This window comes from Herbaspirillum sp. FG34 (genome assembly GCF_057809315.1).
Window position 1 is genome coordinate 1 of sequence record NZ_JBMDJS010000009.1, and the last position, 56,592, is coordinate 56,592.

A 56,592-nucleotide genomic window follows, 5' to 3' on the forward strand; every position below is an offset into this window, starting at 1 on the left:
CTTCATCCCAAACGGGACTCGCTCGCACTCACGCCTATTGATGAAATGGGTTCTATAAATCATTCGCCTCCTTCCTGGGCCCAGATCAGTGCGCTCCCCGCGGCGCGCTGGCCAGCATTAAATTTCTCTTAATGCTCGTGCGCTTGTCATTCACTTGAAATAAATGCCCGTTACCCTCGCCGGATCATAAAGGGACAAGCGAAGGCGTCACTCAAGGCGCCACAATCAAGCGAGTGGGGATTGCGTAAGCCGTTATCGTTCGAGCCGCAAGGGCTGCTGACCAGACTGCTCGCGGGCAGGGGCGTGTCGGCGGGAATGGTGCTGCTCGCTGCCGGGGCGCTGTCGCTGCTGTGGTACTTCACCCTCATCCGCATCGAGAACGAAAAGCAGCTGGCCATCGCCGCGTCCATCGCCGACAGCCGCAACGTGGCTGCCATCGTCTCGGCCAATCTGGATGAGGTACTGGGCAAGACCCTGCTGTATTCGCGCATCGGGCAGTCCATGCTCAATGGCGAGCAATCCTCGTCGGCCTATTTCAATCCCCTCTTCAATGGCGATTCTGCCTATCTGCGCGTGGCCATGTTCGATGCGCGCGGACGGCTGGTCTATTCCTCGGCACGACAGAAGAGCGAGCCAGAACTGAGTCGTCTCATCAATGCCGGATTCATGAGCACGCTCACCAGCACCGGCGAACACGGTCAGATGATCATCACGCCGCCCCTGAACCGCGATGGCTACAGCTGGCGCGTGCCGCTGCTCATCCCCTTGCAGGACGGCAAGGGCAGGCTACAGGGCTTCTTCGCGGCCATTCTCGATCTCGGTTATTTCCTCAAGACCTACGAAGAAGTCAGCGTGGACGGCTCCAGCCGCATCGAGATCATCAACACCGCCGGGCTGCAGCTGGCCGAGCTGGCCGGAGGCATCCTCTCGGGCGGCTCCGATTACGCCGGCCAGGAATACGCCACCTTCCTGCTGACCGGCAAGGGTGACGGACTCATCCATGCACTACGTCCGGGCGATGTCGCCCAGCATGTCGGCGTGCAGCGGCGGCTGGCGCATTATCCGCTGGCGGTGGTGGTCAGCCGCGACCAGCAGGTGCTGCTGGGCAAGCTGTGGCCGGCGCACCGGCAGTATGTCTTGCAGGCCATCCTGATTTCCATGCTGGTGCTGGTCCTCTCGGGCGGTCTGATCGGCATGGCCCACCGGCGCCGCTTCCTCTATGAGCAACTGCGCTATTCCGAACGGGAGAAGAGCGGCCTGATCCAGCAGCTTGAAGAGGAAAAGAGTCGCGCCTACCAGTTGGCCTCGCATGACTACCTGACCGGCATTCCCAATCGCATGCTGTTCTACGAACTGGCCACCACCGAACTTTCGCGGGCGCGTCGCAGCCGCAATCTGTATGCGCTGTTCTTTCTCGACCTGGACAAGTTCAAGCTCATCAACGATACCCTCGGTCATGCCGTGGGCGATGCGCTGCTGCAGGAAGTGGCGCGTCGGCTGCGCGCAGCCGTGCGCGAATACGACCTGGTGGCGCGCCTGGGCGGGGATGAATTCGTGGTGCTGGTCTCGGAAATCCGCAGCGAGGAAGTCGTCGCCGAGATCGCCGACAAGCTGGTTGAAACCCTGCGCGCTCCCTATCCCGATCTGCTGGGCTGCGATGTGGAAACCACGCCCAGCATCGGCATCGCCCTCTACCCTCGCGATGGCCAGAACATCGCCACCCTGATGACCAACGCCGATTCGGCCATGTACAGCGCCAAGAACGCCGGCAGCGGCCTGTACCGCTTCTACGATGCCTCGCTCAATGCGATTGCGGTGCGCGGGCTGGAGTTGCTGGGGCGCTTTCGCCAGGCGCTCAAGGAAAACGAATTCTGCCTGCACTATCAACCCAAGGTCGAGTTGCAGGACTATCGCGTGGTCGGCATGGAAGCCCTGATCCGCTGGCAGCATCCCGAGCACGGTCTGATCTATCCGGGCGAATTCATCGGCCTGGCCGAGACCCATGACCTGGTGCAACCGCTGGGCCACTGGATCATCGAAGCCGTATGCCGCCAGCTGGCGCAATGGCGCGCCGATGGCCTGCCCCTGGTGCCGGTGGCCATCAACGTGTCGGCCAAGCAGCTCAATGATGAACGCCTCATTGCGACCGTGCGCGAGGCCTTGCAGCGCCACCAGCTCAGTGCGCAGTGGCTGGAGATCGAGGTCACCGAAAGCTGTTTCATTGCCGACCTGGAGCAGGCGCGCCAGACCCTGGAAAAGCTGCGCGACGAAGGCTTGCGCATCTATCTGGATGACTACGGCACGGGCTATTCCAGTCTCAGTCATATCAAGGCGCTGCCGGTGGTGGCGCTGAAGATCGATCGCTCCTTCGTGCGTGACATCCGCAACGACAACAGCGACGGCATGATCGTCGCTTCCACCGTCTCGCTGGCGCGCAATCTCGGACTGAAGGTGGTGGCCGAGGGCGTGGAGACGCGCGAGCAACTGATGCACCTCAAACTGATGGGCTGCGACGAAGTGCAGGGCTTCTATCTGCAGCGTCCGGTCGCGGCCGCGCAACTGGTGCCGCTCTTGCAGAAAGGCAGGTTCGATATCTCATGAAGACCCACTTCGCCACCCTGGTGCTGGCCGCAGGTGCGGCCTGCATGCTGCTGCCCGCGGCACCGGTCCTGGCCGGCGCTCGCGCGGCCTGCGAACGGCCGCAGCGGCTGCGCTTCTCCTTCGTGCCGCAGGGCCGCGACCTCGACCAGCAGACGGCGCTCAGTCCGCTGGTGGACGAATTGCGCGAACGCCTGAAGATGCCGGTGGACGTGATCATCCCCACTTCCTACGGCGGTGTCATCGAGGGACTCATGGCCGGTGCCGTCGATGTGGCGCGGCTGGGGCCGGCCTCCTACGTGACGGCACACAAGGGCGATCCGCAGATCACGCCCTTTGCCTCGATGGAGCAGGTGGAGCCCAATTTCGCTGCGCAGGGCGGGGTGTCATCGGTGTATTACTCGCTGCTCATCACGCGCCAGCAGGGGCCCTATGACAGCGTGGCCTCGCTCAAGGGCCGGGTACTGGCGCTGGCCGATCCGGACAGTACCTCGGGCGCGCTGATCCCGCGCCATCTGTTTGCGCGCCAGTACAAGCTGCAGTTCGAGCGCTATTTTTCGCGCATCGGCTATTCCGGCAATCATGAGCGATCCGTCATGGCCGTGTTGAACCACAATGCCGATGCGGCCTTTGTGGCCAGCACCAATCTCTCGCGCATGATCAGCGACGGCCAGCTCAGAAAAAGCGATGTACGCGTGCTGTGGCGCTCGGGGGCGATTCCCTTCGATCCCTTCGTCTATCGCGGCCAGCTGTGCGCCGATATCCGCAAGAAGATCCGCGAGGTGTTCCTGGACAAGAACGCGCTGCGCGTGAAGCTGACCCTGGACAGCCTGCGCGCCACGCATTTCGTGCCGGTGCACGACGCGGCCTACCAGATCATCCGCGCGCTGCCCTGAAAGACGGACGGACTTATTCGGCCAACAGTGTTTCGATATCGGAAATCATTTCCTCGGGACGGGTCTGCGGCGCGTAGCGCTTGAAGACGCTGCCATCGCGGCGTACCAGGAACTTGGTGAAATTCCACTTGATGGCCTTGCTGCCCAAGAGACCCGGGGCTTCCTTCTTCAGGTACTGATACAGCGGATCGGCCTGTTCGCCATTGACATCGATCTTGGCAAACAGGGGAAAGCTCACACCGTAATTCTTTTCGCAGAAGGCGCCGATTTCCTCGGCATTGCCGGGCTCCTGCGCGCCGAACTGGTTGCAGGGGAAGGCCATCACTTCCAGTCCGCGTGGGTGGAACTGACGGTGGATGGCTTCCAGGCCGTTGTATTGCGGGGTGAAGCCGCATTTGCTGGCGGTATTGACGATGAGCAGCACCTTGCCGCGCAGCTGTTCCAGGGAAAAGGGCGTCTGGTCGGCCAGCTTGGGCTGGAAATCGTAGAGAGTGGTCATGGACTGTTCCTCGGGGCTAGCATCGTTGTGGCCGCCATTCTAAACCGCAGCGCCCGCGCCTGCTTGTGAGCGTCCGGGCGGGCTCAGGCCGACAGGCCCTGTTCCCGCGCCGTTGCCGCGCTGATGCGGCCCTGTTGCAGCAGCAGGGCCAGGCTGGCCTGCAGCGTCTGCATGCCCTGCGCGGCACCGGCCTGCATGGCCGAGAGCAGTTGCGCGCTGCGTCCTTCGCGGATCAGATTGCGCACCGCCGCCGTGGCCACCAGCACCTCATGGGCCGCGACCCGCGCAGCGCCGGTGATGTCCGGCAGCAGGATCTGGGCGATCACTGCCTGCAATGCCTCGGCCAGCAGGCCGCGAGCGGTGTCCTTTTCACCTTCGGGGAAGGCATCGATGATACGGTCGACTGCGCGGGCGGCGGAGGCGGCATGCAGCGTGGCCAGGACCAGATGACCGGTTTCGGCCGCACTCAGCGCCAGGCGGATGGTGGGCGTATCACGCAGTTCGCCCACCAGCAGGACATCCGGATCCTCGCGCAAGGCCGCGCGCAGGGCCTGCGCAAAGCTGGGGACATGGGTACCGATTTCGCGCTGGGTCACCAGCGCGCGGCACGGCGCATGCAGGAATTCGATGGGATCTTCGAGCGTGAGGATATGGACCGGGCGCGTCTCATTGATGAGCCGGACCATGGCCGCCAGGGTGCTGCTCTTGCCCGATCCGGTCGGTCCGCTCACCAGCACCAGGCCGTGCGCGCGCCCGGCCAGGTCGGCGCAGCAGGCCGGTGCATCCAGCTCGGCCAGTGCGGGCGGCTGTTGGCCCAGCGGACGAATGGCCGCCGCCGGACCGCGTTGCTGCCGGAAGGCGTGAACGCGAAAGCGGCCCAGTCCGCCCAGCGTCAGCGCGAAATCGCAATCGGCACCGGCGCGATACTGCGCTTGCAGCGACGCCGGCATCACCGCCAGCAGGGCCTGCGTCAGTTGCGGGCCATCCAGCGGCTGCAGATTGATGCGCCGAATCGCCCCATGGACCCGCAGCAGAGGGGCCAGCCCGGCACAAAGATGCAGATCGGAAGCTTGATTCCTGACGGCAAATGCCAGTAGGGTGGCAATGTCCATTTATAATCCCGACAAGGTTGGACCAACAATATCGTTATCTCCCTGCAGGCTCGCCCCTTCCGGCTCCCGGATTATGTCGTCAATCGCTCAACACTTGCAACACGTGCAACAACAGATCGCCCAGGCGGCCAGCCAGGCCGGGCGCTCACCCTCCTCGGTCCAGCTGCTGGCGGTCTCCAAGACCTTTGGTCCGGAGGCGGTGGCCGAAGCCGTCGCGGCCGGCCAGCGTGCCTTCGGTGAGAATTATCTGCAGGAAGCGCTCGACAAGATCGCCGCGCTGCCGACTCTGGTACCGGATACGCCGCTGGCCTGGCATTTCATCGGTCCCATTCAGAGCAACAAGACCCGGCCCATCGCCGAGCACTTCGATTGGGTGCATTCGGTGGACCGGCTCAAGATCGCGCAGCGCCTGTCCGAGCAGCGACCGGCGGAACTGGCACCGCTGGATATTTGTCTGCAGGTCAACATCAGTGCCGAACAGAGCAAGAGCGGCCTGAGTCCGCAGGAGTTGCCCGAGGTCGCGGCCCAGGTGGCGCAACTGCCTCGTTTGCGTCTGCGCGGGCTGATGGCGATACCGGCCCCCAGCGACGATATGAAGCAACAGCGCGCCGCCTTTGCTGCGGTTCGGGGGCTCTATGAACAATTGCGCACCAGCGGACTGGCGCTCGATACTCTGTCCATGGGCATGTCGGCCGATCTGGCCGCGGCAGTGGCCGAAGGGGCCACCATCGTGCGTATCGGCAGCGCCATTTTCGGGGCGCGGCATTACGGGTGAAACAGCCCGTATGAAGTTTTCAACCCATCATCATCAGCCTCACACAAGACACAAGGAGCAGAAGTGAAGATTGCGTTTATCGGCGGCGGCAACATGGCAGCGGCCTTGATCGGCGGACTGGCCGGCAAGGTCGCCGCAGCAGAAGACATCCACGTGGTCGACCTCAATGCCGATGCGCTGCAGGCGCTCAAGGACAAGTTTGGCGTGAGCACCGCGCAGTCCATCGATGGCAGCATCGCCCATGCGGATGTGGTGGTGCTGGCGGTCAAGCCGCAGCAGATGCGCGGGGTGGTGGCCAGTCTCAAGCCCTTCATCGCTGCCCAACTGATCGTCTCGATTGCCGCGGGCATCCGCATGGTGGACCTGTCGCGCTGGCTGGATGGTCATCAGGCCATCGTGCGCGCCATGCCCAACACTCCGGCCCTGATCGGCCGTGGCATTTCCGGCGTGGTGCCGCATGCGCAGGTCTCGACCCTGCAGCGCGCGCAGGCCGATTCCATCCTCAAGGCCGTGGGCGAAACCCTGTGGCTCGACAGCGAAGAAAAGCTCGATGCGGTGACAGCCGTGTCGGGCAGTGGTCCGGCCTACGTGTTCTATTTCCTCGAAGCGATGGAGCAGGCCGCCGCCCAGTTGGGCCTGTCCGCGCAAGACGGCCTGCAACTGGCCAAGGCCACCTTTGCCGGCGCTACCGAACTGGCGCGCCGTTCCGATGAATCGGTGGCCACGCTGCGCGAGCGCGTCACTTCCAAGGGCGGTACCACCTATGCTGCATTGACCAGCCTGGAGCAAGCGGGCGTGAAGGCGGCCATCGTCGATGCCCTGCAAGCCGCCGCCCACCGCAGCAAGGAGCTGGGCGACGAATTCGGCAAGGCCTGATGGGACAGGCTTACCGCTTCCTCGGTGCGCTGGCGGCCTTGCCGCTGGTCTCGACCCTGCTGCTCTCCGGCTGCGCTTCCACGGCCGACAGCGATGGCTATTACACGGTCAGGCGAGGTGACACGCTCTACAGCATCGGTCGCGACTTCGACCAGAGTCCGGCCAACCTGCGGGCCTGGAACCGCCTGCGCAATCCCGATGATCTGGATGTCGGCCAGCGCCTGCTGGTGCGTCCGCCGGTCGGCGTGGTCGCCCGCACCGGTGCCGGGCAGACGCCGCGGCCGACGGCATCCTCGCCTGGCGCCGCCAGCGCCTCGCGCAAGAGTACCGGCAGGCCGGCGGCCAAACCATCGTCAAAGTCGCATGAGGAGGACGATGCACCGGCCCCGGCCGATGCCCGACTGGACTGGATGTGGCCCACCCAGGGCAAGTCCGCGCCCAGTGCCGACAGCTACAAGAAGGGCATTGACATCGTCGGCAGCCAGGGGCAGCCGGTGGTGGCGGCGGCGGCCGGCAAGGTCACCTATGCCGGTCACGGCATTCGCGGCTACGGCAACATGGTGATCATCAAGCACACACCGCAACTGCTGTCGGTGTATGCGCACAATGCGACGATCACGGTCAAGGAAGGCCAGATGGTCACGCGTGGCCAGCAGATCGCCACCATGGGCAACAGCGACACCAACAAGGTCAAGCTGTATTTTGAAATCCGCCGCAACGGCAAGCCGGTCAACGTGATGGCGCTGCTGCCGGCGCGCTGAGACCGGCGCCGGCGCTTGGCGCCGCAACGCAGGACAGAATCAGGAATCCACATGGCCAAACTGGAAGACATCGTGCGCCGGCAGAAGACCGGCGCCACCTTCGTCATCAGCGCACAGATGCTGCAGATGACCCCGCGCGACTTCGATGCCGTAGCCCAGGTCTGGGACGACGAGGGCGGCCCTGGCTTCAATGTGGCCGGGGTGCCGTTTCGCGTGGTGGTGGACGGGGAATTCTTCATCAGCCGGGTGACGGTGGTGCGGACCACGGCTGAGGTGTGAGCGAAAAGGGCCTCAGCGCTGGCGTTGCAGGCGATAAACCACCGTTTCCAGCGCCAGCAGGCCGCGCTCCAGGAACCTGGGTTCCTTCTCCAGGATGTCGCGCCGGTCAATTGCCTCGACCGCGCTGTGCGGGGCGTACAGGGTGGCGACTTCTTCCTGGCTCACCGAGAATGGCGGGCCGTCCATCTTCTGCTGGTCGTATTCCAGCGTGATCAACAGGCTGCGTGCCTGCGCCGGCAGGCGTCCATAGATCTGCGCGACGTAACGCGCGCGCATCTCCGGCGGCAGGGCGATCAGGGCCGCCCGGTCGTAGGCGCCGGCACAGGCGGCCAGCGTGGCGTCGTCGAGTGCGAAGATGTCGCCGCAGATCAGTTCGATCTGGCCCGCCACGTAGTGCCGGCCTTGCCTGCTTTCATGCACCACCGGCGTCAGCTGATGCTCGCTGAAGAATTGCGTGATGGCCAGTTCCGACAGTTCCACGCCCAGCACACGGTGACCCTGTTCGGCCAGCCACAGCATGTCCAGCGATTTGCCGCACAGGGGAACCAGCACCGTGCTGCCCGCGCTCAGGGACAGCTGCGGCCAGTACTTCTGCAGCAATGGCGTCACTCGCGCCTGGTGAAAATGTGTCCGCCCGTCGCGCCAGCGTTCCAGCCAGAATTCCGCTTCCATCTCGTCTCCTTTGTTGTTGGGCCAGACAGTGTCACCGCCTGGCGTGCGTGAGGACATCAGTGCATCAGTGCATCAGGTAATCCAGCGCGACACCGGCGAAGATGGCCGCGCCCAACCAGTTGTTGTTGTTGAAGGCTGCGAAGCAGCGCATGCGGTCGCGCTCGCGGATGAGCGTGTAGTGATACACCGCAAAGCCGCAGGCCACCAGCATCCCTGCCGAGAACCACAGCCCCAGTCCGTATTGCAGGCCGACCACCCAGATCAGTGCCAGCGCCACCCCGTAGCACAGCATGACCGCGGCGACATCGTAGCGGCCAAAGGTGATGGCCGAGGTCTTGATGCCGATCTTGAGGTCGTCATCGCGGTCCACCATCGCATACTCGGTGTCATAGGCCACCGCCCAGAAGATGTTGGCCACCAGCAGGACCCAGGCTGCCAGCGGTACCGTGCCGCTCACGCTGGCAAAGCCCATGGGAATGCCAAAGCCGAAGGCAATGCCCAGATAGGCCTGGGGGATGGCGAAGAAACGCTTGAAATACGGATAGCTGCCCGCGATGATGACCGCCGCCACCGACAGCTGCAGCGTCAAGGCATTGAGCGGCAGGATCAGCAGGAACGAGAGCAGCGCCAGCACACCGGCCACCATCAGGGCTTCCCACGACTTGATCTTGCCGGAGGTCAGGGGACGTTGTTCGGTGCGCTTCACATGGCGGTCGAAGTCGCGGTCGGCGTAGTCGTTGATGGCACAGCCGGCCGAACGCATCAGCACCGTGCCCAGCACGTAGATCACCAGGATGCGCCAGTCGGGCACACCGCCCGCCGCCAGCCACAGGGCAATCAGGGTGGGCCACAACAAGAGCAGGATGCCGATGGGTTTGTGGGCGCGCACCAGCAGCGCGTAAAGCCTGAGCCTGTCCATGGAATGTCCGCAAAATCGAAAGACCGCATTATAATTCGCGACGACGTTTTCGCACCGTCGTGCTTTTTCTGGTGTGCCAACGGCAGGCCGGGCCGGTCCCGGGACCGATGCGGCGCGGCGTTGCGAGGCAGTCGTAGCGGCAGCATCCGTAGCATCTGTAGCATCCGTAGCAGAAATAATAAAAACCAATTCCCATTTCCTGAGACGTTTTCGGTTTTCGTGCTGCATGGCCACACGCATTTCCTTTGCCCAAAGCCAGCAGTACGGCTAATGTAACGCGGCTGTCATGGAGCGTTGTTAGCATCAAACCCCCTTTTTTCGAGAGGTCCCCTCTGATGAACATGATGAAAACACTGATCGCGACCGGTGTCCTGGCGACGATCACATCCTCCGCCTTCGCCGCAACCGAGATCTCCTGGTGGCATTCCATGACCGGCGCCCTGGGCGAACGCGTCAATGCCCTGGCTGACGACTTCAACAAGACCCAGAGCGATTACAAGATCGTGCCGGTCTACAAGGGGACCTACGACGAATCGATGGCCGCCGCCATTGCCGCCTATCGTGCCGGCAACGCGCCCGACATCCTGCAGGTGTTCGAAGTGGGCACCGCCACCATGATCTACGCCAAGGGCGCAGTCAAACCGGTCTATGAAGTGATGCACCAGGCCGGCGAGAAGTTCGACCAGAACGCCTACGTGCCCGCCGTGGCCGGTTACTACTCGACCCCGAAGGGCATGATGTCCTTCCCCTTCAACAGCTCCACCACCATCATGTTCTACAACAAGGACATGTTCGCCAAGGCAGGCCTGAATCCGGAAAAGCCGCCCGCCACCTGGCAGGAATTCATCGGCATGGCCGCCAAGATCAAGGCCAGCGGCGCATCGTGCGTCTACACCACGACCTGGCAATCCTGGGTGCATCTGGAATCGTTTTCAACCTGGCACAATGTTGAGCTGGCGACCAAGAACAACGGCTTCGGCGGCCTGGATGCGCGCCTGAAGATGAACAGCCCGCTGCACGTGCGCCACATCGAGAACCTGTCGAACTGGGCCAAGCAGGGCTACTTCACCTACGCCGGCCGCAAGGACGAGGCCAACGCCAAGTTCAACGCGGGCGAATGCGCCATCATCACCGGCTCTTCCTCGGCCTACGCGGATATCCGCAAGAACGCCAAGTTCAAGTTTGGCGTGGCGCCGCTGCCGTACTACAGCGACGTGCCGGGCGCCCCGCAGAACACCGTCATCGGCGGCGCTTCGCTGTGGGTGATGAACGGCAAGAAGGCCGATGAATACAAGGGCGTGGCCAAGTTCTTCAGCTACCTCTCCAAGCCGGAAGTGGCCGCCAAGTGGCACCAGGATACCGGTTACCTGCCGGTCACCAAGGCGGCCTACGAGTTGACCAAGAGCTCCGGTTTCTATGAGCGCAATCCGGGCACCGACGTGGCCGTCAAGCAGATGATCGTCAAGACCACCGAGAAGTCGCGTGGCCTGCGCCTGGGCAATTATCCGCAGATCCGCACCGTCTTCGACGAGGAACTGGAAAACGTCTGGACCGGCAAGAAGACCGCCAAGGAAGCGCTGGACTCCGCCGTCAAGCGCGGCGACGAACTGCTGGTCCGTTTCGAGAAGGCCAACAAGGGCAACCAGTAATTTCCTTGCGCAGTAGCTCCCGTCCGGCCTGAACGCGACGACGGGACAGGAACCGGCGCTGTCCTCCACGATCCTGGAGGGCAACGTCGGCTTCCGTTTTGGGATGTCAGCAAGCTGACATCCGATTCCGATTCAATCAACCTCTGCGGCCAGGCGATCCCTGGCCGGAACGATCGTGGAAAAACGCGCGCGCTTCACCTCGAAGTGGTTGCCCTATCTGCTGGTGGCACCGCAGATCATCATCACTTTGCTGTTCTTCTTCTGGCCTGCGGTGCAGGCGCTGTATCAGTCCATGCTGCTGCAGGATGCCTTCGGCGGCTATTCCGAATTCGTCTGGCTCGACAATTTCAAGACCCTCTTCGCCGACCCGACCTACCTCGAATCCTTCCGCACCACGGCCATCTTCTCGGCGCTGGTGGCCTTCTTCGGCCTGGCGCTATCCTTGCTGCTGGCGGTCTTCGCCGACCGTGTGCGCCGTGGCGCCTCGGTCTACAAGACCTTCCTCATCTGGCCCTATGCGGTCTCGCCGGTGGTGGTCGGGGTGCTGTGGATGTTCCTGCTCAGTCCCTCCCTGGGCATCCTCTCGCACGTGCTGACCTGGCTGGGTCTGCCCTGGGACTACATGATCAATGGCACGCATGCCATGATCCTCATCGTCATCGCGGCCATCTGGAAGCAGATCAGCTACAACTTCCTGTTCTTCCTGGCCGGCCTGCAGTCGATTCCCAAGTCGCTCATCGAAGCCGCCGCCATCGATGGCGCGGGGCCGGTCAAGCGCTTCTTCACCATCGTCTTCCCGCTGATCTCGCCGACCACGTTCTTCCTCTTCGTGGTCAACGTGGTCTATGCCTTCTTCGATACCTTCGTCATCGTCGATGCCACCACCCACGGCGGTCCCGGCAAGGATACCGAGATCCTGGTCTACAAGGTCTTCACCGACGGCTTCAGAGGCGGCGACCTGGGCGGCTCGGCGGCGCAATCGGTGGTGCTCATGGCGCTGGTGATCCTGCTGACCGTGGTGCAGTTCAAGTACGTTGAAAAGAAGGTGCAATACGCATGAAGCCCGCTCCCATGAACGCTCTTTTCTTCCTCCAGATCGAAGAGGTGACCGCATGATCGAACGTCGCCCCATCCTCGATTTCCTCAGCCATGTGGTGCTGGTGCTGGGTGTACTCATCGTGTTCTTCCCGCTGTATGTCGCCTTCGTGGCCAGCACCCAGACCGCCGAGCAATCGGCGCTGTCGCCGCTGTCGCTGGTGCCGGGCGGGGAATTTCTGAACAACTACGGCGCGGTGCTATTCAAGGGCGCATCCGGCCAGGTGAGCGCACCACCGGTGCTGCACATGCTGTGGGTGAGCCTGGCCACTGCGCTCATCATCGCCATCGGCAAGATCTCCATTTCCATGCTCTCGGCCTTTGCCATCGTGTACTTCCGCTTTCCGGGGCGAGGGCTGTTCTTCTGGATGATCTTCGTCACGCTGATGCTGCCGGTGGAGGTGCGCATCACGCCGACCTACCAGGTCGTTTCCGACCTGGGCATGCTCAACAGCTATGCGGGTCTGAGCATTCCGCTGATCGCCTCGGCCACGGCCACCTTCCTGTTCCGCCAGTTCTTCCTGACGGTGCCTGATGAACTGGCCGAAGCCGCGCGCATTGATGGTGCCGGGCCGCTGCGCTTCCTCAAGGATGTGCTGTGGCCGCTGTCGCGTACCAATGTCATTGCGCTGTTCGTGATCATGTTCATCTACGGCTGGAACCAGTACCTGTGGCCGCTCATCATCGCCACCGACACCAGCATGTATCCCATCGGCATCGGCATCAAGACCTTGATTTCCGGTGGCGATTCGGCCGTCGAGTGGAACCTGGTAATGGCCACCATGATCCTGGCCATGCTTCCGCCCGGGCTGGTGGTGGTGCTGATGCAGAAATGGTTCGTCAAGGGCCTGGTCGATTCCGAGAAATAATTTATATCATTTAACTACTGACAACCATGGCAGCAATCCATCTCAAGCAAGTTCGCAAGACCTATGGCACGGGCGCCAAGGCGGTCGACGTCATCCATGGCATCGATGCCGAGATCGCCGATGGCGAATTCATCGTCATGGTCGGTCCCTCGGGCTGCGGCAAGTCCACGCTCCTGCGCATGGTCGCGGGGCTGGAAGAGATCAGCAGCGGACAGATCGTCATCGGTGATCGCGTGGTCAATGACCTGGAACCCAAGGAGCGTGACATCGCCATGGTGTTCCAGAACTATGCCTTGTATCCGCACATGACGGTGTACCAGAACATGGCCTACGGGCTGAAGATCCAGGGGCTGTCCAAGGCCGAGATCGACGAGCGCGTGCAGCGCGCCGCCGCCATCCTCGAACTCGGCGCGCTGCTGGAGCGTACCCCGCGCCAACTCTCCGGCGGCCAGCGCCAGCGCGTGGCCATGGGCCGTGCCATCGTGAGAAAGCCCGCCGTATTCCTTTTCGACGAACCGCTCTCCAATCTGGACGCCAAGCTGCGCGTGCAGATGCGTCTGGAAATCCAGAAGCTGCATGCCAGCCTGCGCACCACCAGTCTCTATGTCACCCACGATCAGGTCGAGGCCATGACCCTGGGCCAGCGCATGATCGTGATGAACCGTGGCGTGGCCGAGCAGATCGGTACGCCCGCTGAAGTCTATGCACGTCCGGCCACCACTTTCGTGGCCAGCTTCATCGGTTCGCCGCCGATGAATTTGCTGGAGGGCAGGCTGTCGGCTGACGGTGCCAGCTTCGAGGCCAGCAAGGGCGAGGCTGCCGCCACCGTGCGACTGCCGCAGGCGCTGCCCGGTGCGGCCGGCCAGGAGCGCATCCTGGGCGTGCGGCCGGAACACCTGCTGCCCATCCTCGACGGCTCGGCCGCGCAGCTGTCACTGGAGGTGGAGCTGGTCGAAGCGCTGGGTGCGGAATTGCTGGTGCATGCGCGCTGTGGCGGACAGCCGCTGGTGCTGCGCTGCCCGGCCAATGTGCCGGTCAGTACCGGTCAGCGGATCGGGGCTTCGTTCGGCGCGGGGGATGTGCATTGGTTTGATGTGAAGAGCACGCATCGCATTACCTGAGTTCCAACACGTCGTACTGGCAGAAATGACACGGGCCTCGCAATTGCGAGGCCCCTTTTCCTTGCAAGCTGACGCAGGGATCAAGCCGCGCTGGCCGACTCTTCGGTGAGCATCTCCACCCCATTGAGCTTGCAAGCCAGCACCGCCTGATGCACCGCATCGATGGCCGCCTGCCGGGTAAAACTCTTGCGCCAGGCGATGACCACGCGGCGCGAAGGGGCCGGCGCGACGAAGGGAACATAACGCACCATGCCGTCGCGCGCGTCGGCATCGGCAATGGAGGCGCGCGGCAACACGGTCACCCCGATACCGGAGGACACCATGTGACGGATGGTCTCCAGTGACGACCCCTCGAAGGTGCGGGCGATGCCATCGCCATTGGTGGAGAAGCGCGACATCTCCGGGCAGACTTCCAGCACCTGATCGCGGAAGCAGTGGCCGTTGCCCAGCAGCAGCATGGTCTCGCTCTTGAGTTCACGCGCATCGATTTCCTTGCGCTCGGCCCACTTGTGCTGGCGCGGCAGCGCCACCATGAATTGCTCGTCGTATAGCGGCGTCACGTTGAGCCCGTGCTCGGGGAAGGGCAGGGCCATGATGGCCGCATCGAGCTCTCCCTGGCGCAGCAGCTCGATCAGGCGCGTGGTGAAATTCTCCTGCAGGATCAGCGGCATCTGCGGCACGCGCTCTATCATGGTCTTGACCAGCGACGGCAGCAGGTAGGGGCCGATCGTGTAGATGATGCCCAGACGCAAGGGGCCCGATAGCGGATCCTTGTTCTGGTTGGCGATTTCCTTGATGGCGGCGGTCTGCTCCAGCACGCGCTCGGCCTGGGCCACGATCTGCGCGCCCAGCGGAGTGACCGAGACCTCGGTGCCGCCGCGTTCGAAGATGACAACGCCCAGCTCATCTTCCAGTTTCTTGATGGCCACCGACAGCGTGGGCTGGGCGACGAAACAAGCTTCTGCTGCATGGCCGAAATGCTTTTCCCGCGCGACGGCCACGATGTATTTGAGTTCTGTAAGTGTCATGCTCTTATGCCGGAATCGTTTTCGGGACTATAGCGTATTTTCGTGCGGCAGGTTCTGCAGGGCATCATGGCATTTGGCCGCCAGTTGATGCAGGATGCACCTTCAGGGGCAGGGCCGGCGGTATTGCTGTTGAGATGTTATCCGCCTGTCATGTCTTGGTCACAAAGGGCAGGTATGTTGTCACGCACTTTCAGGCGAAGGGAAGTGCCGCGTTCGCCACTTTATCTTGCACACGAGGACATGATGGATAAGGAAGAACTGGTCAAGCGCGTCCACCGCGAACTGGCCGACAGCTATGACGAGGAAATGGAGCTGGAACTGGAAGACCGCACCGTCGATCCGGTGACCGGTGAATTTTCCAGCGCCCATGGCAGCGAGGAAAAGGAATACCGTCGCCTGTATTTCCGCGAACTGTTCCGCCTGCAGGGCGAGCTGGTCAAGCTGCAGGACTGGGTGGTACAGACCGGGCACAAGGTGGTGATCGTCTTCGAGGGACGCGACGCCGCCGGCAAGGGGGGCGTGATCAAGCGCATCACCCAGCGCCTGAACCCGCGCGTGGCCCGCGTGGCTGCGCTGCCTGCACCCAACGACCGCGAACGCACGCAATGGTACTTCCAGCGTTATGTATCGCATCTGCCGGCGGCCGGCGAGATCGTGCTGTTCGACCGCAGCTGGTACAACCGCGCGGGTGTGGAAAGGGTGATGGGTTTCTGTACCGACGAACAGTACGAGGAATTCTTCCGCTCCGTGCCCGAGTTCGAACGCATGTTGACCCGTGCCGGCATCCAGGTCATCAAGTACTGGTTCTCCATCACCGATGAAGAACAGCATCTGCGTTTCCTCTCGCGCATTCATGATCCGCTCAAGCAGTGGAAGCTGAGCCCCATGGACCTGGAGTCGCGTCGTCGCTGGGAGGAATACACCAAGGCCAAGGAAGTGATGCTGGAGCGCACCCACATTCCGGAAGCGCCGTGGTGGGTGGTTCAGGCAGTGGACAAGAAGAAGGCACGCCTGAACTGTATCAGCCACCTGCTGCAACAGATGCCCTACGCGGAAGTACCGCACGCGCCGGTGCAACTGCCCGAGCGTGAGCGCCATGAGGACTACGAGCGCCACCCGGTACCCGATACCATGATGGTGCCGGAAATCTACTGATCGATTGAACGGCAGAGCAGGGCGCCTCAACGAAAATGGCCGGAGACGAAGCTCCGGCCATTTCCATGTTGATTTCCCTTTTAGGGCCGTTCAGACGGACCATGCCGTCGTCCCGTCTCAGTCGAAGTACTTGGAAATCACTTCGCCGAAAGCCTGCTCGGCCGACATGCCATTGAGCATGAGCTTGCTGATCTCATCGGAATGCTGGTTGATCTCATCGGGCAGCATGTGGCGGTTGGCCTTGAAGTAGGCGTACTTCTCGCCATCGACCGCTTCGCGCGCGCGGGCCGCGGCAGTGGTCGGACGGGCTGTGCCGCCGGCGCTGCGGGCCGAGGCGGCACGCGCCGAGCGCGGGGTGCTGCGAGTGCCGCTGCCGCCGGTGGCGACGATGCGCTTGATCTGGTCAAGGGTGAAGATGGGCGTCACATTGCCGGGACCGAATTCGGTTTCTTCGGCACGGTGCAGGTGGTGATTGCCATCGAAGGCCATCTTCTTGTCGAAGCTGTTGATGACTTCATAGTGCGGCTTTTGCACCGAACCGAACATGCTGAAATGGACGCGGTCGCCGTAGGAGCTCATCTGGGTGATCACGCCGTTGAGGAATTCGGGTTTGATCGCCTCGACATTGCCATGCCAGCGTTTGGTTTTGCTTGAACTCAAAATAACTCTTCCAATGATGCAGGCGCGGCCTGGTGTCGATGCTCTTGCCATCGATGCGGCAGGTGCCGCCAAGGTCGCGCGAATTAAAAACGGGGGGATAGAAGCAATATTATCCTCCTCTGAGCGTCTTCCTGCATGCCCGTGGCCGACTTTTTCTTCATCTGGCGGTTTCTGCTGTCTGCCGATGCGGCATTTTGGGCAGGATTTACGAGGTTTTTCGCAGGAATTGCTTGAAAAGCATCCCTGCAGCCTTCATATCTCAGCTTTCCGGCAAGCAAGGCCGGCCTTCGCAATCCCGGGCGATGTCTCCTCTTTCAAAGGTTTTCCATGCGCCGTAGCCTCGTCTCGCTGTTCACCGTCCTCGGCCTGCTGGCCGCCCTGCACGCCTGGATCGGCTGGCAACTGCTGCCGGCACTGACTCCCCGGGCGGGCTGGATCACGCTGGGCGCTGTCGTGCTGTTGCTGTCCTTCCTGCTGATGCCGGTGGCGCTGGCCGTGCCTTACCTCAAGCGACGCGGTTTGTCGGAAACCGCAGCCGATCGTCTGGCCTGGGCCGGCATGCTGGCCATGGGCGCGTTTTCCTCGGCCTTGCTCCTGACCCTGTTGCGCGCGCTGGGGCTGGCGGCGCTGCCCTGGTTGCACCTGTCGCCCATCCAGCAACACGAAATGATCGAGCTGAGCGCCTGGCTGGTGCTGGCCCTTACCGCAGCGGCCACCGTCATCGGCTATCTCAATGCCCGCCGCACCGCCGCCGTGGTCGAGGTCAGCGTGCCGATTGCCAACCTGCCGTCGGCGCTGGAGGGCTTCACCATCGTCCAGATCAGCGATATTCACGTCGGCCCCACCATCAAGGCAGCATACCTGCAAGCCATCGTCGACCGGGTCAATACCCTGCAGCCGGACGTGGTGGCCATCACCGGCGACCTGGTCGATGGCAGCGTGCACCAGCTGGCGCCGCACACCGCACCGCTGGCACAACTGCGCGCGCGGCATGGTGCCTACTTCGTCACGGGTAATCACGAGTACTACTCCAACGCCCACGAATGGATAGACGAGGTGCGCCGTCTGGGCGTGACGGTGCTCATGAATGAACACGTGGTCCTGCGCCATGACGGCGCGGGCCTGGTGCTGGCCGGTGTGACCGATTACACCGCTCATCATTTCGATGAAGCCCATCGCAGCGATCCGCATGCCGCCATTGCCAACGCGCCCGCCGACCACCCGCGCGTGCTGTTGGCGCACCAGCCCCGCAGCGCCACCGTCGCCGTCGAGGCCGGCTTCGACCTGCAACTTTCGGGGCATACGCATGGCGGCCAGTTCTTCCCGTGGAATTTCTTCGTGCCGCTGCAGCAACCTTATGTGGCCGGTCTCAAGCGCCTGCAGGGACTGTGGATCTATGTCAGCCGGGGCACCGGCTACTGGGGGCCGCCCAAGCGACTGCTGGCACCTTCCGAGATCACGCGCGTACGCCTGACCGCAGGCTGAACCGACGCCGCCTATTGCGCATCGTCCAGACGCGCCAGGCGTCGCATGGCCTGCGGCGGTTGTCCGAACAGCCGCAGGCAGGCGCGCCGCATGCGCTCGGCATCGCCAAAGCCGGTGGCGCGGGCGATGCTCTCCAGGCTGTCCTGCGATTGCTCGATGCGTAGCCGCGCCGCTTCTGCACGCATCTGTTCGATGGCACGTGCCGGGGTCTGGCCGGTCTCGGCCGCGAAGCTGCGATCGAACTGACGGCGGCTGAGACAGGCCACTTCGGCCAGCGTGTCGATGCTCACTTCCTGATGCAGGTGCGCGCGCGCAAAACTGAGGGCGCGGCGTATGCGTTCCGAGCCACCATCCATCTCCTGCAGGGCCGAGAACTGCGACTGTCCGCCCGGACGCCGGTGATACACCACCAGCTCGCGCGCCACCGCCTTGGCCAGTTCGGCACCGTGATCTTCCTCGATCAGCGCCAGGGCCAGATCGATCCCGGCGGAAATCCCCGCTGAGGTCCACACCTTGCCATCACAGGAATAGATGCGCTCGCTGTCCACCTTCACCTGCGGATACATCTGCTGCAGCTTGGCCGCCATGCGCCAGTGCGTGGTGGCGCGCCTGCCATCGAGCAGGCCCGCTGCCGCCAGCACGAACGCGCCCGTGCACACGCCGGCGATGCGGCGCGAGCGACCGGCTGCGCGCACGATGTAGCGACGCAGCCCTTCGGACACCAGTCCTTCGCGCGGTGCCCCGCCTCCTGCTACCACCACGGTATCGAAGCTGGCGCGACCGATGCGTTCGGTCTGGATCAGCGCCCCCGCCGAACTGCGGATCATGCCGCCCGGCTCGGAATGCAGCGTGATCCGATAGAGCGCGCGCCCGCTGACCCGGTTGGCGGCATCGAAGGCCGACAGCGGACCGGTGAAATCGAGCATGCTGCAATCGGCAAAAATGAGGAAGGCAATGTCGCGCGCGGGCATGGTGCAGAAAACGTCAAATGGCTGGTAATGCCGGAATTATGACATTTAAGCCATACCCCTGCACGGCACACTGCAAGGCCTGATCCCCACCGGAGCCCGCCTTGTCCATCCTCTCCACCCCTCCCGCAACAGTCACCGGCGTTCCTTCCGTACATCGCTGGAAAGTGCTGGCCGCCGGCGTTGCCGCCAACGCCAGTTTTTCGGCGGTGTTTTCCGGCATCCCGGTCACCTCGCTGGTGCTGCGCAATGACTATCAACTCGGCAATGCGCAACTGGGACTGGCGCTGGGCCTGTTGAGCCTGGGCGTGGCGCTGGGCGAACTGCCCTGGGGGGTACTGACCGACCGCCTGGGTGATCGCAAGGTCCTGCTGGCGGGCCTGCTGGGCACCAGTGCCGCGCTCTTGCTGCTCATGGCGATGGCCCGTCCGACGCAGGGCGCATCGGCGATCCTGTGGCTGTATGGCGGTCTCATGCTGGCGGGTATGCTGGGTGGCAGTGTCAACGGCGCCAGCGGACGTGCCATCATGGCCTGGTTCGGCGAAGGCGAACGCGGCCTGGCCATGAGTATCCGCCAGACCGCCGTACCGCTGGGGGGCGGTATCGGTGCCTTGCTGTTGCCCTCGCTGGCCGACCGCGCGGGCTTTGGCGCGGTATTCGGATTGCTGATGGCACTGTGCCTGGCCAGTGGCGGGCTGGTGCTGTGCTGGCTGCGCGAACCGGACATGGTGGCCCGTTCGCAGGCAGCCCCGGAGCCTGCCGCATCGGCCTTGCGCAGTGCGCTGGTATGGCGGCTGGCGCTGGGCACCGGTTTGCTGTGCGCGCCGCAGGTGGCGCTGATCAGCTTCGGCGGCATCTTCCTGCATGAAGTGGGGCAGGCCAGCCTGCTGCTCATGAGCGTGTTGCTCACGCTGGTGCAACTGGGGGCGGCGGTGGCGCGCATCGCCAGTGGCCGCTGGACCGACCGGCGCGGCCAGCGCCGCCCTTATCTGCGGGCTTGTGCATTGGGCAGTGCGGTGCTGTTCCTGCTGCTCGGCATGTCCTCGCTCAGCGGCATGTCCGCTGCGCTACCCTGGCTGGGCGGCGTGCTGGTAGCGGCCGGCGTGGTGGTCTCCGCCTGGCATGGCGTGGCCTACACCGAACTGGCCGTAGCCGCCGGTCCGGCCCAGGTCGGCACGGCGCTGGGGCTGGGCAACAGCTGTGTCTTCGGTGTGTTCTTCCTGACCGCGCAGGCGGTTCCGGTACTGCTGCACTGGCACGGATGGGCCGCCGTGTGGATCGGCGCGGCCATCGTGGCGATGCTGGTCCTGCCGCTGTTTCCGTCCGCGCACAAGCAGCCTGCATCAAGCTGATCCGCGAAAAAGACCGGCCTTAGACGACCGGTCTAATTTTCCGTTAGAATGCAGCGCATGCGAGAACACTACGATCACAACAAGCGTCACATCCTGCAAGCCGGCCATGCGCTCATCGCGCAGAAGGGCTATACCGGCGTCGGTCTGGCGGAGATCCTGGCGGCGGCGCAGATTCCCAAGGGTTCCTTCTATCATTACTTCGGATCGAAGGAACAATATGGTCGCGAACTGATCCAGCATTATGTGTCCGCCTACCTGGAACGGCTGGACCATGCCCTGTCCGACCACGGCCAGGGTCAAGGCGAAGATGCCCGCCAGCGTCTGCTGACGTACTGGGGGTATTGGCTGGAAAGTCAATGCTGCCAGGAGGCCGAACAGCGCTGCCTGGTGGTCAAGCTCTCCGCAGAAGTCGCCGACCTGTCCGACGACATGCGACAGGCCCTGCACGAGGGCACGCAGCGCTTCATCGGGCGCATCGCCGCCTGCATCGAGGAAGGCATCGCCGAAGGATCGCTGCATACCGTGCTGGAACCGCAGGCCACGGCCACCATGCTTTACCAGCAATGGCTGGGCGCCAGTCTGCTGTCCAGGCTCGGGCGTGACCGCGCGCCGATGGAAGCGGCCATGCTGGTCACGCGACGCGTGCTGGTGGCTCCACGGTAACAGAGTCCCGCGGCCTGTCGCCCACACGCTCGATGAAGCGAACATGAACCGAATACGGAAAGGATTTCCATGACCCAACTACCCAAGACCAATCGCCGCATTGTCCTCGCCTCGCGCCCGACTACGACCCCCACGGCCGAGAATTTCCGTCTCGAAGAAGTGGCCATCCCGCCGTTGCAGGACGGCCAGATGCTGCTGCGTGGACTATGGCTCTCGCTGGACCCCTACATGCGCGGCCGCATGAGCGATGCCCCTTCCTATGCTCCTCCGGTGGAAATCGATGGCGTCATGACCGCTGGCGTGGTCTCGCGCGTGGTCAGTTCACGTCATCCAGATTTCCAGGAAGGCGATCTCGTCATGGCCTACACCGGCTGGCAGGAGTACGCCATCTCCGACGGCAGCGGCGCCAACAAGCTGCCGGCCGACTTCGACCATCCTTCGCACGCGCTGGGTGTGCTGGGCATGCCCGGCTATACCGCCTACGCCGGCCTGATCGACATCGGCCAGCCGCGCGCCGGTGAAACCGTGGTGGTGGCCGCAGCCACCGGCGCGGTCGGTTCGCTGGTCGGACAAATCGCCAAGCAGCGTGGCTGCCATGTGGTCGGCATCGCCGGTGGCGCGCAGAAGTGTGAATCGGCGGTCAAGGAACTGGGCTTCGATGCCTGCATCGACCATCGTGCGCCCGACTTCGCCGAGCAACTCAAGGCGGCCTGCGGGCGTGGCATCGATGTATATTTCGAGAACGTCGGTGGCGCCGTGCTCGATGCCGTCATCCCCTTGCTCAACATCCACGCCCGCGTGCCTGTGTGCGGTCTGATCGCCCACTACAACGGTGGCAGCCTGGCCACCGAGAGCAGCGCCATCCTGCGCCGCCTGCTGACCCAGCGCATTCGTGTGCAGGGCTTCATCATCTTCGATTACTACGTCAACCGCCCCGACCTGTATGCCGCTTTCCAGCAGGAAGTCGGCACCTGGCTCAAAGAAGGCAAGCTGCGTTACCGCGAAGACGTGGTGCAGGGCCTGGAGCAGGCCCCCGAAGCCTTCATGGGCCTGCTGCAAGGCAAGAACTTCGGCAAGCTGGTGGTGAAGCTGGATTGAGTCCACGCACCACGGTACGCCATTTCCGGGGAAGCTACCCGGCCACCGGCACGGCCTGCAAGGGCTGTGCCGACTCGACAAGGATTGCCGCATGATTCCGTTTTCCGTCCTCGATCTTTCGCCGATCAACCAGGGCAGTACCGCCGCCCAGGCCTTCAACAACAGCAAGGAACTGGCGCAGCGCGCCGAAGCCCTGGGCTACCGGCGTTACTGGCTGGCCGAGCATCACAACATGCCCGGCATCGCCAGTGCCGCCACGGCGCTGGTGATCTCGCATGTGGCGGCCAACACCAGGACCATCCGCGTCGGTTCCGGCGGCATCATGCTGCCCAATCATTCGCCGCTGGTCATTGCCGAACAGTTCGGTACGCTCGAGTCGCTCTATCCCGGACGCATCGATCTGGGCCTGGGCCGTGCGCCCGGTTCCGACCAGCGCACCGCGCGTGCCCTGCGCCGTCACATGGGCGGTGATACCGCAGAGAACTTCCCGCAGGACGTGCTGGAACTGCAGGAATATTTCGATGAACCCTCGGACTACCAGGCGCTGCGCGCCGTTCCGGGCAGCGGTCTGAAAGTGCCAATCTGGCTGCTGGGTTCCAGCATGTTCAGCGCGCAGCTGGCAGCCGAACTGGGTTTGCCGTTCGCCTTCGCCTCGCACTTCGCGCCGGGCTTCATGAAGTCGGCGGTGCAGATCTACCGCGAGCGCTTCAAGCCTTCGGTCACGCTCAAGAAGCCCTACGTGATGCTGGCGCTCAATGTCTTCGCCGCCGATACCCAGCGCGAAGCCGAGCGCCTCTTCACCTCGCTGCAGCAGCAGTTCCTCAATCTCATCCGTGGCACTCCCGGCCAGTTGCGCCCGCCGGTGGAGGATATCGATGCGTTGTGGCAGCCGGGCGAACAGGCTCACGTCGAACGCTCCCTTGCTTGCGCCGTGGTCGGAGACCGCGAGACCGTGCAGGAAGGGCTGCAAGCCTTCATCAATGAACACGCGCCCGACGAGCTCATCATCACCGCGCAGATCTACGACCATGCGGCGCGTCTGCATTCCTTCGAGATCGCCGCCCAGGCGCGCGAGTCGCTGAAGGAAACGGTCACGCTCTGAGCTTGAGCGCACTACGTGAAAATGGCGGCAGGGAGCGGTCCTGGCCGCCATTCTTTTACCTGCGCCGCCGGGCTGATGAAGCGCCTATTCCATTCCCAGCATGCGCGCCAGACTGTTGCCGCTCTTCTCGCTCACCAGATGGATGTGCTCCTCCAGCGAGAGCAGATGCACTTCCATCGCCGCCACCGCTCCTTCGGCATCACCGCGTTCGATCAGGTCGACGATATGGGTATGCTCGTCATGCTCGCAGGCAGCATATCCGGCCGGCTCGTGCAGGGCCACGATCAGTGAACAGCGTGATACCAGCTCGCCCAGATAACGCTGTAAGGTCGGATTGCGCGCCACCTCGGCCACCCGCATGTGGAAGGACGAGGCCAGACGTGCCCAGTGCGTCTGCGCATAGCTGTGCATGACCTGATGTTCTTCCTTGAGCTGGCGGCGCAACTTGGCCAGATCGGCGCGGGTTGCATTGCTGACGGCCAGCCGCATGATGGCGCCTTCCAGGGCGCGCCTGGCCTCGAAGATTTCGCGCGTCTCTTCCGGAGTGGGCATTGCCACCACGGCGCCGCGATTGGGTCGCAACTCGACGATGTGTTCATGCGCCAGTTTCTGCAAGGCCTTCTGTACCACCGTGCGGCCCACCCCGAACAGTTCGCACAGCGCCGCCTCCGGCAACTTGGTGCCGGGGGTGAGGCGCTGGCTCATCACGCTGTCGAACACGGTCTGGTAGATGCGCACGATGATGTCTTCGCCCGCTTCGCCCTCCAGCGCCAGCTGCGAGGTGTCGGCCAGATCGTCGTGCCGCACGCGCGGCCGGCCGGCACGGCTCTGGCGTGCCGGATCTGGCTTGGGGGCGTGTTCCTGGGGCTTGCCAGTGCGGGAAGACGGCCTGGAAGTCTTGCGGGGAGAAAGGTCGCTCATCGTCTCGTCGAATGGTGGATCTTGCCCGGTCTCAGTGCGCAGCCTGGAGATTGCGCCACAGGCGGGTCGCCAGCCCGATCAGGGCCAGGTCGCTGCCGGCCGGGCCGAGCAATGATACGCCGATCGGCAGCCCGGCGGGAGTGGTGAAGGGCATGCTCACCTGCGGCAGGCCCGCCAGTCCGGCCACGCAGGTCAGGCCGAAGGTGCGCGCACGCACCTCATCGATGGCGGCGGCCGAGGCATCGCGCAAGGGCGCTACGCTGGAGGCCGACGGCATCACGGCCACCCCGTCCGCCCCCAGCAGGGAGCGCACGCGATGCCGCACCAGGTCCTGTTTTTCGCGCGCTGCGCGGGCGGTGTCGGCGCTGATGTGCTGCGCCATGTCCCAGCGCGCCTGCACCGCCGACCCGAATACCGGACGCGCCGAGCTGATCCACGCGCCATGGCATTGCCAGGCATCGAAGGCGGAGGCCTTGATGTAGGCCATGCGCCATTTCTCCAGTTCGCCTTCCTCACCCGACATGCGCATGTGTTCTCCCGGCAGTTCCGAGCGCAGCGCGTCGTAGACCCGTTGCACCACCGGCTGGAACTCGGGCTCGGCCAGTTCCAGCAGATCGAAGGGCAGCAGGACCTTGCGCACTTGCAATGAACCGGTCTTGGGTAGCAGCACCTGCCCCACGCGCTCGAAGGTGTCGGGATCGTGGGCCAGCCAGGTCGCCGTATCGAAGCTGGGACACAGCGGTGCCATGCTGGCCGTGGAGAGCAGGCCGAAACTGGTACGCAGCCCCCACACGCCGCAATAGCTGGCCGGCACGCGGGTCGAGCCACCGGTGTCGGTGCCCAGCGCGAAGTCGCACAGGCGCGCGGCCACCGCCGCCGCCGATCCGCTGGAGGAGCCGCCCGGCACGCGATCGGGCGCGGCGCTGTTGACCGGGGTGCCGTAGTGGTGATTGTCGCCGTGGATGCTGTAGGCCAGCTCGTCGGTCAGGGTCTTGCCCACCAGCGTGGCACCGGCCTGCAGCAATTGCCCGACCAGCGCATTGCTGCGCGTGGGGATGGGGTGGCTGCGCAGCCAGTCGGGGTTGCCCGCCCCGGTCGGGTGGCCGGCCACGTCGAACAGGTCCTTGGCGGCAAAGCGCAATCCGGCCAGCGGTCCGCTGGCAGCACCGGCCAGGGTGAAGCGGCCATGCGGCACGAAGGCGGCCACGTGATCATCGATCTCGAAGGCGGTGGCGGTGGTAGTGCTGGTAAAGGCCTGGGCGGTACTCATTGATTCTCCTGATGCGTCATGCCAGCTCAGAACGGCTGGCGCAGTTGTTCGAGGCTGTCCACATGGTCGCAGATGGCGCCGGGCGTGGTGAACCAGATCTCGCCGCGATCGCGCGCCGCCGCCAGGTGTTGCAGGGCGCCGCGCAGATGGCGCAGGCGATAGGGCTGGCCCACCAGATAGGGATGCAGGGCAATGCCCATCACCAGCGGTTGGCGCAGGGCCTGCTCGCGCATCTCGTCGAAATTGTCCACGATCATCCGGGCAAAGTCGCGGCCATCCATCTGGCGCGCCACGATCATGGGAATGTCGTTCAATTCCTGCGGGTAGGGAATCGACCACAGGGTTTCGCCGGTGCGGGTGCGCATGTGCACCGGCTGGTCGTCATGTGCCCAGTTGAGGGTGTAGCGATAGCCGCTCTCCTGCAGCAGGTCGGGCGTGACCAGACTTTCCGAAATCCAGGGCGAGAGCCAGCCCGTGGGCAGTACCCCGCTCCCGGCCTGGATGCGGTCGCGGCAGTGGCGCAGCAGAGCGGCTTCGGCCGACTCGTCCAGCTTGCCCTGTTGATGCGCGTTGGTGTGGCCATGGCCGATCAGTTCGTCACCCCGCGCGGCGAAGGCTTCGACCAGTTCCGGGCAATGATCGTAGAGCGCAGTGTTGATGAGCACGCCGGCGGGCAAGCCGAGTTGCTCGAACAATTCCAGGCAGCGCCAGGCACCGACGCGGTTGCCGTATTCACGCCAGGCATAGTTGAGCACATCGGGCTCGGGGCACACCGGCCCCAGCTTGGCCCCCAGTCCTTCCCCGAAGGCGAAGTGCTCGATGTTGAAGCCCAGGTAGACCGCCAGCCTTGCACCATTGGGCCAGCAATAGTCGGGCCGGCGATGGATGGGCGAGTAGCCGAAGCGGCCATGTGCGCGCAGGGCGCCGAAGGGGGCGCATCCCTCGTCATGGCCTGCGGCCTGGCGCGCGTCGGGGGGCAGGATCGTCGCTTGCATGGGGCCTCCTTACAGCTCGGCCAAACCGGCGCGCACCAGCAGGCGTTCGGCACTGTCGTTCCAGACATCCATCTGCACGATGAGCCCATGGCGGACCACATAGCGGTCCACGTAGCGATTGCCTTCGAAGGCCTCGCCATCGGGCCACACGCCGTACAGCGTGCCACGGTTGTAGACGATGGCCTGTGCCACGGTGGCGCCGGCCACCACTTCGGTCCCCTCGAAACGCTTCTTGACCCAACCGTAGCGCGTGGCATTGAAGGCGGCGCATTGCGCCGGATCGATCATTTCCCGCCCGCCGGTAAAACGGATCTTCAGCTCCGGGGAGACAAAGCGGCGCGCGGCCACCGGGTCGGGAATCATCAGCACGCGCAGGTATTCGTCCACCAGGGCGGCCGGATCGTAGGGCAGGGCAGTGGCCTGCGGGGTGATTGATGATGGTGCGGCGTGCATCATTTTCTCCAGGTTATGCACAAGCATTGTGCATTTATTGATTGCAAGTTTGATTGATTGTCAGCGGCAATAAAGATTATTAAATGACGTCACTATTAGAGAGATATTGTCGGCAAAAATTAAGTCTTTCTGCTGCGCTTGGCATAGCCCTTGCATAAGTCATGCCGGGCAGAGTCACTCTCACTTACCGGAACCTTATGGAGGCAACACCATGATCCACCTTACCCGCCGCACCCTCGTCGCCGTCGCTGCCGCCACCCTGGCCGCCGCGTTGTCCCCCCTGGCCATGGCGGCCGAGCCCATCAAGATCGGTCTGGTCACCGCGCTGTCCGGCCAGTCGGCCCAGGCCGGCGAGGCGCTCACGCGCGGCATGAGCATCGCCATCGACGAGATCAATGCCAAGGGCGGCCTGCTCGGTGGGCGCAAGCTGGAACTGGTGCGCCGCGATGACGAGGGCAATCCGGCAAAGGGGGTGGTGGCCGCACGTGAACTGATCTTCAAGGACAAGGTGGCGGTGCTCTTCGGTGGCCTCGATACGCCGGTCTCGATGGCCATCGTGCCCATCATCAACCAGCAGAAAGTGCCCTTCGTCGGTCCCTGGGCGGCCGGCACCGGAGTGACCAAGAATGGCGCCAATCCCAACTATGCCTTCCGCGTCTCGGCAGTCGATGAGCTGGTGGACAAGGCCATGCTCAACTACGCGCAGAAGACCTTCAACAGCAGCAAGGCCGGCCTGATTCTGGTCAACAACCCGTGGGGCGAATCGAATGAAAAGGGCATCGTCGCCGCGCTCGCCGAGAAGGGTCTGAAGCCCGCCGGCATCGAGAAGTTCGAGGCCAGCGACGTGGACGTAGTACCGCAACTGAGCCGCTTGAAGGCCGCCGGTGCCGATACCCTGTATCTGGTGGGTAACGTCGGCCCCTCGGCCCAGGTGGTCAAGTCGCTCGACCGCATGGGCTGGAAGGTGCCGGTGGTCTCGCACTGGGGCCCGGCCGGTGGCCGCTTCACCGAACTGGCGGGACCGAACGCGAAGAACGTCCACTTCATCCAGACCTTCAGCTTCTTCGGCAAGCTCTCGCCGGTAGGCGAGAAGGTGGTGGCCGAGCTCAAGGCCAAATATCCCGCCATCAAGGGCCCGGACGATATCACCCCCGCCGTGGGCGTGGCCAATGCCTATGACGGCATGCAGCTGGCGGCGCTGGCCATTGCCAAGGCCGGGTCCACCGATGGGGACGCGATCCGCGAAGGTTTCTACAAGATCGACCGCTACGAGGGGCTGATCAAGACCTACGTCAAGCCTTTCAGTCCGACCGTGCATGACGCCCTGCAAGCCGATGATTACGTCTGGGCGCAGTTCATCGACAACCGCATCCTGCCGGTCGGCATGTCCCGGTAAACCCCTTGGTCAAGACAATGCGCCGCCGCTGCCCGCAGCTTTGCGCGGGTAGGGCGGCGCCAGGAGAACGCGATGCTGCTGTTGTCGGCACTGATCAGCGGATTCGGACTGGGCAGCATGTACGGTCTGATGGCGCTCGGTTTTTACATGACGTATGCCGTCTCCGGCACCGTCAATTTTGCGCAGGGCAGCTCCATGATGCTGGGTGCCGTGCTGTGCTTCACCTTCGCCCAGACGCTGGGCTGGCCGATGTGGCTGGCCATCGTGCTGGCGCTGGCCGCCTGCGCGCTCTACGGCATGCTGGTCGAGGTGCTGGCGGTACGTCCGTTTGCGCGCCAGGGATCGAATGCCTGGCTGATGTCGACGGTGGCCTTGGGCATCGTGCTGGACAACCTGGTCATGCACACGTTCGGCAAGGAGCCGCGCAGCCTGCCCTCGCCCCTGGCACAGTCCTCCATCGAGCTGGGCGGCATGGGCCTGGGCGTCTATCCGCTGCAGTTGCTGATCCCGCTCGTCGGCCTGGTCCTGGCCGCGCTGCTGCACACCATCTCGCGCCGTACGCGCTGGGGTACCGCCCTGCTGGCGGTGGTGCAGAACCGTGATGCAGCGCGGCTGATGGGCATCCCCATCACGCGCGCCATCGCGGCGGCCTTTGCGCTCTCGACCCTGCTGGCCGGGGTGGCGGGTGTGCTGATTGCCCCGCTCTTGAACGTCAATGCCGACATGGGCACGCTGTTCGGTCTCAAGGCGTTTGCCGTGGCCATCCTCGGTGGCATCACCAGCGCCTGGGGCGTGATGATCGCGGGCCTGCTGTTCGGTATGGCCGAAGCGCTCATCACGGCCACGCTCGGTTCCGGTTACACCCAGATCATCACCTTCGCCCTGGTGATTGCGGTGCTGGCCATTCGTCCCAATGGCCTGTTCGGCCGCGCACAGGTGAAAAAGGTATGAATCGTTTACCCCATTCCATCGCCCGCAGTCTGGAAGTGGCAGCACGGCCTGCGGCGGCGCCTGCGTCGGGTCGCATCAAGCTCGGGCTGGGCACACCGGCTGCCCTGGCGTTTTCTGCACTGGGCCTGATCGCCGCCATCACCCTGGCCCTGTCGATCAACAGCTATTACGTCTTCGTGCTGGCCGGCATCGCCCTGGTGGCCATCGTCGGCATCGGGCTCAATGTGCTCATCGGCCTGACCGGCCAGGTCTCCTTCGGTCACGTCGGTTTCTATGCGGTGGGCGCCTATACCGTCGCCATTCTCACCACCAAGGCCGGGCTCTCGTTCTGGCTGGCCTGGCCGCTGGCCGCGGTGGTCGCCGGTGCGCTGGGCGTGTTGCTGGCCTTGCCCGCGCTGCGGGTGAAGGGGCCGTATCTGGCGATGATCACGATCGCCTTCAGCTTCATCATCCAGCACGCCATCATCGAACTGCGCGACCTCACCGGCGGCCAGAACGGCATCATGGGCCTGAGCGCACCAGCCTTCCTGGGTTTGCAGGCCGAGCGTGCAATTGCGGTGCTGGGGCTGGTGACGGCTGCGGTGGTACTGGCCGCCTACTGCTGGCTCTCGCGCGGCAGCTGGGGCGCGGCCATGCGTGCGGTGCGCGACAGCGAGACCGCGGCCGAATCCATCGGTCTCAATCCGCTGGTCATCAAGACCGTCGCCTTTGCCTTGTCGGCGGCGCTGGCGGGGTTGGCGGGCGGTCTGTTCGCACCGCTGTCCACCTTCGTCACGCCCGATACGTTCAGCTTCATGCAGTCCATTCTCTTCGTGCTGGTGGTGGTACTGGGGGGCTCGGGGTCCATCCTTGGCCCCGTGATCGGTGCGGTCATCGTGGGTGCCTTGCCAGAACTGCTCTCCAGCCTGGAAGACTATCGTTTGCTGTTCTTCGGTGCCTTGCTGCTGCTGGTGCTGTGGGTCGCCCCGGATGGCGTGACCGGCCTGCTGGGCAAGCTGGCGGCGCGCTTGCGCAAGCCGGTGGTTTGCGCTCGCGATGCGGTGCTGGCGGACGACGGGGCGGAAGTGGCGTTGCCGGTCCGCGCGCGCCGCACCCTAGCAGCCGATGGCCTGACGATGGTCTTCGGGGGCGTGCGTGCGGTCAGCGATCTGGGCTTTGAGGTCCCCGGTGGCGCGGTCACCAGCCTGATCGGACCGAATGGCGCGGGCAAGACTACGGCCCTGAACATGCTCTCCGGCTTCTATCGTCCCAGTGCCGGTCAGTTCACGCTGGGCCAGATCGCCCTGGCGGGATTGCCGGCCTTCCGCATTGCGCGTCACGGCGTGGCCCGTACCTACCAGACGTCGCAATTGTTCGGCAGTCTTGCCGTGGCCGATAACGTGGCCCTGGCGTGTGGCCGTGGTCGCCTCGGCGGGCTGCTGTCGGCGCGGGGGTTCATTTCGGGTGAAGTGCGTGCACGCTGCCGTGAACTGCTGGATTTTTGCGGCTATCGCGGTGCGCTCGATATCCCCAGTGCCGACCTGGCACACGTCGATCGTCGCCTGGTGGAAATCGCCCGCGCGCTGGCGACCGATCCCGATGTGCTGCTGCTCGATGAACCGGCCGCCGGTCTCTCGCGCGAAGACAAGACCATGCTGGCGCAACTGCTGACGAAGATCGCAGAAGCCGGCATCAGCGTGGTAGTGGTCGAGCATGACATGGAACTGGTGATGCAGATCTCGCGCCGCATCGTCGTGCTCGATGCGGGCCAGCGCCTGGCCATCGGGACAGCGCAGGAAGTACAGAACGATCCGGCGGTGCGCAAGGCCTATCTGGGCGACGGCACGCAGCAGGCGGTGGCAGCCGTGCGCGCAGCGATGAGCGGTGCGGATGAATTGCTGGGCGTGGGTGAACTGGTCACCGGCTATGGCGCCGAACCGGTCCTGCATGGCATCAACCTGCAGGTGCGCCAGGGCGAGATGATTGCGCTGCTGGGCGCCAATGGCGCGGGCAAGTCCACGCTCATGCGTTCATTGGCCGGCCTGCACCGGCCGGTACAGGGGGGCATCCACGCAGGTGGCGTGAGCCTCATGGATCTGCGCGCCGAACAGATCGTGCGGCAGGGCGTGGTACTGGTGCCGGAAGGGCGGCAGGTGTTTCCGGAACTGTCGGTGCTGGACAATATCCGTCTGGGTGCCTTCCTCTATCCCCAGGATGTGGAGGCGCGCGTGCAAGAGATGCTGGGCCGCTTCCCGCGCTTGCGTGAGCGCCTGCATCACCGCGCCGGTCTGCTCTCCGGTGGCGAGCAGCAGATGCTGGCCATTGCGCGCGGTCTGATGTCGCGGCCGCGCGTGCTGCTGCTCGATGAGCCCTCCCTGGGTCTGGCGCCCAAGGTGATCGCCGAATTGTTTGCGGCGCTGGATCAGCTGCGTCGCGAGAACATGACCATCGTGCTGGTCGATCAGATGGCTGCGCTGGCCTTGTCCCTGGCCGATCGTGCCTACGTCATCGAAGGCGGCCGCGTGGTGGCGCAAGGGACCGCCGCCGAGATCGCCGCCAATGATGCGCTGGCCAGGGCCTATCTCGGCGCGCACTGACTTGCTGCAAGGAACGAACACATGGAATCAACCCAGCCCTACGAGATCAACCTGCCCGACGTAATGGCCGAAGTGCGTCACGCCTTCGAACGTTACGAAGTGGCCCTGACCACCAACCAGATCGAGGTACTCGATGAATTGTTTCTCGAGGGGCCGCACACGGTGCGTTACGGCGCCACCGAGAACCTGGTCGGCACCGAAGCCATCCGCGCCTTCCGTCAGGGCCGTTCACCGAAGAGTCTGATGCGCAGCCTGCGCGCCACCGTCATCACCACCTATGGCCGCGACTATGCGGTGGCCGATACCGAATTCACCCGCGAGGGCGAAGTGCGCATCGGACGCCAGAGTCATACCTGGCTGCGTTGCCCGCAAGGCTGGCGCATCGTGGCCGCGCATGTCTCATGGATGGATGCCGCCAAGACGGTCCCCTGAAAGCTTTGCCGTCCGCGGGTATGATCCTCGCAGCAGTTTTCCCTACTCGACAAGAACATCAGGAGTCAGCCATGTTGTACAGCAAGACCTGTCTGGGCGGAATGGTCACCGCTCCCCATCACCTGGCCGCACAAGCCGGTGCGCAGATCCTGCGCGAGGGTGGCAACGCCGTCGAAGCCATGGTCGCGGCAGCGGCCACCATCGCGGTGGTGTACCCGCACATGAACGGTATAGGTGGCGATGGCTTCTGGGTCATCAGCGAACCGGGGCAGGAGCCGATAGCCATTCGCGCCTGCGGCCCCTCGGCGGCGCTGGCGACCAAGGACTTCTACGCCGCACATGGGCACAGTGCCATGCCCACACGCGGCCCGCATGCGGCGCTGACCGTGGCCGGTGCCGTGGGCGGCTGGTCGGCGGCACTGGAGCATGCCCGCCGTTTCGGCCGCGCCCTGCCGTTGCCGGTGCTGCTGGCCGATGCCATCCGCCATGCGAAGAACGGCGTGCCCATCACCCGCTCCCAACACGAGCTGACCCGCGACAAGTGGGATGAGCTCAAGGACCAGCCCGGCTTCGCCGCCACCTATGCCGCTGACGGCATCGCCGCGCAGGGCAAGGTGCTGAAACAGTCAGCCCTGGCGGACAGCCTCTCGCGCCTGGCCGAGGCCGGTCTCGATGATTTCTATCGCGGCGACCTGGCGCAACGCCTTGCTGCGGGCCTGGAAGCGGCCGGCAGCCCATTGCGTCGCAGTGACCTGGAGGCCTTCCGCGCGCAGGTGGTACAGCCGCTGATGGTGCAATTGACGTCAGGCCGCGTCTACAACCTGCCACCGCCGACACAGGGTGTCTCGGCGCTGATGATCATCGGTCTGTTCGACCGTCTCGGTATCAAGGAGGCCGACGGCTTCGAGCACATCCACGCACTGGTGGAAGCCACCAAGCGCGCCTTCATCCTGCGCAACCAGCACGTGACCGACCCCGCCCACATGAGCGTGGACGCCGCGCACTGGCTGCTGGCCGAGGCGCTGGACCAGGAAGCCAGGCACATTGACATGCAGCATGCCGCCCCCTGGCCCCATCCGGCCAAGCCGGGCGACACCATCTGGATGGGTGCGGCCGATGCCCAGGGCCGCGTAGTGAGCTACATCCAGAGCATCTTCTGGGAATTCGGCAGTGGCGTGGTGGTGCCCGACACCGGCATCGTCTGGCAGAACCGAGGCGCCAGCTTCACGCTGGACGACGGCGCCAACCAGCTGCAACCGGGCAAGCTCCCCTTCCATACACTGAACCCTTCGCTGGCACGTCTGAATGACGGGCGCACTCTGGCCTACGGCACCATGGGCGGGGAAGGGCAGCCGCAGACGCAGGCGGCGGTATTCACCCGCCACGTGCTGTTCGGCCAGAACCTGCAGGCGGCGGTCAGCGCACCGCGCTGGCTGTTGGGGCGCACCTGGGGCGATGTCTCCACCAACCTGAAGGTGGAGGGCCGGGTACCGGCCGCCACCATCGAGGCCTTGCGTCGGGCCGGCCATGAGGTCCAGGTGGTGGAGGATTACACCGACATGATGGGCCACGCAGGAGCGGTCTGCGTCCATCCGGACGGGGTCATCGAGGGCGCTACCGATCCGCGTGCCGACGGAGTCTGTGCCGGCGTCTGAAAACGCCGCACCCGCGCCAACGAACCCACGCACTGGCATCCACACTCCCGCAGGCGGCCTTTGTCCGCCTGCGCGGCCACACTGGCGGAGGGTGAAGATTCTCACCAAGACTCGCCCGCCGTTGTCTTTTTGCATTTCCCGTAGTGCAGGAATTGACGCTTATTGCGCTCTTTTGCCGCCTTTGTCTCCGCTTTGACTCGCGAGAATTGGTGATTTTTTTGTCGTGGAAAAAAATTCTCGAAGTTTTTCGGGAAATGCGATGAAAAACCATAGTTGTTCTGGCAAGATGCCATAAACCTATGCGGTTCACAGGGGAGCCGTCATGTATCAAGCCGCGTCGCCATTTTGTCTGAATTGAACAAGAATAAAGCCCCATCTCCGCCGAATCTGTCGTCGCTGATTACGCTGGGGGTGGTCATCACCGTGCTCATCACGACCGTGTCGGTACTGATTCTGGTGGATCAGTTCACCCGCGGCTATGCGCGTTCGGAAAGCGAAACGCGCATGAAGCAGCTGGCCTGGCAGATGCGCGATGCGCTCGAACGTGGCATGCGCGAGCGCGAGGTCGATCTGCGCCTGCTGGTGCAGCGGCCTTCGGTGCGCGCCGGGCAGGACCTGCCGCGTATCCGCCGGGTCTTCAATGAACTGCAGGCCAATGTCCCGCACTACGCGTGGATCGGCCTGGCACGCCCCGACGGTACCGTGGCGGTCGCCAGCAATGGCCTGCTGGAAGGGGCCAGCGTGGCCGAGCGGCCTTGGTTCAAGGAGGGCATCAACGGGGAATATGCGGCCGACTTCCATCCCGCCGTGCTGCTGGCGCAAAAGCTGCCGCCGCAATCCGATCCTTGGCGCTTCGTCGATCTGTCGGCGCCGGTTCATGACGTCGACGGACATTTACTGGGCGTGGTGGGTATGCACCTGTCTTGGTCATGGGCACGCGACATCGCTGCCAAGCTGCTGGATCCGACCGTCAATCGTTACGACGTCGAGGTCATCCTGGTACGCGATGACGGCACCGTCATCCTCGGTCCCAAGGGCATGGAAGAGCGCAAGGTCGACACCCCCAGTTGGCGCGCCGCACAGGCCGGTCAGGAGGGCGGTTCGCTGCTGGAAACCTGGCCCGATGGCCGCCGCTATGTCAGCGGCTACGCCCGCACTGGCCGCAACGATGGCATGAAGCTGCAATGGAGCGTGATCGTACGCCAGCCCGAGACCGTGGCGCTGCATGCCTTCCGTGATCTGGAGCAGCGGGTGATCCTGGTCGGTGCCCTCTCTGGGGCGGTACTGGTGATCCTGGCCTTCATCCTCACGCGTCGCCTGGTCGCCCCCATCAATGCCCTCTCGGCGGCGCTGGAGCAGCGCGCCGCAGGTCGTCCGGACGTTGCCATCCCGCAGGTCAACAGCTATCGCGAGATCCAGTTGCTGTCTTCGACCCTGGTCAACATGGTCGAGCGAGAAGAAGCCTATCTGCGCGAAGTGCGTTCGCTCAACGAAAGCCTGGAGCAGCGCGTAGCCGAACGCACCAGCCGCCTGCATGAAACCGCCAGTGCCCTGCAGCAGGCGCTGGACCAGCAGCAGGCCAACCAGATCCAGCTCGAAGAAAGTGCCGCCGAGTTGCGCGCCATCCTCGAAAACGCCCAGGATGCCTTCATCGCCGCCGACGAACAGGGCCGCGTGGTCGAGTGGAACCGCCAGGCCGAACTGCTCCTGGGCTGGCCGCGTGACCAGGCCATGGGGCGCGACATGGCCGAACTCATCATCCCGCCGGACATGCGTGCGGCCCATAACCGCGGCATGGCGCAGTTCCTCGAGGATGGCACCAGCGTGGTCATCAACAACCGCATCGAGCTGCAGGCCCTGCATCATGATGGCCATGAACTGCCCATCGAGATCACGGTCGGGCATGTCAAGCGTCAGAGCGGTCATCTGTTCATCGCCTTCCTGCATGACATTACCGAGCGCCTGGCCTTCCGCGACCAGATGCGCGAACTGGCCCTCACCGATGTGCTGACCAGCCTGCCCAACCGCCGCGCCTTCAGCGACCGCCTGCCCGAAGGCATGATGCGCGCGCGTCGTGCCGACCAGTTGCTGGCGCTGTTCTTCATGGACATCGATGGCTTCAAGGGCGTCAACGACCGTTACGGCCACGAGGCCGGCGACGAGCTGCTGGTGGAGTTCGCCCGTCGTCTGCAACGCTCGGTGCGCGATGTCGACACCGTGGCGCGCCTGGCCGGCGATGAATTCGTGGTGATCCTGGAAAACCTGCAGACCCAGGAAGATGCGGTCATGGTGGCTGAGAAGATCCTCCACACCATCCGCGAACCCTTCCAGCTGACGCACTCCACCGTCAACATCTCCAGCAGCATCGGCGTGGCCGTCTATCAGCCCAACCTGGATGGCGAAGTCGGCCCTGAAGAGTTGCTGGCCATGGCCGACAAGGCCATGTATGCGGCCAAGCGCCTGGGCAAGAACCGCGTCGAACTGGGGCGCGTCGGCGACGTCTGATCCGCCGGGCGGTAGCTCGCCCGTCCCTTGTTTTCCTTCCTTTTCCTTCCCTTTGCCTCCCGCGTTCGTCCCTGCTGGCGATACGTTTCGTCTCATTTACGGTTTGTTTACGCTCCTGCGCAAAACATTTACCGGGATTTGATGCTGCTTTCCCTATCGTTCGACTGTCTCGCTTTCCGCCCCGGGAAGCGAGCGCGACAACGTCAACAATGGAGCGGGAAATGTGGCAAACGGATTTTCTCTACATAGGCATGCTGGCCGTCTGCGGCCTTTCGATGTGGGCGTTCATCGCCCTGTGCAGCCGTCTGGAACGGCAGGAAGGCGAGAAGAAATGAACCTCATGACACTGCTGGGTCTGGTGGTGGCCATCGCCCTCCTGCTGTACCTGGTCTATGCCCTCATCAAGCCGGAGGATTTCTGACATGGACAGCAACAATTTTCTCCAGCTCGCCCTTTATCTGGTCATCCTGCTGGTCCTTTCCCTGCCGCTGGGCTGGTACATGGCCCGCGTGATGGAAGGCAAGTCCCGTGTGAACCGCCTTTTCGGCGGCATCGAGCGTATCTTCTATCGACTGTGCGGTATCAGCCGTGACCACGAGATGGACTGGAAGCAGTACGCCATCGCCGTCGTGCTGTTCAATGTCATCGGTGCCGTGGTGGTCTACCTGCTGCAGCGCGCGCAGCAATGGCTGCCGCTGAACCCGGCCGCACTGCTCAACGTCAGCCCGGATTCGTCCTTCAACACGGCGCTGAGCTTTGTCACCAATACCAACTGGCAGGGCTATGCGGGTGAAGCCACCATGAGCTACCTGACCCAGATGGCGGCCCTGGCGGTGCAGAACTTCTTGTCGGCGGCTACCGGCATCGCCATTGCCTTTGCGCTCATTCGCGGCTTTGCCCGTCACGGCAGCAAGAGCATCGGCAACTTCTGGGTCGACATGACCCGCAGCACGCTCTACGTGCTGCTGCCGCTGTCGGTGGTGTTCGCGCTGGTATTGGTGCAACAGGGCAGCATCCAGAACTTCCGTGCCTATCAGGAAGTGAAGACCCTGGAAGTGACCCACTACACCATCCCCAAGCTGGATGCTGCCGGACAGCCGTTGAAGGATGCCAAGGGCGAACCCGTGACCGAAGCGCAAAGCACCGACAGGCAGACCCTGCCCATGGGCCCGGTGGCCTCGCAGGAAGCCATCAAGATGATCGGCACCAACGGCGGCGGTTTCTTCAACGCCAATTCGTCCCATCCGTACGAGAATCCGACGCCGCTCTCCAACTTCCTGCAGATGCTGGCCATCCTCATCATCCCGGCTGCGCTGTGCACCAGCTTTGGCGTGCTGGTCGGCGATCGTCGTCAGGGCTGGGCCATTCTCGCCGCCATGACGCTGTTGTTCGTGGTGATGACGCTGGTGCTGATGTACTCGGAATCGCAAGCCAACCCGATGCTGGCGTCGCTGCACGCTTCCGGGCCGGGCATGATGGAGGGCAAGGAAACCCGCTTCGGCATTCCGGCCTCGGCGCTGTTCGCCTCCATCACCACGGCGGCTTCCTGCGGTGCGGTCAATGCCATGCACGATTCGCTCTCGCCCTTGGGGGGACTGGTACCAATGCTGCAGATGCAGTTGGGTGAAGTAGTGTTTGGCGGGGTCGGCTCGGGCCTGTACGGCATGCTCATCTTTGCGGTGCTGGCAGTGTTCATCGCCGGCCTCATGATCGGGCGTACGCCGGAATATCTGGGCAAGAAGATCGGCGTGTTCGACATGAAGATGATGTCCATCGCCATCCTCATGACGCCGGCCCTGGTGCTGATCTTCACCGCCCTCTCGGTGATGGTGGACGCGGGCCTGGCCGGTATTGCCAACCCCGGCGTGCACGGCTTCTCGGAAATCCTCTACGCCTTCAGCTCGGCGGCCAACAACAACGGCAGCGCCTTCGCCGGGCTCTCGGCCAATACACCGTACTACAACATCACCACCGGCCTGTGCGCCTGGTTGGGTCGCTTCGGCATCATCGTGCCGGTGCTGGCCATGGCCGGTTCGCTGGCCGGCAAGAAGCGCTTGGCAGCCACCTCCGGCACCCTGCCCACGCATGGTCCGCTGTTCGTGGCGCTGCTCATCGGTGCCGTGATCCTGGTGGGGGCCCTGACCTATGTACCGGCGCTGGCGCTGGGACCGGTGGTCGAGCACCTGCAGATGATGGCGATGTAAATGATTTGGATGGATGGCGCCGGGCATTGCGCCCGGCGGAGCAACCCGCAACGGATACCCTTATGACTACCCCTTCGAGCAATACTCCGGCCGGCAGCACCCAAGTCGCGCCGACCGATGCCACCGTCAGCGCTGCGCAGACCACGCGCTGGATGTTCGATCCCAAGATCGTCAAGCCGGCCCTGGCCGACTCCTTCCGCAAGCTCTCGCCGCGCGTGCAATGGCGCAATCCGGTGATGTTCGTGGTTTATCTCGGCAGCATTCTGACCACGCTGCTGTTCATCCAGGCCGTTACTGGCCGGGGTGATGCGCCGGCCGGTTTCATCCTCGCCATCGCCGCCTGGTTGTGGTTCACGGTGCTCTTCGCCAACTTCGCCGAGGCCCTGGCCGAAGGTCGCAGCAAGGCCCAGGCTGCGGCCCTGCGCGGTGTCAAGAAAAGCGTGCTGGCCAAGAAGTTGCGCAGTGCCGATTACACTCGTGGCATGGCGGTGGCCGACGCTGCACGCCAATGCGAAGTAGTGGAAGGTGGCAGTCTGCGCAAGGGTGATCTGGTGCTCATCGAAGCGGGCGATACGGTACCGGCCGATGGCGATGTCATCGAAGGCGTGGCCACCGTCGACGAGAGCGCCATCACCGGCGAATCCGCCCCCGTGATCCGTGAGTCCGGCGGCGACTTTTCGGCGGTGACCGGTGGCACGCGCGTGCTGTCGGACTGGATCGTGGTGCGTGTCTCGGTCAATCCCGGCGAAGCCTTCCTCGACCGCATGATTGCCATGGTCGAGGGCGCACGCCGCCAGAAGACCCCCAACGAGCTGGCGCTGACCCTGTTGCTGGTGGCGCTGACGCTGGTGTTCCTGCTGGTGACGGTGACCCTGCTGCCGTTCTCGATCTTCTCGGTCACTGCCGCCGGTGCCGGTGCACCGGTCTCGGTGACGGCCTTGATCGCCCTGCTGGTGTGCCTGATCCCGACCACCATCGGCGGCCTGCTCTCGGCCATCGGCGTGGCCGGCATGAGCCGCATGATGCAGGCCAACGTCATCGCCACCTCGGGCCGCGCCGTGGAAGCGGCCGGCGACGTCGACGTGCTGCTGCTGGACAAGACCGGCACCATCACCCTGGGCAACCGTCAGGCCGCCAACTTCATGCCGGCTCCGGGCGTCACCGAGCACGAGCTGGCCGACGTTGCACAACTGGCCTCGCTGGCCGATGAAACCCCGGAAGGCCGCAGCATCGTGGTACTGGCCAAGAACCGCTTCAACCTGCGTGAGCGCGAGATGGCCAAGCTGGGTGCGCAGTTCATCGCCTTCTCGGCCCAGACGCGCGTCTCCGGTATCGACATCGGCAATCGTCGCATTCGCAAGGGCGCAGCCGACGCCATCCGCAAGCTGGTGCGCGCGGCTGACCAGCGCCTGCCGGCCCAGGTGGAAAGCGACGTCGAAGCCATCGCCCGCCGTGGCGGTACGCCGCTGGTGGTCATCGAATGGAGCAACGAGGCCGCTGTCATTCAGCAGGGCGCACCGATCCGCATCTTGGGTACGGTGGAATTGAAGGACATCGTCAAGGGCGGCATCAAGGAACGCTTTGGCGAACTGCGTCGCATGGGTATCAAGACCGTGATGATCACCGGTGACAACCGCCTGACCGCAGCGGCGATTGCTGCCGAAGCGGGCGTCGACGACTTCCTCGCCGAAGCCACGCCGGAACAGAAACTGGCCCTGATCCGCCAGCACCAGGCCGAAGGCAAGCTGGTGGCCATGACCGGTGACGGCACCAACGATGCCCCGGCCCTGGCCCAGGCCGATGTGGCCGTGGCCATGAACAGCGGCACGCAGGCCGCCAAGGAAGCCGGCAACATGGTCGACCTCGATTCCAATCCGACCAAGCTGATCGAGATCGTCGAGATCGGCAAGCAGATGCTGATGACGCGCGGCAGTCTCACCACCTTCAGCATCGCCAATGACGTGGCCAAGTACTTTGCCATCATCCCGGCCATGTTCGTGGCCAGCTATCCGCAGCTGGGCGCGCTCAACGTGATGCGGCTGACCAGTCCCGACTCGGCCATCATGTCGGCGGTGATCTTCAATGCCCTGGTGATTGTCGCCCTGATCCCGCTGGCCCTGCGCGGGGTGGGCTATCGCGCCCTGGGCGCCGCCGTGCTCCTGCGCCGCAATCTCTTGATCTACGGCCTGGGCGGGCTGGTGGTGCCGTTCGTGGGCATCAAGCTGATCGACCTGCTGTTGACGGCCTTCGGCCTGGTCTGAACCTGATTTCGATTTTCAAGGAAAGTCACATGAAAACCTCGACTCCCCATCCTTTGCGTCCGGCCATCACCCTCTTCATCCTCCTGGGCGTGCTGCTGGGTGGCCTCTATCCCTTGCTGGTGACGGGCCTGGCGCAAGCCTTCTTTCCGCATCAGGCCAATGGCAGCCTGATCCAACGGCAAGACCAGCTAGTCGGCTCGGAACTGATCGGCCAGAACTTCACCAGCCCGGCTTATTTCTGGGGGCGCCCCTCGGCCACCGGCACCTTCCCCAACAATGGCATGGCCTCCGGCGGCAGCAATCTCGGTCCCACCAACCCGGCCTTGAAGCAAGCCGCAGAAGACCGCGCCAGGGCCTTGCAGGAGGCTGATCCGGGCAACAAGAGCCCCATCCCGATGGACCTGCTGACTGCTTCGGCCAGCGGCCTGGATCCCCACATCAGTCCGGCGGCTGCCCAGTACCAGGCCGGCCGCGTGGCGCGTGCACGTGGCATCACGGTGGAGCAGGTGCGGGCGCTGATCCGCGCCAACAGCCAGACGCCGCAATGGGGCCTGTTCGGCGAGCCGCGCGTCAATGTGCTCAAGCTCAATCTGGCGCTGGATGCGGCCGCACCCCTGCCCAAGGTGGACGCGGCCAGGTAAGTCCGGCCGCGCTTGCCGGGTGGCCGGTGGCATGCGTTGTGCGTGCCACCGGCTTTTTGCCACTACAATGCTCCATCCCTGACCGCCCGACATGAACACCCGCCCCGATCCCGACGACCTGCTCGAACGCGTGATGCGCGACGAAGAACGCCAGGCGCGCGGCCGCCTGAAGATTTTCTTCGGTTTCTCGGCCGGCGTTGGCAAGACCTTCGCCATGCTGGAAGCCGCCCAGGCACTGGCCGCGCAAGGCACGGACGTGATCGCCGGCGTAGTCGAGACCCATGGTCGTGCGGAAACCGAGGCGCAACTGGCCGGGATCACCCGACTGCCGATGCGCAGGCTGCCTTACCGGGATCGCCAGCTGCCCGAGTTTGATCTGGATGCCGCCCTGGAACGCCATCCCGGCGTGATCCTGGTCGACGAGCTGGCGCACTCCAACGTGCCCGGTTCGCGCCATGCCAAGCGCTGGCAGGACATCGATGAACTGCTGCGCGCCGGCATCGACGTCTACACCACCCTAAACGTGCAGCACATCGAAAGCCTCAACGACGTGGTCGGCCAGATCACCGGCATCCGCGTCTTCGAGACCGTGCCCGATCACGTCTTCGATGAAGCCGACGATGTCATGCTGGTCGATATCCCGCCCGATGAATTGCTGGCCCGCCTGCAACAGGGCAAGGTCTACCTGCCGCAGCAGGCCGAGAAGGCCGGGCGCCATTTCTTCCGCAAGGGCAACCTGATCGCCTTGCGCGAGATCGCTCTGCGCCGCACCGCCGACCGGGTCGATGCCGACATGCGCCAGTATCGCGCCGACCGGTCCATCGCCCAGCTGTGGCAGGCGCGCGAGCGCATCGTGGTGGCCGTGGGCAGCGGTGTCGGCGAGGAACGTCTGATCCGCGAAGCGGCTCGTCTGGCGGCCAAACTGCAGGCCCAATGGCTGGCCGTGCATGTGGATCTGCCAGGTCAGCATCAGGCCATGGAGGCGCGCGAGCGCGTAGTGGCCTACCTGAAGCTGGCCCAATCGCTGGGGGCCGAAACGGCCAGCATCAGCGGTGAGGAATTGTCCGCTGCGCTGCTGCAATTCGCGCGCAGCCGCAATGCCGGCAAGCTGGTGATCGGACAGGAAGCGGGCGGCTTGCGCCAGTTGCTGCGCTGGCCGCGCGGTACCCTGGCCCAGCGCATCGCCCGCAGCGGTGGCGAGATCGACCTCTACACCATCGCCCGCAGCCGTACCCGCGTACAGCAGGAGCGACCCGCCGACGACAGTGCCGCCAGTGCCGCCGAGGCCCTGCTCATGCGGCGTCGTCATGCACGCGGCACGCTCTGGGCGGTGGCCAGCTGCGTGGCCACCACCACGCTGGCCTTCGTACTCGATGGCAAGCTGCATCCGGCCAATGTCATCATGCTTTACCTGGTAGGCGTGATGCTGGTGGCGATGCGCCATGGCCGTGGTGCATCGATACTGGTGTCAGTGCTGTCGGTGCTGTCCTTCGATTTCTTCTTCGTCGATCCGCGCTTCTCCATCACGGTCTCCGATGCGCAGTACCTGCTGACGCTGGCGGTGATGCTGGCGGTGTCGCTGTTCATCAGCTCGCTCACCGCGCGCCTGCGCCGGCAGGCCAGCGTGGCCATGCAGCGCGAGGGGCGGGCCGCCAATCTCTACATGCTGGGCAAGGAATTGTCGGCCCTGCTCACGCTGGACCAGATCCTGGAAATCGGCCGCCGTCACCTGGCCGCCGTGTTCGGTGCGCGCATCGCCTTCTTCCTGCCCGACAGCGCCGACCAGTTGCGCCTGGCCGAACCCGAGCAGGACGGTGGCGGCGGGCATGTCTTGAAGAACGTCGATGCCGGCGTGGCTCAGTGGGTCTATGACAATGGCCAGGCCGCCGGCAAGGGCACGGCCACCTTGCCCTCGGCGGCGGCACTGTACCTGCCGCTGACGGCCACCATGCGTACGCGCGGGGTGCTGGCCTTTGCCATCGAGGCCGCCAGTCAGGAAGAGCAGCAACTCGCCACCGCCCAGCTGGCCCTGCCGGAGAATCGCCAGATGCTGGAGATCTTCTGCTCGCAGATCGCCATGGCCATCGAGCGTTTGCACTATGCCGAGGTGGCCCAGGATGCGGTAGTGACAATGGAGTCCGAACGCTTGCGCAATTCATTGCTCTCGGCGATTTCGCATGATCTGCGTACGCCGCTGACCTCGCTGGTCGGCAGCGCCGATGTCCTGGCCGCCAACGACCGGCTGGACGACGATGCCCGGGCTATGGCCCGCACCATCAGCGAACAGTCGCAGAAAATGGTCGGACTGATGAACAACCTGCTGGACATGGCGCGCCTGCAGGCGGGCGTGGTGACGCTCAATCGTCAGTGGAATGCGCTGGAGGAACTGACCGGCTCGGCGCTGCGCCTGCTGGCCAAGGCGCTGGAAGGCCGACCGGTGGACACGCGCATCGCCCCCGATCTGCCGCTGTTGCGGGTCGATGCGGTGCTGCTGGAGCGGGTGCTGGCCAATCTGGTGGAAAACGCCATCAAGTATTCGCCCGCCGGCAGCCCCGTCACCATCAGTGCACACGTGGAAGACAGCGATGGCCAGCCGCAGGTCAAGGTCTGCGTGAGCGATCAGGGGCGCGGCTTCCCGCCCGCCATGACACAGCACGCCTTTGAAAAATTCACGCGCGGCGACAATGAGTCCAGCACCCCTGGTGTCGGCCTGGGCCTGGCCATCTGCCGCGCCATCATCGAGGCGCATCAGGGGCGCATCTGGATTGCGCCGCAGGAAGCCGGGCAGGGCGCCACCGTCTGCTTCATGCTGCCGGTGGAGACCCAGCCAGCTTTGCCCGAGGAATAAGGACACTCCATGCAAGAACACGCAGGCAACATCGTCTTCATCGAAGATGATCCGCATATCCGCAAGCTGGTCAGGAGTGCGCTCGAACAGGAGGGCTTCATCGTCCACGAAGCCAAGAGCGCGCGCGAAGGCGTCACCGAAGCCGGCACCCGCAAGCCCGACCTGATCATCCTCGACCTCGGCCTGCCCGATGGCGATGGCAAGCAGGTCGTCAGCGAGATCCGCAACTGGAGCAGCGTGCCCATCGTGATCCTCTCGGCGCGCACCCAGGAATCGGAAAAAGTGGAAGCCCTCGACGCCGGTGCCGACGACTATCTCGTCAAGCCCTTCGGCATGCCCGAGCTGCTGGCCCGCATGCGCGCGCAGTTGCGTCGCCACGCGCGCGCTTCAGGCGCTGGCCAGTCCAGTGGCCGCTACCGGCTGGGTGAGGTGATGGTGGACTTGCCGGCCCGCAGCGTGACGCGCAATGGCGAGGCGCTGCATCTGACGCAGATCGAATACCGCCTGCTGTCTACGCTCCTGCGCGACGCCGGACGGGTCATCACGCACCGCCAATTGCTGGTGGCCGGTTGGGGACCTTCGCATGCGGAAGATGGTCATTACCTGCGCATCTACATGCAGCGCCTGCGCCAGAAGCTGGAGCAGGATGCAGCCCAGCCGGTGCACATCCTCACCGAGATCGGCGTGGGTTACCGGCTGGCCGACGTGGTAGCCGAATGAGCGGCCATCGCTGACGGATCAGGGCCAGTTCAGCAGCGGCAGCGCCAGACCGACCATCCCGATGCAGCCCAGGTTGAGCAGCAGGCGGTGGCGCTTGAGCACGAAGGAAAGCAGCCAGGCCCCGGCCACGAAGACGATGAAATTGGCCAGGTATTGCTTGCCGGCCGCAGTGACTTCCAGGTCCGGTGCATCGGCCAGTCCCGAGAACTTCCAGGCGCAGGCCAGCGCAGCCAGCACCGCGCAGTTGAAGTAGGTATTGACGGTTGGGAAGCTTTCTTCCAGATGATCGGAGATGTCCACGCTCTCGCATCGACCGTCACGGTACAGTGCATCCAGCCAGTGGCGCTCACCACGCCAGCGGTACAGCGTGGTGCCATCCTCGCGCGCCTGCTGAGCGTGGGGCGGGCCCAGGCGCGCGTTCATGAAGTCCGGCGCCGTGTTGCGCCATTCTGCGGTCCGGGCGGCGCGGAAGCCTTGCTCCAGTGTGCGCGCCTTGCGTCGCCGGCCCAGTTGCTTCAGAGCCAGCTGGGCCAGGGCCAGGGAATTGAACAGGTAGATCCATTGCAGGATGGTGGCGTAATCGGCTTGCATGGGCAGCTCGGCGTGAAGGGCAGGAGTGAGGATGCCGCATCTTGCCGTCAGCCTGACCGATTGTCCAGCCCGACTGGGGCTTGAGTCAGGGACTGCCCGAGGGTGGCTCCAGGACGATATGAACCTGGGGCCTGTTGATGAAATGGGTTCTAACTTTTCTTTATTGTTTGGCGTGGCCGATTTTTCCCTGCATATGGCCCCACAGTGTTTTCTTTGCGTCTGCAACCATCTGATCCCGGACGATACAGCCCGTCTCTGGTATCTGATGAAAACCTGATCAATCCCCCCGTCCGGGCCAGCTGGGCGCACGCTTCTCCAGAAACGCCTGTATCCCCTCCATCGCCTCGGCATCCATGATGTTGCAGGCCATCACCTCGGCAGCATGGGCATACGCATCCGGCAGCGCCATCATCTGCTGGCGATACACCATGGCCTTGCCGCGCGCAATCGAGACGGCAGGCTTGCTGCAGATCTCGCGAGCCAGCGCCTCGGTGGCGGCGTCGAGCTCATCGGCCCGCACCACTTGATTGATGAGCCCCCACTGCTCTGCTGTGGTCGCATCGATGAACCTGCCGGTAACAAGCATCTCGAAAGCCCGCTTGATCGGCAGGTTGCGCGTCAAGGCCACCGCCGGGGTGGAACAGAAGAGGCCCACATTGATGCCCGATACCGCAAAGCGCGCCTGGTCGGACGCCACCGCCAGGTCACAGCTGGCCACCAGCTGGCAGCCGGCGGCCGTGGCCAGCCCCTGCACCTTGGCGATGACCGGGACCGGCAACGCCCGCAGGGACTGCATCAGACGGCTGCAGCGGTCAAACAATTGCCGGTAGCAAGCCTGCTCGGGGGTGGCGCGCATTTCGCGCAGGTCGTGGCCGGCGCAGAAGGCGCGGCCCTGGGCAGCCAGAATCACGCAGCGTACCTGCGTATCTTGCGCCAGCGCATCGAGCTGCGCCTGCAAGGCCGCCAGCATGGCGTCGGAGAGAGCATTGAATTGTGCCGGCCGGTTCAGGGTGAGCGTGGTGATGCCGTGCTGGTCGTGGCGCAGCAGCAGGTCCTGGCTTGTCTCTTGCATGGTGTGGTCTCCGAATGGGGGCGCCCGTGTCATGTCATCGCCGGGCCTCCCGGAAGACTACCTCAAGCGCTGCTTCGATGCAGCCCCTACACCATGCCCAGCAGCGCCTCCAGGTCTTCGTCCTCACCCTGGGGGGCGGACATGTCGAGCACGCTCTCGATGTGGTGCAGGTGCGCCAGCATGGTGGCCACCGCCTTTTCCGTGCGACCGGCGGAGATGGCGTCGATGATGTCGCCGTGGTCATCATGGGTGCAGGCAGGCACGGTCGGGGAGTCGTACAGCACGATGATGAGGCAGGTCAGCGAGGCCAGCTCACGCATCATCTTGCTCATCACCGGGTTGTCCACCATGTCGGCAATACGGATGTGGAATTCCCCCGAGAGCCGGATGATGGCGCGCCGGTCGTTGCTGGCGCGCGCCTGCGCTTCCTCGGCCACATGCGCACGCAACAGCGCGATGTGCTCGGGCCGGGTGTGCTCGCACAGGTGGCGTAGCAGGGCAGGCTCCAGCATGCGGCGCGCGGCGAAGATGTTGCGGGCTTCCTCCGGCGTCGGGCTGGCGACGAAGGCGCCACGGTTGGGAATGGTCGTGATCAGGCCCTCATGCGCCAGCCGCGCCAGCACCTCGCGCACCCGCGTGCGGTTCACGCCGAAGATGCCGGCCAGCTTCTCCTCCACCAGCTTGGTGCCGGGCGTGAGACGGTGTTCCATGATGGCGCCGACGATGCGTTCATAGATGGCATCACCGGCCAGCGGTCGCACGCTCAAGGCCTGACCCGGGAGCGGGCTGGTGTCCGGATGCTCGTGCTTGCCGGGTTTCTTGCGGGGGCTGCTGGCGGGAGTCGGGCGCATGTTCTCTCATGGGATGACTGGGATTTGCCCGCCATGATAGCGGAAAATTGTGGGAATTGATTGTCACAAAATAATAAAATTAGGCGTACAAAAATGACTATGAAATGTTGCACTTTGGTGGGGCGTTTTTCTTGTCGTGATGGTGCAATCGGCTTCCTTTGGTGCGCCCGTCGGGATTGTCGGTCGGCAATGCAGAGTGGAAAGACATTCCGATAAGGCCGCTACAAAGGCTCTTCAAGAAGAATTCTCGCCGTCTGCGAGCGCGCTTTTCGGGCTGGCACAGGCTTTGCATAAACGGTGGCAATAGAAAATCAAATTGTCACAAAATAGCCTGTTTCGATTGTCCACCTGGGAGAAAACCATGCAACAGCAAGTCCGCAAGTCCCCCTCCGGCCTGTTCTTCAAGGCTGCCGCCCTGGCCACCCTGCTGGCCTGCAGTGCTCTGGGTGCCGGTTCGGCCATGGCCCAGGCCAAGCCCAAGATCAAGCTGGCCTATGCCAAGTGTGCGCACTGCATGTCCATGGCCATGGTGCCGGCGCTGGCGCAGAACGTGGACATCGAGGGCATCAACTTCACCGCCGGCAGCGATGCCCTCACGGCCTTGGTCTCCAAGAGCGTGGACATCGCCCAGGTGACTTACCTGGCCTATGTCAGCGGTCTGGACAAGGGCTTCGACCTGGTGGCGGTGTCGGGCCAGGTCAATGGTGGCTCGGAGATGCTGGTGGGCAAGGACAGCACGCTGGCCTCGGATGACTGGGCCGGTCTCAAGAAGCTGATTGCGCAATACAAGGCCGAGGGCAAGCCCTTCCGCATCGCAGCCTCGCGCGGCAATGCCCAGGACCTGCACATGCGGGGCGAACTGGCCGGCCATGGCATCGATCCCTCCAAGGACGTCCAGTTCGTCAACATCCCCAACCCGTCCGACCACGCCGCCGCACTCGCGCGCGGCGAGGTCGAGCTGATCTGCTCGGTCGAGCCCTTCGCTTCGCAGATCCGCATGACCGGGGTTGGCAAGCATTTTGCCTATCCCTATGACCAGGCGGCCGGGCGACTGACCAACCTGATCGTCACGCGTTCGGATGTCATCAAGGAGCATCCGGCCGAGGTCAAGGAGACCGTGGCGGCGGTGGTCAGGCTGGTCGACGGGCTGCAGAAGGACAAGCAGGGCTGGATCAACAGCATCGTCAAGGGCACCGGGCTGGATGCCAAGATCGCCACCGAGGCGCTCAAGAACGCCTATCCCGACTATCGCATGTACCGCACCCAGACCAAGGCCATCGCCGTGATGATGAAGGACCTGCGATACGTCTCCAGCGATGTCTCTGCCCTGGCCGAGAAGAACATGGACTACAGCTTCCTGATGAGCGTGACCGGCAAGCCCAAGACCGAACTCGGTTATTGATCCACGATCTGGCCCCAAAGGAATCATCATGAGCGGATGGAAGCAATCCCTGTCGGAAGCCAAGTGGCGCTTTGCGGTGCCGCTGTTGCTGGTCTTGTTCTGGGAGGCCTTCTCCCGCTCGGGCGTGATTCCGCCCGCGCTGTTACCGGCACCCTCGCGGGTGTTCGTGACCTGGATGGACTGGATTTTCGGCTTCAATGAAGCGGCCCAGGACAGCAGCGGAAAATGGATCTACGACGCCATGGCCAGCTGCCTGCGCGTGACGGCAGGCTACCTCATCGCGGCGGTCTCGGGCATCGCGCTGGGTGTGGCCATTGGCTGGTGGCGCTGGGTCGAACGCACCATCGAACCGACGGTGCAGATGCTGCGGCCGATTCCCCCGGTGTCATGGATTCCGCTGGCCATCATCTGGTTCGGTATCGCCAACAAGCCGGCCATCTTCCTGGTGTTCCTGGGGGCTTTCTTCCCGATCCTGATGAATACCGTCCATGGCGTCAAAACCGCCGACCGCAACCTGCTGCGCGCAGCCGCCATGGCCGGCGCAAAACAGAGCCAGCTGCTGCGCTTCGTGATCCTGCCGGCGGCCATGCCCAGCATCTTTGCCGGCCTGCGTATCGGCATCGGCAGTGCCTGGATGTTGACGGTGACTGCCGAGATGGTGGCCGTCAAGAGCGGGCTGGGCTATGCGCTGTGGGATTCGTATTACTTCCTGCGCTATGACCTGGTGATCGCGGCCATGATCAGCATCGGCCTGCTGGGTTTCCTGGCGGACTGGATCCTCAAGCAGATCATGCACTCCATGCTGCGCTGGCAGCACGTGGCTACCGTGCAGGGCAAGGGCTGAAAAGACGGCCTCGGGCTGTTCATCAACGATCAAGGACATCGCATCATGGCATTCATCGAACTCAACGATATCGTCAAGGTCTTCAAGGACCGCAAGCGCGGCACCGACATGCTGGCCATCGACCACGTGAGCCTGCGCCTGGAAAAGAAGGAATTCCTCTGCCTGCTCGGCCCCTCCGGCTGTGGCAAGTCGACGCTGTTGAACATGATCGCCGGCTTTGAGTTTCCCACCAGTGGCGTGGTGACCGTGGCCGGCAAGCCCATCACCGGTCCCGGCGCGGATCGCGGCATGGTGTTCCAGCAGGCCAACCTGATGCCCTGGTTGCCGGTCTGGGACAACGTCGCCTTCTCGCTCAAGCTGCAGGGCAAGAGTGCCGCCCAACGACGTGCGGCGGCACAGCCTTTCATCGAGACGGTCAAGCTCAAGGGTTTCGAGAATCACTATCCGAGCGAACTCTCGGGAGGCATGGCGCAGCGCGTGGGGATTGCCCGCGCACTGCTGCAAAATCCCTCGGTGATCCTGATGGACGAACCCTTCGCCGCACTCGATGCGCAGACCAAGATGGAAATGCAGGAAGAACTGGTGGCCCTGTGGCAGCGCTACGAGGGCACCATCGTCTTCGTTACCCACAGCGTGGATGAAGCGCTGATCCTGGCCACCAAGGTAGCGGTGATGACGCACCGGCCCGGTCGCATGCGCGAGCTGATCGACATCGACCTGCCGCGTCCGCGTGATACCACCACGCCCGAATTCAACCAATACAAGCGCCACGTGCTGAGCCTGATCCGCGAGGAATCGGCGCTGGCCCATGCCGACGCTGCCCTGCTGGCAGCCTGAAAGGAAATCTCATGATCCCACGTACTCTGCTCGGCATGCTCACGCCGTCCTCCAATACCACGCTGGAGCCGGTCACCACCGCCATGCTGGCCGACATCCCCGAGGCCAGTGCGCATTTCGGACGTTTTCGGGTGACCGAGATCGCGCTGTCCAATCAGGCCCTGGCGCAGTTCGACGACAGCGAGATCCTGCGCGCCGCCGAACTGCTCTCGCATGCCAAGGTCGGCAGCATCGCCTGGAATGGCACCTCCTCGGGCTGGCTGGGTTTCGATGCCGATGAACGCCTGTGCCGTCGCATCACCGACGCCACCGGCATTGCGGCCTGCACGTCGGTGCTGGCCTTGAACGAAATCTTCGACATCACCGGCGTGAAGCGTTTCGGTCTGGTCACGCCTTATCTGGACGAGGTGCAGGCCGCCATCATCAAGAACTACGCAGCCTCGGGGCTGGAGTGCGTGTCAGAACGCCACCTGCGCAAGCAGGACAATTTCTCTTTCTCCGAAGTCAGTGCCGACGAACTGCGTGCCATGGTCCGCGAAGTCGCCAGGGACAAGCCGCAGGCCATCACCATCTTCTGCACCAACCTGCGCGGTGCTCCGTTGGTGGAAGAGCTGGAGCGCGAGGTCGGCATCCCGATCTACGACACCATCTCCACCGTGGTCTGGAAATCACTGCAACAGGCCGGTGCCGATCCTTCGCGCATTCGCGGCTGGGGCAGCCTGTTCCGCGACGTGCGCTAGCGCTGGCCGCCGCTGCGGCAATTTCTTCTACCTCCCTTGACTGACGCACCGGCTGTTGCCGGCGGCGCGGGGTGATACACGCTTGTTGGAAAGGAATACAGATGGACAGCTTTGACCTGGTGATCCGCAACGGTACCGTGGCGACCGCCTCCGACATCATGCAGTGCGACGTCGGCATCAAGGACGGCAAGGTCGCCATGCTGGGACGCGGACTGCCGCCCGGCCGTGACGAGATCGATGCCAGCGGCAAGCTGGTGCTGCCCGGCGGCGTGGATGCGCATTGCCATCTGGACCAGCCGATGGAAGAGGGGCTGCGCATGGCCGACGATTTTCGCAGCGGCACCATTTCCGCTGCCTGCGGTGGCACCACCACGGTCATCCCGTTCGCGGCGCAGGCCAAGGGCGGTTCCTTGCGCGCGGCGGTGGAGGATTACCATCGCCGCGCCGAGGGCAAGGCGGTGATCGATTATGCCTTCCACATGATCGTCAGCGACCCCAGCGAAGAGGTCCTCAGGAACGAGTTGCCGCAACTGGTGCGCGAGGGCTACACCTCCTTCAAGATCTACATGACCTATGACGATCTCAAGCTCAATGACCGCCAGATCCTCGACCTGCTGGCGCTGGCGCGCCGGGAAGGGGCGCTGGTCATGGTGCATGCGGAAAATGCCGACTGCATCGGCTGGCTCACCGAGCAGCTGGAAGAAGCCGGGCTGACCGCGCCCAAATACCACGCCCATTCGCGGCCGATGATGGTGGAACGCGAGGCCACGCATCGCGCCATCGCCCTGTCCGAACTGGTGGACGTGCCCATCCTGATCGTGCATGTCTCCGGCCGCGAAGCCATCGAGCAGATCCGCTGGGCGCACGGTCACGGCCTGCGCATCCATGCCGAGACCTGCCCGCAATACCTGGTGCTGACGGCCGAGCACCTCGATGACGGCTACCACGGTGCCAAGTGCGTCTGCAGCCCGCCGCCGCGCGACAAGGCCAACCAGCAATATGTCTGGGATGGCCTGGCCAGTGGCTTGTTCACGGTGTTTTCCTCGGACCATGCGCCGTTCCGCTACGAGGATGCGCAAGGCAAGAAACCGGGCGGGCAGGAAGTGCCGTTCCGCTACATCCCCAATGGCACGCCGGGGCTGGAGACACGCATGCCCATCCTGTTCTCCGAAGGCGTGGGCAAGGGCCGTATCGATCTCAATCGTTTCGTGGCGCTGACCGCCACCGACCCGGCCAAGATGTATGGCCTCTATCCGCGCAAGGGCACCATCGCCATCGGCAGCGATGCCGATATCGCCATCTGGGACCCGCACCGCCAGGTCACGGTGCGCAACAGCATGCTGCATCACGATGTGGACTACACGCCCTATGAAGGCATGCCGCTGACCGGCTGGCCGGTGCTGACGATCTCGCGCGGCGAGATTGTGTGGCGTGATGGCAAGGTGCTGGGGACGCCGGGGCGCGGGCAATTCCTGCCCTGCGGCTTGCCGGATCCGGCCCGGCCCAAGGTGCAAATTCCTGGCTAGCAAGAATTTATAAACAATTTATCGATTAATTGTCAGTTTGGCCTTTAGTGTGCGTGTCGCAAGCCGTAATCTGCATGGGGGGAGGATCGCCATGGATTGCCTGGCGGCAAGCTGGGGCTGCGTGGTCGTGTCATTCCCGCCAATGACGTCTGTTTCGCCCTTTCCGATAACGACCACGCCTCCACGCTCATGATGAATCGACTCTCGCTGAAGAAAAAACTCTGGCTACCCCTGGTGTTCTCCTGGATGGCCTTGCTGTTCCTCTCCATCTGGCATGCCTACCAGACCCGTGACCTGCAGATCGCCGAACGCCAGCGCGGGCTGGAGGACGTGACCGAAATGGCCTATACCACCGTGGCCGGCTTCGCCAAACTGGAGGCCGACGGCAAGCTCTCCCGCGCCGAGGCGCAACAGGGTGCCATCGCCCGCATCCGCGACCAGCGCTATACGGGCGACGGCTACGTCACCCTGGTGGGGGCCGATTCCACCATCGTCATGCACCCCATCAACACCAAGCTCGATGGCCGCAACATGCTCTCCTTCAAGGATGCCAAGGGCAACGAACTCTACAAGATGATCGCCGCCGCCGGCGCTTCGCCGAGCGGCAAGGGTTTTCTTCAATACTGGTGGCCGCGCCCGGGCAGCGACAAGCCCAGCCCCAAGATGGGCTTCGTCAAGCGTTTCAAGCCCTGGAATTGGGACCTGATCTGCAGCGTCTATTCCGATGACATCGAGGCCGACTTCCGTCGCGCTCTGGTGCAGGCCGTGGTGGTGCTCATCGCGCTGGGCGTGCTGCTGTCCATTATCGCCGGCCTGGTCTCGCGCAATATCTTCCGCTCCATCGGCGGCGAGCCCTCCGAAGCCGCCGCGATGGCGCGCAAGATCGCCGCCGGTGACCTCACCGGCAGCATCCGCACCAGCAGCGGCGACCAGCACAGCCTGGTGGCGGCCGTGGCCTATACGCGCGATCGCCTGGTCCAGACCGTGCAAGGCATCAAGGGGGCGACCGTGTCCATCAAGACCTCGGTCGATGAAATCGCCAACGGCAACATGGACCTCTCCAACCGTACCGAGCAACAGGCCGGTTCGCTCGAAGAGACCGCCTCGGCCATGGAAGAACTGACCTCCACCGTCAGGCAGAACGCCGCCAACGCCCAGCACGCCAACCAACTGGCTTCGGGTGCGGCCAAGGTGGCGATCCAGGGCGGTGAAGTGGTGGGGCAGGTGGTGCAGACCATGGCCTCCATCAATGCCTCCTCGCGCAAGATCGTGGACATCATCAGCGTCATCGACGGTATCGCCTTCCAGACCAATATCCTGGCGCTGAACGCTGCGGTGGAAGCGGCCCGCGCCGGTGAGCAGGGGCGCGGCTTTGCCGTGGTGGCTTCGGAAGTGCGCTCGCTGGCCCAGCGCTCGGCCGCCGCCGCCAAGGAGATCAAGCAGTTGATCGACGATTCGGTAGGCAAGGTCGATACCGGGACCCACCTGGTCCAGCAGGCCGGGCAGACCATGCAGGAAGTGGTGGCCAGCATCCAGGGTGTCTCCACCGTGGTCAGCGAGATCGCCACCGCCAGCCACGAACAGAGCGCCGGCATCGAACAGGTCGGAGAAGCCATCACCCAGATGGACGAAACCACCCAGCAGAACGCCGCCCTGGTGGAACAGGCCGCCGCTGCCGCACAGTCGCTCCAGGAGCAGGCGGAAAAGCTGGTCAATCTGGTCGGAGTCTTCACCCTGGATCGACAGGGGCAGGGGGGCTTGGCCGTGCGCTAGGGGTTGGCGGGCGCCTGCCCGCATTAACCTTCATATCGGCCGGAAAGGGGGCGGTTGCTGCGGAACGGCAGGCCGCCCTTTTTCCATGGGCTTGCAGTGGCTCCGGAGTGGTGCATGCTGCACCAAATGGGTCTTTGCAGACAAATAATCTGCAGATCAGTGCTTTGGCAGCAGCAAGTGCTGTCAAGATCCTTGTCTCCCCTCAAATACGGCAGCACTATTTGCCGCCTCTTCTCTACCATGAGAGCCGTTTGGATGCGCTGCAGCATGCCCCGGACGGCTCGGTTTACCGGCCTGCGGCGCTCCGCCTTTTCCTCCTGGAGCCCAGATGTCCACCGCCATTGCCGCACCCGCCACCGCCCGCCCTGTCTCCTCCCGGCCGCAGCCGATGAGCCGGCTTTTCCTGGTCTGCGTGGTCGTGGCGATCTGCATCTGGGGCGGCAACTGGCCGGTGATGAAATTCGGCAGCCAGTTCATCCCGCCGCTGTGGTTCGCAGCCAGTCGTTTCCTGTCGGCTGCCATTCTCAGCTTCGCCATCGCTGTCGCGCTGGGCAAGCTGCGCCTGCCGACCCGCCAGGAGTGGCCGGTGGTGGCTGGTGTGGGCGTGTTGCAGATGGGTCTCTTCACGGCGCTGGTGACGGGCGCCTTGCACTTCGTCATGCCGGGCCGAGCCTCGCTGATTGCCTACGCCACCTCGATCTGGGTGGTGCCCGGCGCAGCGCTGGTGTTGAAGCACAAACTGAGCACCCGGCAATCGCTGGCCACCGTCTGCAGCTATGCAGGCATGGCGGTGATCGTGCTGCCGGCGCTGCTGCATGCGGACCTGCACAGCATGATCGGCTACCTGATGCTGGGTGCGGCCTCGCTGTCCTGGGCCATGAACATTCTGCAGATCAAGCTGACCCCCGGCGTGAAGCTGGACTTCGACCTCCTGCCCTGGCAGACACTGGTGGCCGCCGTGCCGCTGTGCGGGCTGGCCTTGCTGGTGGATGGCGCACCGACCTTCCTGGCCGATCCGCACTCCTGGGGCGTGATTGCCTATACCGGTCCGCTGGCCACTGCGCTGACTTTCCTGATCGTGTTGCAGATGACCCAGCGGCTCTCGCCGGTGACGGTCTCGGTCTGCATGCTGGGTGTGCCGGTGGTGGGCCTGACCTTGTCCTCGCTGGTCTTCGGCGAGAAGCTCTCGGCCGATCTGCTGCTGGGCATGGGGCTGCTGTGCCTGGGGCTGCTCTTGCCGGCGCTGCCCGCGCCGGGCTGGCGTCGTACCCTGAGCAAGGCGTGATGCAGGTGCTCTTCAGCGATCGGTGAGGTAACGCGCAATGCGCTCGCCGAGCAGTTCACGCAATGCGCGCACCGTGGGCGAGAGGCTCATGCGATGCGTGCAGACCAGGTTCAGCGGAGAAGCCTCGCCGGCGTAATCTTCCATCAGGGCTTCCAGCCTGCCGTTGCGCAGGTCGGCCAGCACGTCCAGCCGCGACTTGTAGGCAATGCCC

General features: G+C 64.1%; 51 protein-coding genes (1 of these 51 only partly in view). 36 read left to right on the plus strand and 15 right to left on the minus strand.

Annotation, left to right across the window (positions count from 1 at the left end; all coding sequences use genetic code 11):
* Positions 1-315 precede the first annotated feature (315 nt).
* On the plus strand, positions 316-2,601 hold the full coding sequence (locus tag ACODSZ_RS12695; RefSeq protein WP_488927795.1) for a bifunctional diguanylate cyclase/phosphodiesterase: 2,286 nt from the start codon (positions 316-318) through the stop codon (positions 2,599-2,601).
* Between the two features lie 44 nt (positions 2,602-2,645).
* A complete protein-coding gene (locus ACODSZ_RS12700; protein WP_488927796.1) occupies positions 2,646-3,494 on the plus strand; it encodes a phosphate/phosphite/phosphonate ABC transporter substrate-binding protein in 849 nt (282 codons plus the stop codon).
* Between the two features lie 13 nt (positions 3,495-3,507).
* On the opposite strand, the gene ACODSZ_RS12705 is transcribed toward ACODSZ_RS12700, so the two are convergent.
* Together ACODSZ_RS12705 and ACODSZ_RS12710 are read right to left on the minus strand one after the other, a co-directional pair.
* Positions 3,508-3,993 carry a glutathione peroxidase gene (locus ACODSZ_RS12705; protein ID WP_008331823.1) on the minus strand — a complete coding sequence of 162 codons (486 nt, stop codon included), beginning with the start codon at positions 3,991-3,993 and terminating at the stop codon, positions 3,508-3,510.
* Between the two features lie 83 nt (positions 3,994-4,076).
* Positions 4,077-5,105 (minus strand): type IV pilus twitching motility protein PilT, encoded by a 1,029-nt coding sequence (locus ACODSZ_RS12710; RefSeq protein ID WP_488927721.1) that lies wholly within the window; start codon positions 5,103-5,105, stop codon positions 4,077-4,079.
* A 73-nt stretch (positions 5,106-5,178) separates the two neighbouring features.
* Between ACODSZ_RS12710 and ACODSZ_RS12715 the strand changes: the two genes are divergently transcribed.
* The 4 genes from ACODSZ_RS12715 to ACODSZ_RS12730 all read left to right on the plus strand — a co-directional run bounded on the left by ACODSZ_RS12715 (position 5,179) and on the right by ACODSZ_RS12730 (position 7,796).
* A complete protein-coding gene (locus tag ACODSZ_RS12715) occupies positions 5,179-5,880 on the plus strand; it encodes a YggS family pyridoxal phosphate-dependent enzyme (protein WP_008331819.1) in 702 nt (233 codons plus the stop codon).
* Between the two features lie 63 nt (positions 5,881-5,943).
* Positions 5,944-6,756, plus strand: coding sequence for a pyrroline-5-carboxylate reductase (gene proC / locus ACODSZ_RS12720; protein ID WP_488927722.1), 813 nt, complete (start codon positions 5,944-5,946; stop codon positions 6,754-6,756).
* Positions 6,756-7,517, plus strand: a complete 762-nt coding sequence (locus tag ACODSZ_RS12725; RefSeq protein WP_008331815.1) for a peptidoglycan DD-metalloendopeptidase family protein — start codon at positions 6,756-6,758, stop codon at positions 7,515-7,517. Before proC ends, ACODSZ_RS12725 begins: the two co-directional genes overlap by 1 nt.
* Before the next feature lie 51 nt (positions 7,518-7,568).
* Positions 7,569-7,796 (plus strand): hypothetical protein, encoded by a 228-nt coding sequence (locus ACODSZ_RS12730; protein ID WP_008331814.1) that lies wholly within the window; start codon positions 7,569-7,571, stop codon positions 7,794-7,796.
* 12 nt (positions 7,797-7,808) lie between these two features.
* Here ACODSZ_RS12730 and ACODSZ_RS12735 read toward each other — a convergent pair whose 3' ends face one another.
* Both ACODSZ_RS12735 and ubiA read right to left on the minus strand, forming a co-directional pair.
* Positions 7,809-8,468: a thiopurine S-methyltransferase gene (locus ACODSZ_RS12735; protein ID WP_488927723.1), complete on the minus strand. Its 660-nt coding sequence runs from the start codon at positions 8,466-8,468 to the stop codon at positions 7,809-7,811.
* A 64-nt stretch (positions 8,469-8,532) separates the two neighbouring features.
* A complete protein-coding gene (gene ubiA, locus ACODSZ_RS12740) occupies positions 8,533-9,387 on the minus strand; it encodes a 4-hydroxybenzoate octaprenyltransferase (protein ID WP_299530488.1) in 855 nt (284 codons plus the stop codon).
* A 335-nt stretch (positions 9,388-9,722) separates the two neighbouring features.
* Between ubiA and ugpB the strand changes: the two genes are divergently transcribed.
* The 4 genes from ugpB (at position 9,723) to ACODSZ_RS12760 (ending at position 14,121) form a co-directional block, all read left to right on the plus strand.
* A complete protein-coding gene (gene ugpB, locus ACODSZ_RS12745; protein ID WP_175344631.1) occupies positions 9,723-11,036 on the plus strand; it encodes a sn-glycerol-3-phosphate ABC transporter substrate-binding protein UgpB in 1,314 nt (437 codons plus the stop codon).
* A gap of 175 nt (positions 11,037-11,211) precedes the next feature.
* Positions 11,212-12,096 (plus strand): sn-glycerol-3-phosphate ABC transporter permease UgpA, encoded by an 885-nt coding sequence (gene ugpA, locus ACODSZ_RS12750; RefSeq protein ID WP_008331810.1) that lies wholly within the window; start codon positions 11,212-11,214, stop codon positions 12,094-12,096.
* A 52-nt stretch (positions 12,097-12,148) separates the two neighbouring features.
* Positions 12,149-13,000: a sn-glycerol-3-phosphate ABC transporter permease UgpE gene (gene ugpE / locus ACODSZ_RS12755; RefSeq protein WP_008331809.1), complete on the plus strand. Its 852-nt coding sequence runs from the start codon at positions 12,149-12,151 to the stop codon at positions 12,998-13,000.
* Positions 13,001-13,026: 26 nt separating this feature from the next.
* Entirely contained in the window at positions 13,027-14,121 is a 1,095-nt protein-coding gene (locus tag ACODSZ_RS12760; RefSeq protein ID WP_488927724.1) for a sn-glycerol-3-phosphate import ATP-binding protein UgpC, read from the plus strand.
* 80 nt (positions 14,122-14,201) lie between these two features.
* Here the strand turns inward: ACODSZ_RS12760 and ACODSZ_RS12765 are convergent, their stop codons facing one another.
* Positions 14,202-15,149, minus strand: coding sequence for a LysR substrate-binding domain-containing protein (locus ACODSZ_RS12765; RefSeq protein ID WP_008331807.1), 948 nt, complete (start codon positions 15,147-15,149; stop codon positions 14,202-14,204).
* 243 nt (positions 15,150-15,392) lie between these two features.
* On the opposite strand from ACODSZ_RS12765, the gene ppk2 reads away from it, so the two are divergent.
* Entirely contained in the window at positions 15,393-16,304 is a 912-nt protein-coding gene (gene ppk2, locus ACODSZ_RS12770; RefSeq protein ID WP_488927797.1) for a polyphosphate kinase 2, read from the plus strand.
* A gap of 117 nt (positions 16,305-16,421) precedes the next feature.
* Here the strand turns inward: ppk2 and ACODSZ_RS12775 are convergent, their stop codons facing one another.
* A complete protein-coding gene (locus ACODSZ_RS12775) occupies positions 16,422-16,964 on the minus strand; it encodes a hypothetical protein (protein ID WP_241820955.1) in 543 nt (180 codons plus the stop codon).
* Positions 16,965-17,291: 327 nt separating this feature from the next.
* Here ACODSZ_RS12775 and ACODSZ_RS12780 point away from each other — a divergent pair, with 327 nt between their 5' ends.
* Complete coding sequence (locus ACODSZ_RS12780) at positions 17,292-18,449, plus strand: metallophosphoesterase (RefSeq protein ID WP_175344629.1); 1,158 nt, start codon at positions 17,292-17,294, stop codon at positions 18,447-18,449.
* An 11-nt stretch (positions 18,450-18,460) separates the two neighbouring features.
* Here the strand turns inward: ACODSZ_RS12780 and ACODSZ_RS12785 are convergent, their stop codons facing one another.
* Positions 18,461-19,420 carry a GlxA family transcriptional regulator gene (locus ACODSZ_RS12785; RefSeq protein WP_008331796.1) on the minus strand — a complete coding sequence of 320 codons (960 nt, stop codon included), beginning with the start codon at positions 19,418-19,420 and terminating at the stop codon, positions 18,461-18,463.
* Between the two features lie 101 nt (positions 19,421-19,521).
* Between ACODSZ_RS12785 and ACODSZ_RS12790 the strand changes: the two genes are divergently transcribed.
* The 4 genes from ACODSZ_RS12790 to ACODSZ_RS12805 all read left to right on the plus strand — a co-directional run bounded on the left by ACODSZ_RS12790 (position 19,522) and on the right by ACODSZ_RS12805 (position 23,632).
* Positions 19,522-20,769: an MFS transporter gene (locus ACODSZ_RS12790; RefSeq protein ID WP_488927725.1), complete on the plus strand. Its 1,248-nt coding sequence runs from the start codon at positions 19,522-19,524 to the stop codon at positions 20,767-20,769.
* Positions 20,770-20,826: 57 nt separating this feature from the next.
* Positions 20,827-21,432 carry a TetR/AcrR family transcriptional regulator gene (locus ACODSZ_RS12795; protein ID WP_008331792.1) on the plus strand — a complete coding sequence of 202 codons (606 nt, stop codon included), beginning with the start codon at positions 20,827-20,829 and terminating at the stop codon, positions 21,430-21,432.
* 69 nt (positions 21,433-21,501) lie between these two features.
* Positions 21,502-22,530 carry an NADP-dependent oxidoreductase gene (locus ACODSZ_RS12800; RefSeq protein WP_488927726.1) on the plus strand — a complete coding sequence of 343 codons (1,029 nt, stop codon included), beginning with the start codon at positions 21,502-21,504 and terminating at the stop codon, positions 22,528-22,530.
* A gap of 91 nt (positions 22,531-22,621) precedes the next feature.
* Complete coding sequence (locus tag ACODSZ_RS12805; RefSeq protein WP_488927727.1) at positions 22,622-23,632, plus strand: LLM class flavin-dependent oxidoreductase; 1,011 nt, start codon at positions 22,622-22,624, stop codon at positions 23,630-23,632.
* A gap of 84 nt (positions 23,633-23,716) precedes the next feature.
* Here the strand turns inward: ACODSZ_RS12805 and ACODSZ_RS12810 are convergent, their stop codons facing one another.
* Genes ACODSZ_RS12810 through ACODSZ_RS12825 form a run of 4 tightly spaced genes read right to left on the minus strand, consistent with a single transcriptional unit; the run spans position 23,717 to position 27,271 of the window.
* A complete protein-coding gene (locus tag ACODSZ_RS12810; protein WP_488927728.1) occupies positions 23,717-24,553 on the minus strand; it encodes a GntR family transcriptional regulator in 837 nt (278 codons plus the stop codon).
* A gap of 31 nt (positions 24,554-24,584) precedes the next feature.
* On the minus strand, positions 24,585-25,823 hold the full coding sequence (locus tag ACODSZ_RS12815) for an amidase (RefSeq protein WP_175344624.1): 1,239 nt from the start codon (positions 25,821-25,823) through the stop codon (positions 24,585-24,587).
* Between the two features lie 26 nt (positions 25,824-25,849).
* Complete coding sequence (locus ACODSZ_RS12820) at positions 25,850-26,818, minus strand: polysaccharide deacetylase family protein (RefSeq protein WP_008331774.1); 969 nt, start codon at positions 26,816-26,818, stop codon at positions 25,850-25,852.
* 9 nt (positions 26,819-26,827) lie between these two features.
* A complete protein-coding gene (locus ACODSZ_RS12825; protein WP_050978124.1) occupies positions 26,828-27,271 on the minus strand; it encodes a hypothetical protein in 444 nt (147 codons plus the stop codon).
* Positions 27,272-27,482: 211 nt separating this feature from the next.
* Between ACODSZ_RS12825 and ACODSZ_RS12830 the strand changes: the two genes are divergently transcribed.
* From ACODSZ_RS12830 to ACODSZ_RS12885, 12 genes are all read left to right on the plus strand, one after another.
* Positions 27,483-28,667 carry an ABC transporter substrate-binding protein gene (locus ACODSZ_RS12830; RefSeq protein WP_488927729.1) on the plus strand — a complete coding sequence of 395 codons (1,185 nt, stop codon included), beginning with the start codon at positions 27,483-27,485 and terminating at the stop codon, positions 28,665-28,667.
* 72 nt (positions 28,668-28,739) lie between these two features.
* Positions 28,740-29,618: a branched-chain amino acid ABC transporter permease gene (locus ACODSZ_RS12835; protein ID WP_488927730.1), complete on the plus strand. Its 879-nt coding sequence runs from the start codon at positions 28,740-28,742 to the stop codon at positions 29,616-29,618.
* Entirely contained in the window at positions 29,615-32,194 is a 2,580-nt protein-coding gene (locus ACODSZ_RS12840; protein WP_488927731.1) for a branched-chain amino acid ABC transporter ATP-binding protein/permease, read from the plus strand. The genes ACODSZ_RS12835 and ACODSZ_RS12840 overlap by 4 nt, the downstream gene beginning before the upstream one ends.
* Before the next feature lie 21 nt (positions 32,195-32,215).
* Positions 32,216-32,626: an oxalurate catabolism protein HpxZ gene (hpxZ, locus tag ACODSZ_RS12845; RefSeq protein WP_175344621.1), complete on the plus strand. Its 411-nt coding sequence runs from the start codon at positions 32,216-32,218 to the stop codon at positions 32,624-32,626.
* A 71-nt stretch (positions 32,627-32,697) separates the two neighbouring features.
* Complete coding sequence (locus ACODSZ_RS12850) at positions 32,698-34,281, plus strand: gamma-glutamyltransferase family protein (protein ID WP_008331756.1); 1,584 nt, start codon at positions 32,698-32,700, stop codon at positions 34,279-34,281.
* A 354-nt stretch (positions 34,282-34,635) separates the two neighbouring features.
* Entirely contained in the window at positions 34,636-36,786 is a 2,151-nt protein-coding gene (locus ACODSZ_RS12855) for a diguanylate cyclase domain-containing protein (RefSeq protein ID WP_488927732.1), read from the plus strand.
* Positions 36,787-37,117: 331 nt separating this feature from the next.
* On the plus strand, positions 37,118-37,207 hold the full coding sequence (gene kdpF, locus ACODSZ_RS12860; RefSeq protein ID WP_034350945.1) for a K(+)-transporting ATPase subunit F: 90 nt from the start codon (positions 37,118-37,120) through the stop codon (positions 37,205-37,207).
* A 1-nt stretch (position 37,208) separates the two neighbouring features.
* Complete coding sequence (gene kdpA, locus ACODSZ_RS12865; RefSeq protein ID WP_488927733.1) at positions 37,209-38,990, plus strand: potassium-transporting ATPase subunit KdpA; 1,782 nt, start codon at positions 37,209-37,211, stop codon at positions 38,988-38,990.
* A 152-nt stretch (positions 38,991-39,142) separates the two neighbouring features.
* Positions 39,143-41,251, plus strand: coding sequence for a potassium-transporting ATPase subunit KdpB (gene kdpB / locus ACODSZ_RS12870; protein WP_488927798.1), 2,109 nt, complete (start codon positions 39,143-39,145; stop codon positions 41,249-41,251).
* 29 nt (positions 41,252-41,280) lie between these two features.
* A complete protein-coding gene (gene kdpC / locus ACODSZ_RS12875; protein ID WP_488927734.1) occupies positions 41,281-41,892 on the plus strand; it encodes a potassium-transporting ATPase subunit KdpC in 612 nt (203 codons plus the stop codon).
* A 91-nt stretch (positions 41,893-41,983) separates the two neighbouring features.
* Positions 41,984-44,740: a DUF4118 domain-containing protein gene (locus ACODSZ_RS12880; RefSeq protein ID WP_488927735.1), complete on the plus strand. Its 2,757-nt coding sequence runs from the start codon at positions 41,984-41,986 to the stop codon at positions 44,738-44,740.
* 9 nt (positions 44,741-44,749) lie between these two features.
* A complete protein-coding gene (locus tag ACODSZ_RS12885) occupies positions 44,750-45,460 on the plus strand; it encodes a response regulator (protein ID WP_008331741.1) in 711 nt (236 codons plus the stop codon).
* Positions 45,461-45,478: 18 nt separating this feature from the next.
* Here the strand turns inward: ACODSZ_RS12885 and ACODSZ_RS12890 are convergent, their stop codons facing one another.
* Positions 45,479-46,051 carry a hypothetical protein gene (locus ACODSZ_RS12890; RefSeq protein ID WP_175344615.1) on the minus strand — a complete coding sequence of 191 codons (573 nt, stop codon included), beginning with the start codon at positions 46,049-46,051 and terminating at the stop codon, positions 45,479-45,481.
* 31 nt (positions 46,052-46,082) lie between these two features.
* Between ACODSZ_RS12890 and ACODSZ_RS12895 the strand changes: the two genes are divergently transcribed.
* Entirely contained in the window at positions 46,083-46,328 is a 246-nt protein-coding gene (locus ACODSZ_RS12895) for a hypothetical protein (RefSeq protein ID WP_488927736.1), read from the plus strand.
* On the opposite strand, the gene ACODSZ_RS12900 is transcribed toward ACODSZ_RS12895, so the two are convergent.
* Together ACODSZ_RS12900 and ACODSZ_RS12905 are read right to left on the minus strand one after the other, a co-directional pair.
* On the minus strand, positions 46,329-47,123 hold the full coding sequence (locus ACODSZ_RS12900) for an enoyl-CoA hydratase (protein WP_488927737.1): 795 nt from the start codon (positions 47,121-47,123) through the stop codon (positions 46,329-46,331).
* A gap of 86 nt (positions 47,124-47,209) precedes the next feature.
* A complete protein-coding gene (locus tag ACODSZ_RS12905) occupies positions 47,210-47,974 on the minus strand; it encodes a GntR family transcriptional regulator (RefSeq protein WP_008331734.1) in 765 nt (254 codons plus the stop codon).
* A 361-nt stretch (positions 47,975-48,335) separates the two neighbouring features.
* Between ACODSZ_RS12905 and ACODSZ_RS12910 the strand changes: the two genes are divergently transcribed.
* From ACODSZ_RS12910 to ACODSZ_RS12940, 7 genes are all read left to right on the plus strand, one after another.
* Positions 48,336-49,376 (plus strand): ABC transporter substrate-binding protein, encoded by a 1,041-nt coding sequence (locus ACODSZ_RS12910; RefSeq protein WP_008331733.1) that lies wholly within the window; start codon positions 48,336-48,338, stop codon positions 49,374-49,376.
* Positions 49,377-49,404: 28 nt separating this feature from the next.
* Positions 49,405-50,220, plus strand: a complete 816-nt coding sequence (locus tag ACODSZ_RS12915) for an ABC transporter permease (protein ID WP_008331731.1) — start codon at positions 49,405-49,407, stop codon at positions 50,218-50,220.
* Positions 50,221-50,265: 45 nt separating this feature from the next.
* Positions 50,266-51,057: an ABC transporter ATP-binding protein gene (locus ACODSZ_RS12920; protein WP_008331714.1), complete on the plus strand. Its 792-nt coding sequence runs from the start codon at positions 50,266-50,268 to the stop codon at positions 51,055-51,057.
* 11 nt (positions 51,058-51,068) lie between these two features.
* Entirely contained in the window at positions 51,069-51,797 is a 729-nt protein-coding gene (locus ACODSZ_RS12925) for a maleate cis-trans isomerase family protein (RefSeq protein ID WP_008331712.1), read from the plus strand.
* 101 nt (positions 51,798-51,898) lie between these two features.
* Positions 51,899-53,323, plus strand: a complete 1,425-nt coding sequence (hydA, locus tag ACODSZ_RS12930) for a dihydropyrimidinase (RefSeq protein WP_175344613.1) — start codon at positions 51,899-51,901, stop codon at positions 53,321-53,323.
* Between the two features lie 192 nt (positions 53,324-53,515).
* Complete coding sequence (locus ACODSZ_RS12935; protein ID WP_175344639.1) at positions 53,516-55,096, plus strand: methyl-accepting chemotaxis protein; 1,581 nt, start codon at positions 53,516-53,518, stop codon at positions 55,094-55,096.
* A gap of 328 nt (positions 55,097-55,424) precedes the next feature.
* Complete coding sequence (locus ACODSZ_RS12940) at positions 55,425-56,381, plus strand: DMT family transporter (protein WP_175344612.1); 957 nt, start codon at positions 55,425-55,427, stop codon at positions 56,379-56,381.
* Positions 56,382-56,393: 12 nt separating this feature from the next.
* Here the strand turns inward: ACODSZ_RS12940 and ACODSZ_RS12945 are convergent, their stop codons facing one another.
* A protein-coding gene (locus ACODSZ_RS12945) for a LysR family transcriptional regulator (RefSeq protein WP_175344611.1) crosses the window boundary here: on the minus strand, positions 56,394-56,592 show its final stretch. It continues 707 nt past the right edge of the window; 199 of the gene's 906 nt are visible here — the last part of the coding sequence; its start codon lies beyond the right edge, outside the window; the stop codon is at positions 56,394-56,396.

Coding starts and splice junctions, on each gene's coding strand:
- ACODSZ_RS12910 (WP_008331733.1), top strand. CDS start 48,336: ATGCAACAGCAAGTCCGCAAGTCCCCCTCCGGCCTGTTCTTCAAGGCT.
- kdpF (WP_034350945.1), top strand. CDS start 37,118: ATGAACCTCATGACACTGCTGGGTCTGGTGGTGGCCATCGCCCTCCTG.
- ACODSZ_RS12730 (WP_008331814.1), top strand. CDS start 7,569: ATGGCCAAACTGGAAGACATCGTGCGCCGGCAGAAGACCGGCGCCACC.
- ACODSZ_RS12915 (WP_008331731.1), top strand. CDS start 49,405: ATGAGCGGATGGAAGCAATCCCTGTCGGAAGCCAAGTGGCGCTTTGCG.
- ugpB (WP_175344631.1), top strand. CDS start 9,723: ATGAACATGATGAAAACACTGATCGCGACCGGTGTCCTGGCGACGATC.
- ACODSZ_RS12810 (WP_488927728.1), bottom strand. CDS start 24,553: ATGAGCGACCTTTCTCCCCGCAAGACTTCCAGGCCGTCTTCCCGCACT.
- ACODSZ_RS12700 (WP_488927796.1), top strand. CDS start 2,646: ATGCTGCTGCCCGCGGCACCGGTCCTGGCCGGCGCTCGCGCGGCCTGC.
- ACODSZ_RS12890 (WP_175344615.1), bottom strand. CDS start 46,051: ATGCAAGCCGATTACGCCACCATCCTGCAATGGATCTACCTGTTCAAT.
- ACODSZ_RS12805 (WP_488927727.1), top strand. CDS start 22,622: ATGATTCCGTTTTCCGTCCTCGATCTTTCGCCGATCAACCAGGGCAGT.
- ACODSZ_RS12695 (WP_488927795.1), top strand. CDS start 316: ATGGTGCTGCTCGCTGCCGGGGCGCTGTCGCTGCTGTGGTACTTCACC.
- ACODSZ_RS12905 (WP_008331734.1), bottom strand. CDS start 47,974: ATGCGCCCGACTCCCGCCAGCAGCCCCCGCAAGAAACCCGGCAAGCAC.
- ACODSZ_RS12715 (WP_008331819.1), top strand. CDS start 5,179: ATGTCGTCAATCGCTCAACACTTGCAACACGTGCAACAACAGATCGCC.
- ACODSZ_RS12735 (WP_488927723.1), bottom strand. CDS start 8,468: ATGGAAGCGGAATTCTGGCTGGAACGCTGGCGCGACGGGCGGACACAT.
- ACODSZ_RS12935 (WP_175344639.1), top strand. CDS start 53,516: ATGAATCGACTCTCGCTGAAGAAAAAACTCTGGCTACCCCTGGTGTTC.
- ACODSZ_RS12800 (WP_488927726.1), top strand. CDS start 21,502: ATGACCCAACTACCCAAGACCAATCGCCGCATTGTCCTCGCCTCGCGC.
- ACODSZ_RS12895 (WP_488927736.1), top strand. CDS start 46,083: ATGCCGCATCTTGCCGTCAGCCTGACCGATTGTCCAGCCCGACTGGGG.
- ubiA (WP_299530488.1), bottom strand. CDS start 9,387: ATGGACAGGCTCAGGCTTTACGCGCTGCTGGTGCGCGCCCACAAACCC.
- ACODSZ_RS12705 (WP_008331823.1), bottom strand. CDS start 3,993: ATGACCACTCTCTACGATTTCCAGCCCAAGCTGGCCGACCAGACGCCC.
- hydA (WP_175344613.1), top strand. CDS start 51,899: ATGGACAGCTTTGACCTGGTGATCCGCAACGGTACCGTGGCGACCGCC.
- kdpC (WP_488927734.1), top strand. CDS start 41,281: ATGAAAACCTCGACTCCCCATCCTTTGCGTCCGGCCATCACCCTCTTC.
- ACODSZ_RS12795 (WP_008331792.1), top strand. CDS start 20,827: ATGCGAGAACACTACGATCACAACAAGCGTCACATCCTGCAAGCCGGC.
- ACODSZ_RS12785 (WP_008331796.1), bottom strand. CDS start 19,420: ATGCCCGCGCGCGACATTGCCTTCCTCATTTTTGCCGATTGCAGCATG.
- ACODSZ_RS12820 (WP_008331774.1), bottom strand. CDS start 26,818: ATGCAAGCGACGATCCTGCCCCCCGACGCGCGCCAGGCCGCAGGCCAT.
- ACODSZ_RS12830 (WP_488927729.1), top strand. CDS start 27,483: ATGATCCACCTTACCCGCCGCACCCTCGTCGCCGTCGCTGCCGCCACC.
- ugpE (WP_008331809.1), top strand. CDS start 12,149: ATGATCGAACGTCGCCCCATCCTCGATTTCCTCAGCCATGTGGTGCTG.
- ACODSZ_RS12760 (WP_488927724.1), top strand. CDS start 13,027: ATGGCAGCAATCCATCTCAAGCAAGTTCGCAAGACCTATGGCACGGGC.
- hpxZ (WP_175344621.1), top strand. CDS start 32,216: ATGGAATCAACCCAGCCCTACGAGATCAACCTGCCCGACGTAATGGCC.
- ACODSZ_RS12940 (WP_175344612.1), top strand. CDS start 55,425: ATGTCCACCGCCATTGCCGCACCCGCCACCGCCCGCCCTGTCTCCTCC.
- ACODSZ_RS12725 (WP_008331815.1), top strand. CDS start 6,756: ATGGGACAGGCTTACCGCTTCCTCGGTGCGCTGGCGGCCTTGCCGCTG.
- ACODSZ_RS12765 (WP_008331807.1), bottom strand. CDS start 15,149: ATGACACTTACAGAACTCAAATACATCGTGGCCGTCGCGCGGGAAAAG.
- ACODSZ_RS12920 (WP_008331714.1), top strand. CDS start 50,266: ATGGCATTCATCGAACTCAACGATATCGTCAAGGTCTTCAAGGACCGC.
- ppk2 (WP_488927797.1), top strand. CDS start 15,393: ATGGATAAGGAAGAACTGGTCAAGCGCGTCCACCGCGAACTGGCCGAC.
- kdpB (WP_488927798.1), top strand. CDS start 39,143: ATGTTCGATCCCAAGATCGTCAAGCCGGCCCTGGCCGACTCCTTCCGC.
- ACODSZ_RS12850 (WP_008331756.1), top strand. CDS start 32,698: ATGTTGTACAGCAAGACCTGTCTGGGCGGAATGGTCACCGCTCCCCAT.
- ACODSZ_RS12780 (WP_175344629.1), top strand. CDS start 17,292: ATGCGCCGTAGCCTCGTCTCGCTGTTCACCGTCCTCGGCCTGCTGGCC.
- ACODSZ_RS12840 (WP_488927731.1), top strand. CDS start 29,615: ATGAATCGTTTACCCCATTCCATCGCCCGCAGTCTGGAAGTGGCAGCA.
- ACODSZ_RS12825 (WP_050978124.1), bottom strand. CDS start 27,271: ATGCACGCCGCACCATCATCAATCACCCCGCAGGCCACTGCCCTGCCC.
- kdpA (WP_488927733.1), top strand. CDS start 37,209: ATGGACAGCAACAATTTTCTCCAGCTCGCCCTTTATCTGGTCATCCTG.
- ACODSZ_RS12925 (WP_008331712.1), top strand. CDS start 51,069: ATGATCCCACGTACTCTGCTCGGCATGCTCACGCCGTCCTCCAATACC.
- ACODSZ_RS12815 (WP_175344624.1), bottom strand. CDS start 25,823: ATGAGTACCGCCCAGGCCTTTACCAGCACTACCACCGCCACCGCCTTC.
- ACODSZ_RS12880 (WP_488927735.1), top strand. CDS start 41,984: ATGAACACCCGCCCCGATCCCGACGACCTGCTCGAACGCGTGATGCGC.
- ACODSZ_RS12835 (WP_488927730.1), top strand. CDS start 28,740: ATGCTGCTGTTGTCGGCACTGATCAGCGGATTCGGACTGGGCAGCATG.
- ACODSZ_RS12885 (WP_008331741.1), top strand. CDS start 44,750: ATGCAAGAACACGCAGGCAACATCGTCTTCATCGAAGATGATCCGCAT.
- ACODSZ_RS12900 (WP_488927737.1), bottom strand. CDS start 47,123: ATGCAAGAGACAAGCCAGGACCTGCTGCTGCGCCACGACCAGCACGGC.
- ACODSZ_RS12710 (WP_488927721.1), bottom strand. CDS start 5,105: ATGGACATTGCCACCCTACTGGCATTTGCCGTCAGGAATCAAGCTTCC.